The organism is Herminiimonas contaminans (genome assembly GCF_015645465.1).
GTDB lineage: Bacteria > Pseudomonadota > Gammaproteobacteria > Burkholderiales > Burkholderiaceae_D > Oxalicibacterium > Oxalicibacterium contaminans.
Genome location: NZ_JADOEL010000021.1, coordinates 1 through 57,671 on the forward strand (window position 1 = coordinate 1; position 57,671 = coordinate 57,671).

Consider the following 57,671-nt stretch of genomic DNA (forward strand, 5'->3'; position numbering starts at 1 on the left):
CCGCTGGCTATGGACCTATAATCACGAACGCCCCAACATGGCCATCGGAGGCATCACCCCAAAACAGAAACTGGCCCTGGCCGCATAGTCTCTACTCTCAAGTCGCTTTAAAAATGGGGGGATTACCCTACCTCGCTCTACGCACCAAATGGAAGCGGAAAGACACCGATAGTTCAAGCTATTGCTTTTTGCTTGGGATTTCACACTAAGTTCAGAACAGATATTCGTGACAATTGCTTAGAAGCAGTGCTGACCTTTGAACATGGTGGCAATATTTTCACAACTCGTCGTGAGATGAGCAATGATTTTCATCTGACAGTTGAAGTTGATGGAAATACCAAGGAATTTTTCAGTGAAGGAGATTTTTCGACAACTCTGTTTCAAACACTTCGGCTGAACGAACCAGTATTGATTGGGACAGATCGTTCTCCAACAAAACCTTATATTTCTACTGTACTGCCAATCTTTTACGCTAAACAAGATGGCGGTTACCTAGACCCCTACAAAGCGTCGGCCAACTTCGTTCAAGACCAACACGTTGAAATGATCCGGTTCGCCTTCGGTCTCGGGCCTAAAAACTCTTACTCAGCGAAGAAAGATCTTCTTAAGGCCCAAGACGAATTGGAAGCAGCACAACGGCGAGTCGTTTATCAACAAAAAATCGTTGCGGACCTATCTGAACGAGTTGACGATTCCCCGACTGCTAGAGCGGAACGTGACGGGCGCTCTTCGTTGATTTCATCTCAGCTTAGTGAATTAAAGGATACCGTAGACACAAAGAGTGCTGCTGATGATGCGCTGCGTGATCTTCTGAACGCAAAGGAGGAGAAGCTACGCATAGCTAAACGTCAGCAATTTGACCTTCGCACCCGTATTGCAGGAATTGATTCTATTCGAGGAGAAATTGACGGGGAAATTAGAACACTTTCACTCAATGAAGAATCGAAACGAGCCTTTGAATTCTTTGGCGGTGATATCTGCAGTCGTTCCGATTGCGGGCTCTTTTTTTCAAGCTCGGAGTCGTACGCGAAAAATCTGATGTATTTGAAAGATCAAATCAAAGATCTAGAATCGAACTCCGCACGTGCGGAGGTCTTGCAAGAAGAACTTGAACGCCGGATCGACGAAGATGAGGCTGAGCGCTTATTGATTTTGTCGAAAATGAATGATCGACCACAACATGCGGCGATTGATCATCTAGTCACTACCGTCCAATCTCTTACGAAAGAACTACTGGAGATTGAACAGAAGCGCATCATAGTGGAATCATTAGCTGAGGAGCGGCGCAAATACATACAGTTCGAGAATGAACGAGCAAGCCTTCAGGATCGAATTTCAAATCTTAAAAATAATTCGAAAGCAGACTTCGAGTTTAGCAAGCTACGCTCAAAAGTACGTGAGTATCTAATTGAATGGTTAGATACACTTGAGACACTAAACATCTCTCGCGATATCGATATTGATACGAGCTTCAAGTTCAAGTTCGGCCCTGAACCATTGGACGTAATCGGCGGTAGCACACGCAATCGTTTAATTCTTGCAATTCATGCTGCAATTTTCCAAGCTTACTTGGAAGCACCAGATCGGCCATTCCGTTTTATGATTCTCGACACACCCAAACAAAACGAGTTAGATGGCCAAGATCTCACTAACTATCTGGAAAAACTTGAAGGTATCTGTGAAAAATTTGGCGGCCAACTCGTACTCTCTTCTACAGAGTATCACCACAAAATCGGCGAGAAAGACAAAGAGTGGCTTCCGCTATACCCTGGAGAAAAGCAACCGATGTATCTGGGGAAACCAGGCACTATGTTGAAACCAGCGGACAGTTAATCATGGGCAGTAGTGCTCTTAACGATTTTTTCTATCGACAAAATTATATGCCCGTACTTTTGTCTTGAATGTAACCATCTACATATCTCCAGACCATTCAAATCCAAATTGAGGGCAACGCAAATTTAATAAGTCTTCTCAACGCTTCTAATTTGCTGATGCAAAGCCTTCAGTTCCTCTGCCAAATAACAAAAGACCCCAAATGGGGCCTTTTGTTATTTACGTGAGAATTTTTCAAATATTTTAAAAATCTTCCAAATCAAATATCAATATTCCCCGCCGAAAGCGCATTCAACTCAATAAACGCCCGACGTGGTTCCACGTCATCACCCATCAAGGTAGTGAAGATCTGATCCGCAGCAATCGCGTCTTCGATCTGCACTTTTAACAAGCGGCGTACAGCTGGGTCCATTGTTGTTTCCCACAGCTGCTCTGGATTCATTTCACCCAGACCTTTGTAGCGTTGTTTGCCGACGTTACGTTCTGCTTCGCTGCGCAGCCAGTTCATCGCCTGGTGGAAGTCGCTGACTGCCGATACTTTGGCTTTGTCGCCAGCACCACGCTGCACGATAGCGCCTGGACCGATGAGGCCTTTGAAGGTTGCTGCTGCAGCGGCCAGTACGGTGTAGTCAGAGCCGTTGACGAAGTCGGTGTCTATGCTGCTGACCTTGACGTTGCCGTGGTACATGCGCTGGATGCGCAGTGTGTGTTTGTCGGACAGTTCATCCGATTTCACGGTGACGGTGACCGATGGTTCGTTAATACCGTCTTGCAGGCGCTGTGCCGATTCTTGTGCTGCGCTGACCGAGCTCAGGTCCAGCGTGACGCCTGTCATGATGGCGGTGAGGGCAGCACCGTCTACTGCGCGGGTGAGGCGGTTGATGATGGCGTTGGCCATGTTGTACTGGCGTACGAGCTCAGCCAGTGCATCACCAGCAATCGGTTGTGCGCCTTCAGCAGGAATGAGTGCTGCGTCGTTCAATGCGATTTGCATCATGTAGACAGCTTCTTCCACGTCATCTTTCAGATAACGTTCGTCCTTGCCGTGCTTGACCTTGTACAGCGGCGGTTGCGCGATGTAGACGTGGCCGCGCTCTACCAGTTGTGGCATCTGACGATACAGCAGGGTGAGCAGCAGGGTGCGGATGTGCGCGCCGTCGACGTCCGCATCGGTCATGATGATGATGCGGTGGTAACGCAGTTTCTCGATGTTGAATTCGTCGGCACCGATACTGGTACCCAGCGTTGCGATCAGGGTGGTGATTTGTTCGCTGGCCAGCATTTTTTCAAAGCGGGCTTTTTCAACGTTGAGGACTTTACCGCGCAGTGGCAGGATGGCCTGGAATTTACGGTCGCGACCTTGTTTGGCCGAGCCGCCCGCGGAGTCACCTTCGACTACGTAGAGTTCGCACAGTGCCGGATCTTTTTCCTGGCAGTCAGCCAGCTTGGCTGAGAGGCCGAGGCCGTCCATCACGCCTTTGCGACGGGTGAGGTCACGCGCTTTACGCGCTGCTTCACGTGCACGTGCTGCTTCCACGATTTTGCCGCAGATGATTTTGGCGTCGTTTGGTTTTTCCTGCAGGTAGTCAGCCAGTGTCTTCGCAACGATTTCTTCGACCGGGCCACGCACTTCGCTCGATACCAGTTTGTCTTTGGTTTGCGAGCTGAATTTAGGCTCAGGTACTTTGACCGACAGTACGCAGGTCAGGCCTTCGCGCATGTCGTCGCCGCTGATTTCCACTTTGGCTTTTTTCGCGAATTCGTGTTCGTCGATGTATTTGTTGATGACGCGTGTCATCGCCGCGCGCAGGCCGGTGAGGTGAGTACCACCGTCGCGTTGCGGAATGTTGTTGGTGAAGCAGAGTACTTGTTCGTTGTAGGCGTCGTTCCATTGCATGGAGACGTCAACCGTGATGTTGGTGTTCTGGTCCGACATACGTTCGCCAGTTGCCTGGAAGATGGTCGGGTGCAGGACGCTCTTGGCTTTGTTGATGTATTCAACGAAGCCACGGGTGCCGCCTTCGAATGCGAAGTCTTCTTCCTTGCCGGTGCGCTGATCGCTAAGCTTGATGTGCACGCCGTTATTGAGGAAGGACAGTTCGCGGATACGCTTGGCCAGGATGTCGTAGTGGAATTCGACGTTGGTGAAGATTTCTTCATCCGCCCAGAAGTGCACTTCGGTACCGCGCTTTTCGGTATCGCCTATGACTTTGATCGGAGAGACGACCATGCCGTCTATGGTTTCGAGTTCACGGTTTTGCGGTACACCGCGCACGAATTCCATTTGATGTTTTTTGCCATCGCGACGGATGGTCAGGCGCAGCAGCTTGGATAAGCCGTTGACGCAAGAGACACCCACACCGTGCAAACCGCCGGAGACTTTGTATGCGTTTTGATCGAATTTGCCGCCTGCGTGCAGTTCGGTCATGACGATTTCTGCCGCGCTGCGTTTAGGCTCGTGCTTGTCATCCCATTTGATGCCGGTCGGAATACCGCGGCCGTTGTCAGTGATGGAGATGGAATTGTCCGAGTGGATGGTGACGTGGATGTCGGTGCAGTGACCGGCCAGCGCTTCATCGATGGAGTTGTCCAGCACTTCGAACACGCAGTGGTGCAGACCGGTACCGTCCGACGTATCACCAATGTACATACCTGGGCGCTTGCGCACCGCTTCCAGCCCTTCGAGGATCTGGATGGAGGACGCACCGTATTGAGCGGATTGCGGCTGTGGGGCGTTGTCGTTAGGGATCGCGGACATGGTTACCTTTAATAACGGTTACTAAGTCATAGACCTGCTGTGGGAGTGTGGACGGAAGGCGGGTTTGAATACCTGGCGGTTACTCAAAGAGGCTGACCTGTCCGGTTTCTCCTGAAGAAGAACTGGCTTGCGCGGCTTACGCGCTGGCTGGCTTGACCTCACACATACTGGCTATGACTTAACTACAAAAAATTGCTGCAAAACTATGTGCTACTACGGCAAAGCCGGACCATCTTTATTCAGTGCAACAAAACAAGGATGGTGCGTGCTTTGCGATCTTTTCTACATGGGGGCAAAGTGCTGTTTTTAAAGCGTTTTATCCCCTTTTTACCTCTGGTTCCGGGCCTTAAATACGCATCGGCATGACGACGTATTTGAAGTCCGGATTGTCCGGCACGGTGATCAGTGCTGACGAGTTAGCGTCGCCGAGGGCGATGTTGATGCTGTCGCCTTTGAGGTTGTTCAATACGTCCAGCAGGTAAGTCACGTTGAAGCCGATATCGACGCTATCGCCGCCGTAATCGATTTCGATTTCTTCGACTGCTTCTTCCTGGTCGGCATTGGTCGAGCTGATTTTCATGCTGCCCGGGCTCATGATGCAACGCACGCCTTTGAACTTGTCCGAGGTCATGATCGCAGCACGTTGCAACGAACGCAGCAGCGCATCTCGGCCGATGGTGAAGTTGTTTTTGTAACCCTTAGGTACGACGCGGGTGTAATCCGGGAACTTGCCTTCTACCAGTTTGGAGATCAGTTCGATATCGCCAAAGGTCAGCTTGACCTGGTTGTTGGCGATTTCCAGATCGACTGGCTGATCGTTTTCTTCCAGCAGGCGTTGCAGTTCGATGATGGTTTTGCGCGGGATGATGACTTCCTGACGCGGGAATTCCTGCTCGGTTGCGACCTGGCAGAACGCCAGACGGTGACCGTCGGTCGCCACGGCGATGACGTTCTTGCCGTCAACGACGAGCAACAGACCATTGAGGTAGTAACGGATGTCTTGCTGCGCCATCGAGAAGTGCACCATGTTGAACAGGTGCTTCAAGGTTTTTTGCGGCAGCGTGACTTTGGCGTTGTATTGCTCAGCCTGGGCCACGGTAGGGAATTCTTCTGCCGCCAGGGTCTGCAATGCGAAACGGGATTTGCCCGATTGCACGGTCATGCGCTTGTTAGCGAGTGTCAGCGAAACGTCGCCGGAGTCCGGCAGCGCGCGCAAGATGTCGAGCAATTTACGTGCAGCAACCGTGGTCGATGCAACGTCGTTGCCGCTGCCGACTTGGGCGTGCGTGGTGATCTGCACTTCGATGTCGGTCGACAGGAAAGAGACTCTCTCGCCATCCTTGCGTATGAGGATATTGGCCAGAATCGGCAATGTGTGCCGACGCTCGACAATACCACTCACAATCTGCAGCGGACGTAACAGCGCGTCTCGTTGGGTTTTGACCAATTGCATAGTTAGATCCTTATCGATAGTTAAACGAATACGGTATTCAGTGAAACCCATGCCTGATGCACTTCATCGGCACTCTATATATAGAGACTGATTTCGCGCACGTCGACCGGCATTCTTTTTGGCCTTCATTCCATTTCCGCCTGGATAAATACAGAGGGAAAGGAACGCGGCATTTTTAACCGGAGGCATACTCTACAACACCCCGTATTTTGACAGAAACACCCGTCTAAAAGCCGGTTTGCCGCGATTTTGTCCTTCTTCTTACTTATGCACCGGATATCCACCACTTATCCCACGGATATCCACAAAGTTATCCACAGGCCGATAGGCAGCAGCGATTTCAGTGCTTAACCCTTCAAGGTTTGCTCAAGCACGTGCAACTCATGGTTGCATTCCGGGCTCTTGCCACGATCCGCGGCGATCTTGCGAACTGCGTGCAAGACCGTCGTATGGTCACGTCCGCCAAACAACTCACCAATTTCGGGCAAGCTTTTTTGCGTTAATTCTTTAGCAAGGTACATCGCTATCTGACGTGGTCGGGCAATATTCGCAGGGCGTTTTTTGGAGTACATATCCGCCACTTTGATATTAAAAAAGTCAGCCACGGTCTTTTGGATGTTCTCTACCGAGATCTGACGATTTTGCACCGATAACAGGTCTTTTAATGCATCCTTGACAACTTCAATCGTGATGTCTTTGCCATGGAAACGGGAGTAAGCAAGAATCTTGCGCAACGCGCCTTCGAGTTCGCGGACGTTGGAACGTAAATGTTTGGCAACAAAAAACGCCACGTCATCGGAGAAGGTCACACCTTCCTGCACCGCTTTTTTGAGCAAAATAGCAACCCGCATTTCCAGTTCCGGTGGTTCGACGGCGACCGTCAAACCCGAATCGAAACGTGAAATCAGGCGATCATCCATACCCGTAATTTCTTTCGGATAGGTGTCGCTGGTGATGATGATTTGCTTCTTGGCCGCGATCAGCGCTTCGAACGCATAGAAGAATTCTTCCTGCGTGCGGCTCTTGCCGCCAAAGAACTGGATGTCGTCGATCAGCAACAGATCGAGTGAGTGGTAGTAGCGCTTGAAGTCGTCAAAACCCTTACGTTGGTAAGCGGTCACTACGTCGCGAACGTACTGTTCTGCGTGAATATAGCGGATTTTGACGTCAGGATTGTCAGCCAGCACCTGGTTGCCGATGGCATGGATCAAGTGGGTTTTACCGAGGCCGACGCCGCCATATAAGAACAGCGGGTTGTATGAACTGCCGGGATTATTGGCGACCTGGATTGCTGCCGCGCGCGCCAATTGGTTGGCTTTGCCGGTGACGAAACTGTCAAATGTCAGTGCTGTATTAATACGGCTTTGATCACGACGCGGGGTCGCTTCACTGGCGTTCGACGGAATCGGTTCGAGCACACTGGCCGGCACATCATCGGATTGCGACGGAGCAATACTGGCGGCTGCGGTCGGCTTGCGGGCCGCAGTCAGGCGCGGATCCAGGACAAACTGTACGTCCACCGGCATTTCCCAGAATTGGGTGGCCAGGGTGGTGATGCGACTCGCGAACTGGGTTTTTACCCAGTCCAGCTTGAAACGATTCGGCGCGGCGATGCGCAAGGTGCCGTCCTCGTAATCAAGCGGAGCGAGTGGCTTAATCCACGCACTATATTGTTGAGGCGTCAATTCCTGCTCCAACTGGGCGGAGCAGGTCTGCCAGAAATTTTCCATGAATCTTCTACGTGAATTTGTTCGGGGGTGTTGCTGCGGCGCCCAGGGATGGTCTATTTATATGCCGGGCGGCGCGCCACATGTAGTCCTATTCTACCCTTGACCGGCAAAGTTATCCACAGGCCAGGCGCTTATTTCAATGTGTACTTTCCTACTAAAAGTATGCTAAGTGATTGACAGGGAAGCGGAAAATGCTGTCTAATTCAGGGTTCACTACCCAGGATGTTGGTAAGTTGTGTTGTCGCCAGTCAGGCATCAGCATGCACCAGCTGCCCAGAAATTTGGCGATGGGCGCGTGATGTTCCGATTTATATTATTTGCTGATTAGCGAGACCAACATGAAACGTACTTACCAACCTTCCGTCGTACGCCGCAAGCGCACCCATGGCTTTCGCGTCCGTATGGCAACCCGCGGTGGCCGCGCTGTGCTCAATGCACGTCGCGCCAAAGGCCGTAAGCGCCTCGCTGCTTAAGCGAATGGCGTGACCGGCGATCGTTCGCTCGACTTTGCACGCGATCGGCGGATCGTTAAAACGGATGAATTTTCATCCGTTTTTCGTTTGCGACCCGTGCAACGTACCGCACACTTCGTGCTGTATACACGTCAGACCGATCTGCCACACGCCCGTCTGGGTGTGGTAGCAGCCAAGCGCTTCGCGCCACGTGCCGTGACTCGTAATACGATCAAGCGCGTGACGCGGGAGCTGTTCCGACAAACGGCATTGCCGTCCATCGATTGCATCGTTCGTCTGTCGCAACCTGTTAATTCGAAAAAAGGGCCAGCCACTACGGCCAGCCTGAAAGCCGCATTACGGGAAGAATTGACGCGACTGTTTGCTTCTCTAAGTCTGCATCAAGGTGTTTCGCAGCGTTTGCCGGAGGCGAACAAATGAAAACGATCTTGCAGTTACTGGTACGTGCTTACCAATTGGGCATCAGCCCGTTTCTCGGACAAAATTGTCGCTTTTATCCAAGCTGCTCCAGCTATGCTATCGAGGCTCTTGAAGAGCACGGTGCACTGAAGGGCAGCTTTTTGGCGGCCAGACGCTTGTGCAAATGCCATCCGTGGCATGCCGGAGGCCTTGATCCGGTACCCAAAAAATCATCGTCCAAAACTTCTACAACCGCTTGCGGTTGCGGCCATTCCTGATTACTGATTAAGACACTTATGGATATCAAACGTACCGTCCTGTGGGTTGTGTTCTCGTTTTCACTGCTAATGCTGTGGGACAACTACAACCGCTATACCGGCAAACCATCGATCTTCTTCGACAATCCGACCACGCAAGCAGCCAAACCTGCTGCCACCGACGACGGTAAAACGGCCTCAGCCCCAACCGCAGACGTTCCGACTTCCAGCAGTGCACAGCAGGCAAATGCCAGCGGCGTACCAACTGACGCTGCCACAGCAGCAACAAAAAGCGAAGTGGTTACCATCACCACTGACCTGATCAAGGTTGACATCGATACCGTCGGCGGCGAAATCCGTCACCTGGAATTGCTGACCCACCACGAAAGCTCGGATTCGACCAAAGACGTGGTCTTGTTTGATTCGACTCCGCCACGTACTTACCTCGGCCAGACCGGCCTGATCGGCGGCGCGTATCCTAACCATAAATCAGTCTTCACCGTACGTCCGGGTCCACGCACACTGGAAAGCGGTGATCAGGTTCAACTGGTACTGGAAGCCGAACAAAGCGGCGTGAAACTGGTCAAGACCTACACTTTCAAGCGCGGCGAATACAAGATCGACATCAAGCATGACGTCGTCAACAAAACCGCTGCGCCTATTAACCCATCGCTCTACCTGCAACTGGTACGCGACGGTTCCAAGCTGAACAATGAATCGATGTTCTACAGCACCTTCACTGGTCCTGCGGTCTACTCGAATACCGACAAGTTCCAGAAAGTCAGCTTCGAATCGATCGAAAAAGGCAAGATTGAGCACGTCCTGAAAGCCGACAGCGGCTGGATCGCGATGGTGCAGCATTACTTCGTTTCGGCGTTCGTACCACCGGCCGATGCGCCACGTGAATACTTCACCAAGAAACTGGCAACCAATCTGTACGCAGTCGGCGCGATCATGCCTATGGGCGCTGTCGCTCCTGGCGCAACCGGATCGATGGACGCTACGCTGTACTCCGGCCCACAAGAATCGAAACGTCTGGAAGCCGTGGCTCCTGGCTTTGAACTGGTCAAGGACTATGGCTGGCTGACCGTCATCGCACGTCCGATTTTCTGGCTGATGATCCAGATCCACCAATTGCTCGGCAACTGGGGCTGGACCATTATCGTGTTGACCATCGTCATCAAACTGGCGTTCTTCCCATTGTCAGCAGCCAGCTATCGCAGTATGGCGAAGATGAAACTGGTCACGCCAAAAATGACCGAAATCCGTACCAAGTACAAAAATGAGCCGCAAAAAATGAATGCGGCCATGATGGAGCTGTACAAGAAAGAGAAGATCAATCCGCTGGGTGGCTGTATGCCTATCCTGATCCAGATCCCGGTCTTCATTTCGCTGTACTGGGTACTGCTGGCCAGCGTCGAAATGCGCAATGCACCATGGCTGTGGATTACCGATCTGGCGTCGCCTGACGTACTGTTCGGCTCCTACATGATCGGTTCGTTCCACCTGACCATTGGTATCCTGCCTATCCTGATGGCGGTTTCGATGTTCATCCAGACCAAGCTGAACCCGACACCACCGGATCCTATCCAGGCTAAAGTGATGATGTTCATGCCGATCGCATTCTCGCTGATGTTCTTCTTCTTCCCGGCCGGTCTGGTGCTGTACTGGGTAGTCAACAACATCCTGTCGATTGCGCAGCAATGGACCATCGGCAAAAAGATGGGTACCAACTAAAACTGCATGCCGGTAATCGCTGATTACCGTATATAAAAAAAGCCCGTGTTGTTTGCGGGCTTTTTTGTTGCCTAAAATATCTGAACTCACTATAGAATTGCTGCATGAACTTTGACTCTTCCCCCATCGCAGCAATCGCCACCGCACCAGGCCGTGGCGGCATCGGCGTCGTACGCGTCTCCGGTAAAAATATCTCTTCCATCGTCGAGGCAGTGTGCGCCACCAAAGGTGCCGAACTCCAGCCACGGCATGCCACTTTCACCAACTTCGTCAACGCTGATGGCAGCGTGATCGACCAGGGTCTGGCGCTGTACTTCAAGGCACCACATTCCTATACCGGCGAAGACGTGCTGGAACTGCAGGGCCACGGCGGCCCGGTGGTTTTGCAAATGTTGCTGACTCGCTGCCTGGAAGCAGGTGCGGACATCGGTTTGCGCATGGCGCAACCAGGTGAATTCACACACCGCGCCTTCCTCAACGACAAACTGGACCTGGCGCAAGCCGAAGGCGTCATCGACCTGATCGAGGCATCGACCGAAGCTGCAGCCAAATCCGCCTCGCAATCACTGTCCGGCGCATTCTCCAAAACCATCCAGGAACTGGTCGACAAGATTACCAACCTGCGCATGCTGGTCGAAGCCACGCTGGATTTCCCGGAAGAAGAAATCGACTTCCTGGAAAAATCCGACGCGCGCGGTCAACTCACTGGCATACGTGAAGCACTGCAAGCGGTTTTTGCGCAGGCTTCGCAGGGTGCCTTGTTGCGCGACGGTCTCAACATCGTGCTGGCCGGACAACCGAACGTCGGCAAATCTTCGTTGCTCAATGCGCTAGCCGGCAGCGATGTCGCCATCGTCACCGCCATCGCTGGCACCACCCGCGACAAAGTCATCGAAACCATCCAGATCGAAGGCATACCGGTCAATGTGATCGATACCGCCGGTATCCGTGACGCCAGCGATGCAACAGATGAAGTAGAGCGCATTGGTATCGAACGCACCTGGGCCGCAGTAAAAACAGCCGACGTCATCATCCACATGCTGGACGCCAGCCGCGGCCCGACCCGTGCGGATGAACAAATCGTCGAACGCTTCCCGGAAAACATCCCGGTCATGCGCATCTGGAACAAGATCGACTTGTCGGGTCACCGCCCTGCGATCGACCGCATGCCGGATTCGACCCACATCTATGTCTCGGCAACTGATTTGCAGGGTATGGATTTATTGCGTGGTGAATTGTTGCGCCTGATCGGCTGGCAGCAAACCGGTGAATCGCTATACCTCGCACGCGAACGTCACTTGATCGCGTTGAAAGCAGCGCATGATCATCTGGAAATAGCAGCACAGCATGCGGCGCACGATAGCGAAGCAACTGATCCGGCACTCGATCTATTCGCTGAAGAATTGCGTCTGGCGCAGGAACGTCTGTCCAGCATTACCGGTGAATTCACTTCGGATGATTTGCTTGGTGTGATTTTCAGTCGCTTCTGTATCGGCAAGTAACTATCTCGGCCAGGGTTCCGTCTGCTTGCGGAACCCCAGTCGCATCACTCCTGCAGCGGATAAATATCCTTACCCCACATTTCTGCAGGTCCATCTACCGGAAACAATACTACGCCGGTCTTGCTAGGCATCAAGATGGGTGAGTGTTGCTGGCCCGCTTGTCGTACATAGCGCGCGCCTATAAAAGTCTTCACCAACACACCACTGCGATACTCTATCGCGCATGAATTGCTATCCGTATCCAGACCAAACCTGCGCGCTATTTCATCTGGCGACAACCGTTTTGCCGAAGACTCGACGATGTTCCAGCGCTCTGACTTGGCCTCGCGTTGCATCAGTACAAATCTGTTCTTTTGCCGCTTCACGCGATATTGGGTTTCGGCACCTCGCCACGGCTCATACATGCCAATCAGTTCGCTGCACGCCCATGCCGACGGCACGACCAGCATGAGTGCCAACAGCAGCGCTACCGGCTTTACCCAATGTATCCCGTTCATATGGTTATTCCCCGCCTGTGACGATGCCTATCAGCTAGCCAGTATTCATCTCCGTCTGAGTCGCGGAGAATAGGACGCTTCCCGAAAGGTCAGGCGGGGCTTTGCGAACACTGGTTCTACCCGCGCAAACCCATATAACTCTTGTGGATTTGTCACAATAAGCAGTCTGGTATGCGCTTGCGACCACAGTTGGGTACAATTTGGGGTTCCAGTCACACTGAAACCGAATTGGCGACCACAGATCTGCCATCAAGAGACCCGTGTGATACTCAGCCGTCCCTGCAGCGGCAAGTAGTAACAATATGCTCGTGTAACCGTCGTGGATGGCGACCCGGGCATACAGCAGATGTTCCACACTAACGTGTCATCGCATCGATCACGGCAAGAGCCGCTCCTTGCTTTGATATTTCTTTACCTCCGCACTATAGGAAATGACCCATGTCAGCACGCTCAAAGATTATCTACACCCTCACTGACGAAGCACCTGCGCTGGCAACGTACTCATTACTTCCTATCGTCGAAACCTTTACCCGTTCTTCCGGTATCGCCGTGGAAACCCGCGACATCTCGCTGGCTGGCCGTATCCTCGCCGCCTTCCCCGACTACCTGGACGACAAACAAAAAATCGCACCGGCACTGGCCGAACTCGGCGAACTGGCGACCAAGCAGGAAGCCAATATCATCAAGCTGCCCAACATCAGCGCCTCGATCCCGCAACTGAAAGCCGCCATCAAGGAACTGCAATATCAGGGCTACAAGCTGCCGTCCTATCCGGATGAAGCGAAGACCCCGGAAGAAAAAGATGCCAAAGCACGCTACGACAAGATCAAAGGCAGTGCGGTCAATCCGGTACTGCGCGAAGGCAACTCTGATCGCCGCGCACCTTTGTCGGTAAAAAATTACGCACGCAAACATCCACACAAAATGGGTGCCTGGTCCAAGGATTCAAAAGCGCATGTAGCCCACATGAGCAACGGCGACTTCTACGGCAGCGAAAAATCCGCACTGATCGCGCAAGCAGGCAATGTGAAGATCGAATTGTTTGCAGCGGATGGCAGCAAAACCGTACTGAAAGAAAAGACCGTCGTTAAAGCAGGCGAGATCATTGATGCAGCGGTCATGAGCCGCAATGCCTTGCGCAGCTTCATCGAAGCGCAGGTCGTCGATGCCAAGGCACAAGGCGTACTGTTTTCCATCCATTTGAAAGCAACGATGATGAAGGTGTCCGACCCTATCATCTTCGGCCACGCGGTTTCGGTGTTCTACAAGGATGCGCTGAGCAAGCACGCGGAAGTATTGAAACAAGTCGGCTTCGATCCTAACAACGGCATCGGCGATCTGTACACCCGCATCAAAGCCCTGCCAGCTGATACCCAGACTGCCATCATCGCCGACGTCGAAGCTGCTTACACCCTGCGCGCTCCACTGGCGATGGTGAATTCGGACAAAGGCATTACCAATCTGCACGTACCTAGCGACGTCATCGTCGACGCTTCCATGCCTGCGATGATCCGCGATTCCGGCAAGATGTGGAATGCTGTTGGCGACTTGCAGGATGCGAAAGCGGTGATTCCTGATCGCTGCTACGCCGGTATCTATCAAGTCGTGATCGACGACTGCAAACAAAATGGCCCGTTCGATCCGGTCACCATGGGCAGCGTGCCTAACGTCGGCCTGATGGCACAAGCTGCTGAAGAATACGGTTCACACGATAAGACCTTCCAGCTCGCAGCGGATGGCGTCGTGCGTGTGACAGATGAAAACGGCCAGGTCTTGCTGGAGCAAAAAGTCGAAGCAGGTGACTTGTTCCGTATGTGCCAGACCAAGGATGCGTCTATCCAGGACTGGGTCAAGCTGGCCGTCAACCGTGCCCGCGCTACCGGTACTCCAGCTGTGTTCTGGCTGGATGCACAACGTGCACACGATGCGCAAATCATCGCCAAAGTGAATCACTACCTGAAAGACCACGACACCAAAGGCCTGGACCTACGCATCCTGTCGCCAGTCGAAGCGATCAAGTTCTCGGTCGAACGCATACGCGCGGGCAAGGACACTATTTCGGTGACCGGTAACGTCTTGCGCGATTACCTGACCGACTTGTTCCCTATCATGGAGCTGGGTACCAGCGCCAAGATGTTGTCCATCGTACCTTTGATGGCAGGTGGCGGTTTGTTCGAAACCGGTGCCGGTGGTTCGGCGCCGAAACACGTGCAGCAATTCGTTGAAGAAGACTTCCTGCGCTGGGATTCGCTCGGCGAATTCATGGCGCTCGCAGCCTCGCTGGAACACCTCGGCAATGCTTACGGCAACGCCAAGGCGCTGGTACTGGCAAAAACGCTGGATCAGGCAACCGGCAAATTCCTCGATACCGACAAATCGCCAGCACGTAAGGTCGGCGGCCTCGATAACCGCGGCAGCCATTTCTACCTGGCACTGTACTGGGCGCAAGCATTGGCCGAACAAACCGAAGATCCAGCCTTGCAAGTGCAGTTCAAAGGTCTGGCGCAAGCACTGCAAGATAACGAAGCCACCATCGTGGCCGAGTTGAAGGCAGCTCAAGGCAAGCCGGTCGATATCGGTGGCTATTACCATCCTGACACCAGCAAAGCCAGCAAGGCCATGCGCCCTAGCACCACGCTGAACCAGGTATTGCAAGCCGTCGCTTAAATCCCCACATCAGCAGCCACACTGCGGATCGCCCCGGCCTGATGGTCGGCGCGGTCCGTTTTTTCTGGGCAAGATTGTTAAGATAATGTTCAGATTGCAACACTCTCTGCACAGCCTGCTGCAGTTGGGTACAATTTGCCTTTCGCCCTGTCTGTACTATTTCTACCAATGATTAAATGGACTCTAATCACGCTGTTCCTGGCCAGCGTTTGCTATACGCACTATCGCGGCAAGGTACGGCATAAATGGCTGCGCCAGTCGACCGACCATTCGACTTTCATGGCGCCTATCAACGCGTTCATGACGCTGTTCTCCAGCCTGCCGGACAAGCCTTACCATGATGTAAACAGCTATCCGGAACTGAAGAAGCTGGCTGACCAGTGGGAAGTCATCCGCGATGAAGCGGTCGCGCTGCAAAGCGAAGGCGGCATCAAGGCTTCGGCCAAGATGGATGACGCCGGCTTCAATTCCTTCTTCCGTCGCGGCTGGACCCGCTTCTACCTGAAATGGTACGGTGACAGCCACCCGTCGGCGATCGCACGTTGCCCGCGCACGGTCGAAATCCTGGATTCGATCCCTTGCATCAAGGCGGCCATGTTTGCGCAATTGCCACCGGGCGCTGACCTCGGCAAGCACCGCGATCCGTATTCCGGCTCGCTGCGCTACCACCTCGGTCTGGTTACACCTAACGATGATCGCTGCTTCATCAATGTGGATGGCGTCGATTACAGCTGGCGCGACGGCGAAGCAGTGATCTTTGATGAAACCTATATCCACTGGGCAGCCAACAATAGCGACAAGAACCGCATCATTCTGTTCTGCGATCTGGAACGCAAGATGAAATGGGGTTGGGCGCAAGCAGTGAACCACTGGTTCAGCAACACCGTGATGTCGGCCACGGCAGCGCCTAACGATATGGAAGATCGCACCGGCGGCGTGAACCGCGCGTTCAAGAATATCTATGCGATCCGTGCCAACGGCAAGAAACTGAAGGCTTACAACAAGCCGCTTTACTATTTGGTGAAGTGGTCCATCCTGCTCGGCATCGTGGCTGCGATCATCCTGATCTGATGCTAACGGACTGAAACAAGAAAGCTCGCTACGGCGGGCTTTTTTATTGTCTATCGCATGCGAAAAACGGGCGCACAAATAAAAATGGCCTGGTTGCCCAAGCCATTAATCGTGGTTACAGATGACTATCTAATGGTGTACGGCGGGAATATCCAGCCGCTTGTTCCAGGCAGTTACTGCGTTTTCGCTATTCTTGGCTTCAGTGTTGCCGCTGAAATGCGCAGTGTTGTGGTTGAGGGTGCAACTTTCACTCGTGCAATGCACGTAGCTGTAAGGCAATTCGGATTCAAGGTAATGGGCTTCTTTCAGTTCTGCCTTGCTGCCGCAGAACGGACAGGATTTCAGTGCTTTATCCATTTTTTTCCTCCAAGTGATTGCGTTATATCTCTCAGTTTGGTCCCATCGTTTGATAACTTGGATACTCAAGAGTTCAGCCGAATTCCCCTTAATAAAAATGAGTTGTTGTTGACGCCTGATGAAGGGCTGCAGTGACGCAGCCACTCGATTTAAATTCTAGTACAAATTTAAAAGTAAAGTTTGAAGTAAAACTGATAACCCTATTACTTGTATCTATATTGCCGCAGGACTCAGTTTGTTCCGCTCAGCGCGTTGCATTTCAACTGGTCGCTCGGCCACGGCTGTACGTGCAGGCGTTGACCCGCCACCTCCAGATCTTGGAACAGCGGCGTAGTACTGCGGAAGCGACCAGCGGCCAGCGCTTCTGCCACTTCCTTGCAGCCAGCGTTACCCGTCATCGTCCCGGCTGGTTTCCACGATCCATCGGTTTGCTGCGCAAACACGACTAACTGGCCGTAATCCTGCACATTTTTCAACAGGATCTCGGTTTTGCCGTCGCCGTTCAAATCCAGTATGTAGCCATTGCATTTGCTGTCCTGCAACTTGAGACAGTCAGGCAGCAGATAACTACGCCCGCCATCGCCCCAGTCCTGTTTCAGGAACGCTTCCGGCAAAGTCTGACCTTCCGGCCAGACCGTAATGTTGGCGCCACGCGACTGGCTGTTCGCATCCGGATTCTGGCGGCTCCAGCGATTTTTCTTTTCCAGCGCGGCAGTCGCACGTTTGCTGATCACCGCCGCGTCCGGACCTTCAGCTTTCTCCTTGAACGCTTTCAAGGCTCTGTCACCGTAGCGCGCCCCTTCAAAGCGGAGATATTCAAAATCAAACTTATCCGCGCTGACCTGGCCGGACTGCAAGCGTGCCAATTGATTAGCGACGGAGATCCGCGCCGGATCTGCCACCGGAGTAAACAGTGCCAGCAGTGTCGCCAGGATCAGGAAGGAGGCCAGGACATTGACCGCCGCTATGCGCGCCAGCCAGACTCCGCGTTCCAGTGCCGCCCACAGATAACCGCTGGCGTAGCAAGTGGCCACCAACAGACAGGCGGCGGCAATCACACGATCATGGCTCCAGCCATATTGCTGCACACGCAAAGTCAGCGAATAGATGGCGATCAGCGTCATCGGCAACAACAGTACACAGGCCAGCCGGGCGCTGATACGTAGTACGCGCGCGACTTCCTTACCGACTTCGCCGCCCTGGAATGCCGCATTGATCAATATCACCAGGGTCGCGCTGGCACCGAGCAAGACCGATGTCGCATGCCGCGTGGCCCATAGCGGTTCCAGTCCGGTGAACGGCAAGGTCAGCAAAAAGCCGCCCACGATCAGGGCCGTAATCGGCAACAGCCAGGACATCAGTACCAGCAACAGGCTGCGTATGCCTCGCACGATGCCGGGTCGCACATCGGTAATGTGCAAAGCAGTGGAGAAGGCAAAGGTGATCACCGGGATGACAAACCAGGATTGCTCCATCAACTTTCGCAAGAAGTTGACCTTGACCAGCATAAACAGCGTGGCGCCCAGCCACAGGATCAGCCACAGCACGGCGACAAAGAGTATGGAGAACTTGATCTGGATGATCAGCTTCCACGCCGTTTCAAAGTAAGTCGGGTAACGCGCGATGCGTTTGTCATCGGCCGCAGCGGCGAGTACCAAGGCATGCGCTATATAAAAACCGCCGGTAACGAATAACAGCACCAGCGTGGAAGGCGTGCGTCGGACGCCGTTCACGCCGAACAAATCATTGCTGTCGACATAGCCTATGCGCCAGATATCGTAGACACCCATCACCACACATATCACGGCGGCGACTATCATCCAGATCCACATCCGACGCGCGTTCAGATGTCCGAGCGCAGAGATGAAGAGGATAGGCACGAAGACAAAAATCATCGTCAACGGCGAAAACAGATAGCCGTTGGTGGCAGGCCAGGCTTTCTCCTTCAGGCTGAGATAGAGCGCATACAGGATCACACCCTGCAGCAAACCCGTCAACAGGCGCAGGCGAGCTACGCGACTGGTAACGATGGCTTTGGGTATCGATAGTTCTTCATCTGCCGTATGCATGCTTGCTCTCACTGTTGTTATTCATGACGGGACGCCCGGGATGTGGGCACCACTCTACACAGGAATTGCCAGCCTGACCACGCATGAGCCTGGGGCTCAGATAAAACTGAAGAGAAGGGGGGAACTTGGCTCAGGCTTTTTCAAACACACCGGCACTGCGGTTCTTGCGCACATTATTCCAGGTGAAGATTTGCGCATTCATCGCGATGTAGACGCCATGCGGCAGTGCCTGGGCGATGCCGCAGGCAAAACCAAAGTTGAACAGCGCATCTGAATTCTTGATTTCATACGGAATCATTGCGCCGGTCAGGACGATGGTCTTCGGCAGTTGTGCCGCGCCGAGTACTTCCGCGGTTTCGCGCATGGTGTCGGTACCGTGCACCACGACTATGCTGGTTTCATCTGCGCGCAGGCAGCAGGCCGCAATGCGCTGGCGATCCGCATCATGCATATCGAGGGAATCAAGGAAGGGGAGTTGTTCCAGCTGCAGCGGTACGGTGATGCGTGCGCGCTTGATGACCTGCGGCAGGTGACCATGACTGAAATTTAACTGGCCAGTAATTTCATCGTAATGCTTATCGAAAGTACCGCCGGTAGCAATGATGCGCAGTGTCATTTAAGGTCACACAACTGAGATAGTCCAAAAGCGGATATCACATCATAAGCGAGCCGGATGATTGTGAAAAGAGGCGCGCATTTATTAGCCGATAAATTTACAAATGGTTGGGCCGATATCCAGGCCCAACCATCATGTGCTTATGCAGCAATTTTCATGGTCTCGCTTACAGCTGTATGCGGAATCGGGATTTCCTCATCATTCAGCAGTGCAAACAAGTGATCGACGTTGATAGCCTGGATCAGCAAACGGCCAGCGTTCGCCTGGATCACTTCGGTCACCAGCATGCCGTCGGTCGGGCTGGCCAATGGCGTCGGCGTGATTTGTGATTCCTGGAATTCGGGCACGCCGTGCAGTTCACTGACCAGCAAGCCTATGCTTTGCGAACCACGCTTGACGATAATGACCTGACTGCTGCTATCGATCTCGGAGCGGTAACCGCGCATCAGATGGCCAAGGTCAAAGACCCAGACGAAACGCTTGGCTTCCTGGTCATGTTGCAGTGCAAGTATGCCTATGCGTTCTGCACGACCACCCATGGAGACCGGTGACACTGCAGATGCTGGCAAGGCTTCTTCGGCGTGTTCTGCTGCAATCGCAAACAAGGAGCCATCAATGAAGAAGGTGGCGAACTCACGACCCGGTACCGCATTGATATCGACTTCCAGCGTGGTGTCGACATTGTTGCCGTTGTTGATTTTTTGCCGTTCCTCACCGAAGGATTTATAAACTACGGCCAGCACATCTTCGCGATAACCGTCCGTCGTTTTGAATTCGCGATAGCCGTGCGATACAGTGCAGCCAAGAATCGCATAGTGACCGTCATGGATAACAATGCGCGATGTGCTGCTGCCGTTTTCCATCGTCAACAGTTCCGGTGCGATATCCAGCACGTCACCGACCGGACGTGTGGGATCAGTGCTGGAGATAATGCGGCCGCTACGGTTGATGAAGAGGGCGCTGACATCTTCCTTGTCACCCAGCGCACCTTGCAGCATCGCAGCAAACTCCGGCTCGGAATCAAACACGATCCCGATGCCACCTACCATTTGCGCCGTGTGCTCCGGATGACGGATCGCGGCGTGGTACACATAGGTCGGCCGCTCACCGTACAAGGCCGTGCTTGCAAACGGCGTCACGTAGTATTGCTGATCGTTGCGTAGCATGGTCACATGTTCCAGCGTCGAGCTGTCTATGCTGGTACCGACCACATCCAGTCCGTCCGCTTTGAAATCTGTACTGGCGATGATCACACCTTCGCTGTCGTAGATAAAGATGCGCGTATAAACGGTGTAGAGCGAATTGATGTAATCGAGGATTTCGGTCAGGCGCGCCACACTCTCTGCCGATTTATGCGGCTCTGCTAGCGCTACTTGCAGCTCCGGCGTCAGCGCCCACCAGCGGCAGTCATCCGAGCGCTCATACAGATTGCGATCCAGCAGATCCACCATCAGGTGTGACACAAACTCCGAATCGCTCAGGCTGGACGACAGCACCGTTTCATACAAATCACGTATCGATTGCGAGAACAGTTCATTGCTGCGCGCACCGGTTTCGCTGATTTGCTCCAGTATGGTTTTCAGTTTCAGCAGTTCACCGTTTTGTCCGGCCGTCATGACCTGGCCATTCCACACCACGCGTCGTATCGTCTCGGCTGCACTCATGATTTCAAACAAAGGCGGGCAGAACGATTGCGCGTGCGACAGCAAACCATCAGCGACGTCGACATCCAGCGATTTCAAAGCCGTGGTTGCCAATCCGGTAAAGCCGAGCTCGACCGGAATCATGACTTGCCCTTGCCAGCCCGGTGGCCCCATATAACCTTGGTAACCGTCAGCCGAGAAGGTACGCGCCAGGTATTCGCGGCCGCCATAAACCACCAGACGCGGATCGGCATCGCGATTGACCGGTACCGTCGCACCTACCGGTATCCACAATGGATCGGCACTGGCGATAACGCGATTGCTGCCATCCAGCAGCAACATATTCGAACGTTGCGCCGGATCGCGATGCGAACGGAAAATACCCGCCATTTCTTCTTCGAAGTGAAAGCACAGGCACAGGATGCCGACCACCTCACCGGTTTCCGGATGATGCATGCGACGCGAGTAAACCAGAGCTTCGTGTTTGCCGGGACGCAAATCGGTGGCGCGAAAGGTTTCAACATAGTTATCGGATGCCAGTGTTTCCCTCAGCAGCGGATCGGTGGTGCCTTCCAGCGGTGTCGCTTCATCGATTTGCACCAGCACATTCCCCGCCACATCGATCAACATGATTTCATCGTAGACGGTGTACTTGCTGCGATAGGCGCGCAGGCGCGCACGTATCATGTCGCGGTCTTCGTGCAGGCCCGCGACGAAGCTGCACAGTTCGCGGTCAGTCGCGAGAAAGCCGACGTCAGCGGTGCGCTCATACAGATTGCGCACCACGATATCGATGACGTATTGCGCCTTGGTGCCTATCTCTTCCAGCACATTGGCAACTTTCTCGCGCACCAGGCTGCTGACCAGCTCTTGCTCCAGGCGATTGAAACCGGCGCGCGTCGCGGCCATGGTCGGCAGGATGGCCTTGGCTTCGACCGGACAATTCATCTTGGCCGACGCTTCTATCATGCGCCACATCAGGTTCAGTTCCCGCAAGGACTGTTCACATCGGCTGACATCCCGCATATACGGCAAGAAGGTATCGATTTGTAGCGCGGCTTGCGGGTTCATCATGGGCTCCTGGGCTGTAATTATTCTGACGCTGACCCGCATTCATCACTGCGGGACCCGGCACAGGGATTTCCTGTGCCTTTAGATGCTTCAAAGCAATTTACAGACCACCCAAACCCGCTGACTCAGGCCGCATAGGCACAGTGGAACGGCGTTTTTAGCGCAGGTATTCATGTGTGAACCCGACACGGTATACTTACTCTTTTTTGCGCGCACCGAAATAGTGCAAGCCACTGCACAAGCAAGCATTAAAAATGTGCCGCTGCCATATGCACGACAGAAATTCCCGCTACACTAGCGCGGGATCAAAACCCTGATTAAACGTATATACGAACTCGCTTTACCCATGAAACCTATCGCTCCCGGCACTGTGATTTTCCATCGCCATCGTGGCTATGGCGTGATCACGGCCGTCAACCTGATGACAGGCTGGATCTCGGCTCGTTTCGGCAACGAGATGCGCACGCTCGACCTGAATTTGTCGACCGATGAGGTGCAGCATGCTGATGGGGAAGCAATCCTGTTCCGTCGTGCGCCACCTGATCCTATGCCGCATGCACGGCTGATGGCGATGGTGCGCGAGCTGCACAAAGCGGGTTACCAACGCCTGTATCTGTATAGCTGGCCCAAGCCTTCCGGCTTGCACTGGCGCTGGCATTTGTTCACCGGCCCACGTAGCTGGATGGAGCGTCCATGGCGCGAAGGCTGGTATGGTTCAGGTGCCGAGTACAACTGCAATCCGGTAATGGGTTGGGGTGATGCGCCGGGTGAAACCGCAGAAGAATTGGCCAGCACCCTGGCGCAGTTCGATCCGACCGGCCTGGCACAAGCACTGGGACGTGATGAAGACCATACCAGATGGTTCGATATGGTGTGTGATGCGCTACTGCCTGACTACACGTTCTCGCTGGGTTGGGATAAACAGGATGGCCGTATTCCCGATGCCTTGCCGGTGATACCGGTGCGTCGCGGTGTGCCGGAATATACAGGCCCCGCCTTGCCGTGGCCACCAGGCTGGGCCAAGTTGCTGGGTAGCGCACACCTGGCCAGTACGACTGCGACCGTGTTGCCGAAACCAGCCAGCAGCGATAAATCCGATACCGTCAAATAAACTGCGACTTTACATCCGCAGCATCACTGCAAAACATTCTTGGGCGTGCCATTGGCGTAGTCGACGATGTTTTGAAACGCGCTGCCAAAGTAGAGTTCGTAACTATCCTTCTCTACATAGCCGAGATGCGGCGAGGCCAGCACATTCTCCATGCGTAGCAGAGGCGACGTCGGCGGCAGTGGCTCACTCTCAAATACATCCAGCGCAGCAAAACCGGGACGACCTTGTTCCAGTGCTGCCAGCAATGCATCCGTTGCCACCAGCTCGGCACGACTGGTATTCACAAACAAAGCTTGCGGTTTCATTTGCGCCAGATCGTCGGCAGTAACGATGCCGCGCGTCGCATCATTCAGGCGCAAGTGCAGGGTCAATACATCCGCCTCACTAAAGAATGCCTGTCGCGAACTCGCTGCACGATAGCCGTCACGTACTGCGGCCTCACAACTGGCGGGACGTCCCCACACCATCACATCCATGCCGAAAGCTTTACCGTAAGCGGCAATCATCTGGCCGATGCGGCCATAGCCCCAGATCCCCAGCGTGCGTCCTTTCAATGCCGTACCCAGCGTATTGCGCGCAGGCGACATCGATGCGATCTGCCACAAACCATCTTTCAGATTATTTACATACTGCGGCAGTTTGCGCATCGCTGCCATAATCAGGGTCCAGGTCAGCTCCGCTGGCGCAGTCGGATCGCCAACGCCTTCCACGATGGTGATACCGCGCGCCGCTGCTGTCGCCAAATCGATATGGCCGCTGACCTTGCCGGTTTGCGCAATCAGTTTCAGATTGGGTAATTTTTCCAGCAACTGCCGCGACAAGACCGTACGCTCACGTATCAGAACCAGTGCGTCGAAGCTTGCCAGGCGGATTGCCAGCTGACCGACACCGCGTGCACCGTTGGTAAATATTTTGACTTCATGCCCATCCAGCAGCGAGTAACAGTCCAGGTGGCGCACGCTATCCTGATAGTCGTCGAGTATCGCAATTTTCATCTACACATTCCTGTCGGGGTCAGCTGATTGAGCTGCTTATTATCCGACAGCTGGGGCAGATGCGGATGCTCTCGCCAAGTTGTCTGGACAATAAAAAAGCCGCTGATCATCAGCGGCTCAGTTCAACCATGCCAGCGGACGTTAAACAGTCTGCATATGCGACGCATCCGATGGCGCGGCCTTGCGTGCTTCGACCCTGGCGCGTATACGTTCCCACATCTTGTCGTGCAAGGGCAACAGCATCACGTTACAGATAGGCTCGACCACTGCGGCCACACCGCCCAGCGCGAGCGAACCAGTGGCGACATACATAACGGCAAATGCAACGGTCATGTGCATTGCAACCTGGCTAACGGTTTTTGCTGCGGTGACCATGATGGAATCCTTTCTTTCTTCTTAGCGGGAGCATTCATTTCTGAACCATGTAACAGATGATAACGATACGCATTTGATAGTTCAAATTGATTTAAATAAAGAATTTAATAGAAATTGGCTATAAATCCTTCAGCGCTTTACCAACGGCTTAGTCCCGCTTCGCGTAGAATCAAGGGGAGATTTACCCTTTAGCCATCCGGAACATACGTGCCACGTCGAATCACTCCTATCATTGCATCGCCTTATCGTGTGATTCGCAACTCCGTCCATACCCTGTGGGCCGTCCAAAGCCGGGAACGCGTGCGCCTGTGGGATGAGATGAACGAAATGCGTGGCTTGCTGCCTTTGCTCATGAAGCAACGCAATGGCTATCGCTGGACCGAACTGGATCGCAAACGCATCAAGGTACACCTGCGCAAGCTGGTGGAACTGAGTCCTTACCTGGTTTTATTTGTTGCGCCGGGCGGCTTCATCGTGCTGCCGGTACTGGCCTGGTGGCTGGATAGACGTCGCTTGAAACACGACGAAGAAACCGCTGCACGCATCGCGGAAGAAGCGCAACAACCTTAATATTCAGGCTGCCGCGCGTGGCGGCAAGATGATGCGCATCAACGCATCGATGACGAAGCAGGTGGCCCACACCAGCCACATACTCCACAGATTGTGCGACAGGAAATGCGCGCCGCGCGCCATTTGCACCACACTCATCAGCGCACCTATCGCCAGGCTGAATACCAGTATCAAACGCGCCAGTTTTGCTTTGCTGTCACGCAAGGCAAAATAACCCGCCATCACCGCAAAGCCACCCGAGGCATGACCGCCCGGCCAGCACAAACCCGGACCGGACATGGCGCCGATGGGACCAAATAAAGGAAACCACTGCGCCGAGCCGCCAAAGGTATTGATATCCCACGGGCAGGAATGCACGCTCGCACCTTTCAGGGTTTGCACCAGATAGGCGGCACACGCTGCCATCACGACAAACACAAACAATGCACGCCGCCACGGCTTCAGGCTCTCCACCCAATTGCTGGCGACCATCGCGACTCCGGCAATAACAAGTATCCAGACCGTAAACAATTTCAATACGGTGTGCCCCCAGAAATCCAGTGCATCAGAAACCCGTAAAGGAAAGCTATGGGTAGAGGGATCGAAGAACAGGTGCGCCAACCGGAAGTCCAGCGCGCCATCACGCGCGATCCATGTGAATAACAAGCCGCACAACAGCAAGCCGATCACATTGATCGTGGCAAAACGGGCATAGGAAGAATTCATTTTTTATCGTCGCGCAAACGGATCAGGCCCTCTTGCGCCACGGTCGCCAGCAATACGCCATATTGATTGTAAACATGCAGGAAACACAGGCCGCGACCGCCGGATGCGTTCGGGCTTTCCATCGCAAACAGCAGCCAGTCATCCATGCGGATCGGACGATGGAACCAGATCGTATGATCGAGGCTGGCGATCTGCAAACGCGGATCACCCATCTGGATGCCATGTGGTTGCAGTGCAGTCCATAACAAGCCGTAATCGGATACATAAGCAAACAGGCTCTCATGTACCAATGGATCGTTCGGCAACTCGACAGGCGCACGCGCCCATACCTGGCGCACCGCCGAAGCGCGCTCGCCGCCAAAAATATCGTCGGCTACATTTGCCCGGAAATCGACCGGTGCCGGATAGAAGGCACGACCGGTGGAGATGCCGCGTTGCTGCCATAGCTTGACGCTGGAAGGCAGTGTCTCGGGATCTGTCATCACCGGCGCTGCCTTCTGATGCGACAGACCATCTTCTTCCGACTGGAAGGAAGCCGACATCACAAAGATACGCCGACCTTCCTGCGTCGCCACCACCCGGCGTGTGCTGAAAGTACCGCCATCACGCACCCGCTCGACTTCATACTCGATAGGGAGCTGATGATTGCCCGGCAGGATGAACAAGGCATGCATGGAATGCGGGCGGCGCTGCGGCACCGTGCTGCAGGCTGCATACAGTGCCTGGCCCAGCGCCTGTCCACCGAACACATTCGGGCTACCCATGAAATGACTTTGCCCGACGTATCTGTCCGTGTCGATTTGCTGCAAGGCCAGTAACTGGACTATCTCTTCCGTGTTGTATAAGGATGTATCCAGCATGGGATGCCTTTGTTAGGGACGATTAATCGCTCAGGACTGCCAGACATCAGCCACGATGTCATACGAACGCACGCGCTTGGCATGATCGAAAATCATGCTGTTGATGATGATCTCATCCGCTTGCGTGCTTTCCAGGAAATCTTCCAGCTTTGCTTTCACCTGCGCCGCATCACCGATGATGGATGCACGCAGCATGGACTCAACCGAAATGCGCTCATGCGGCAGCCATGCATCGTCCATATTCTCTATAGGAGGCGGTAATTTACCCGGCGTGCCACGCACCAGACTCAAATGCATTTGCTGTTGCGAAGTCGCCAGGCGCTGTGCTTCCTCTTCCGTTTCCGCTGCGAACACATTCACACCTACCATCGCATACGGTGCGTCCAGCGTATCGGAAGGAACAAAAGTCTGGCGATATAAATGCAGCGCATTCAGCATGTAATCGGGTGAAAACTGTCCGGCAAATGCAAACGGCAATCCGAGGTGACCTGCCAGTTGGGCGCTATAGCTGCTGGAACCGAGCAACCAGATAGGGATATCGATACCCGCACCCGGCACCGCTTTCACGGTGGCGTTTTCATTGGTCGGCTTCAGGAAAGCGCGCAGTTCATTCAATTGACGCGGAAATTCGCTGCCATCGTCACTAATCTCCCGGCGCAAGGCACGCGCCGTCGCCTGATTCGAACCCGGTGCACGCCCCAGGCCTAGATCGATACGACCCGGATACAAGGAAGCGAGCGTGCCGAATTGTTCTGCGATGACGAGTGGCGCGTGATTCGGCAGCATGATGCCGCCGGAGCCGACGCGTATGGTCGAGGTTCCGCCTGCGACGTAGCCAATCACGACCGACGTCGCGGCACTCGCAATACCTGGCATGCTGTGATGCTCGGCCAGCCAGTAACGGTTGTAACCACGCTTCTCCGCATGTTGTGCGAGATCGAGCGAACGATGAAAAGCATCAGCTGGTGTACCGTCCACCAGAATAGGAGAGAGGTCCAGTACGGATAAGGGCGTATTTTTCAGGGATTTCATGAGCAACTATCTGACGGCGTAATGTATGCAATCCGTTAACAGCAGGAAATTGCAGCGATGGACATAAGACAGACAGCATAGCGTGAATCTGAAAAACGAGTCGGCTGTCAGAATTTAGCGGTCGAGAGGTAGTCGAGGCCGTTACAGGCAGGTAAATGGGAGGAAAAGTGTCCAATTGCGTGTAACTTTTACAAACACTGGCTTTTCTTCTTGTTAGTGAAAAATAAACCTTACCCTTGTCCGTTACGCTCACTACAATGGGACGACCAACTCACCGAAGGAGGTCATATGCCTTACACCCGCTCCATACTTGTTTCTGCTTTCCTGGCGATACTGTTGATCGGTTGTAAAAAAGCAGAAACGCCACCAGTGCCGAAAATGGATAGCAGCGGCTCGGTCGCTGCTCCAGTCACTTCCATGCCGCCATCCGAAGCCAGCACACCAGCTGCAGCACCTGGCGCCGTTACCAGCGGCGGTGATACCAGCGGAACGACGCAGGCCAGTCCGAAAGAGTTGAACAAAGAGCAGGAGTCTGCTGCCATGCCTTTGCCTGGACAAGCAAATAATCACTCAACAGCACCACCGGCAGACGGCAAAAAATAAAGCACTGTTGTACTTCAAGCCAGCAGTCGTACGGTAAATTCCGTGCCCTGGCCGGGTTCGCTCCTGACCGTGATGGTGCCGCCATAGCGCGCAACCAGCGTGTAACTGATGGACAGACCCAGGCCGGTTCCGCCTTGTCGCTTGGTGGTGAAGAAGGCATCAAAGATATGCGCGATGTCTTCTTGCCGGATGCCGCTGCCTGTGTCTTCCACCCGTATCAGGACACCGCGCGCACCCTTTTCATCCTCCCAATCGCTGGTAACGATAGTCAGCTTGCCGCCATCCTTCATCGCATGTATCGCATTGGTACAGAGATTAATCAACACCTGTTGCAACTCACCGCGATTGATAGGGACTGACAAGGTCGCTTCTTTTTTATGCACAACGACGATGCGGCTTTGATTCAGTAAATGTCGCACCAGTACCAGCGAGTCCGCGACCACTTCATCAATGTTGACTGTCTCAACGTAACCGGCGAATTCACCCGGGCTGGCAAATTGCAGCAACTTGGTGACAATGGTGTTGATGCGATAAATCTGTTGATCCATCAATTGCAATTCGCCTTGCACCGGCTGGACCGCTGCGCCCAAGGTGTCGCGCAGCACATCCAGATTGCCTTGCAAGACTGCAACCGGATTATTGATTTCATGCGCAACGCCTGCGGTAATCTCACCGATCGCAGCCAGCTTCTCAGCCAGTACTAATTGCTGTTGTGCCTGCACCAGCAATTTATTGGTTTGCTGTAGTTCGGCGGTGCGCTCGACCACTTTTTGATCGAGCTCATTACCCCAGCTTTTCAGTTCCGCATTTTGCTGCTGTACGGTATCCAGCAATTCATCGAGATGGCGTGACAGATTGCCCAGCTCATCACGTGCTTGCACGCCACCGGTACGCGCATCCATATCACCCAGCTCTACCGCAGTCATGGTGCGGTTCATGCCTTTCAGCGGTTCATAGATGCTGCGTGCGACACGCAGGGAGAAGTAAGCACCACCGATACCTATGGCGATAAACAGGAGCGCCAACAAGAGGATGGCGGTTTCCTTGGCCTTGCGGAATGGTTCTTCGAGGTAGCCGACGTACAGCATGCCGACCCGTTTGCCGAAGCTGTCGCTGATGGGTTCATATGCCGAGATGTACCAGTCGTGCACAACGAAGGCACGATCCAGCCAGGTCTTGCCATCATTGAGTACATGATCGCGTACGATTTGTGATGCACGCGTACCCAGCGCGCGCTTGTTGCCGAACAAGCGCACATTGGTGGCGACGCGCACATCATCGATGAAGAGGGTGGCGGTACCGGCACTGCCTTCCGGCAAGGAGCCTTCGGCATAGACCAGGCTATTAATGGTATCGACGAAGCTCAGGTTCTGGTTCAGCAACATGCCGCCTTCGAGTACACCCAGCAATTTGCCATCGTCGTCATACACGGGTGTCGCCGAGTGGATCACCATGCCGCTCTTCTCTGCAGTCTTTTTGGTGGCAGCTGCATTCGGTGTATTCAGTAATTCTATGTAAGCCTGCTGCGCTGCCTTGTCGCTCAGCTGACGCAACTGCTCTTCGGAGTAGATATCAATCGCGGTCGCTTTCTCACCCTGCAAGGCGCTGTACACCACCGGCCAGCTTTCCGCGATCAGCTCTGCCGGTTTGCCATTGGAAGAGACGATGACGCGTCCTTGCGGATCGAGGAAGTTGAGGAAATCGAGGTCCAGTGATTTTTGCTTTTCCGCCAGCATGCGCTGCAGGTTTGCATTGCCGTCATCACGCACGGTCGTCACGAAACGATAGGAATCACCGAGGCTGGATACGTCCTGGCCTATGCGTTCGCGTACATGGATGAAGTACTCATGCGCGACCGTCAGGTCGCTGCTGACCTTGAAGGTCAACAAGCGGTCGTAGTAACCGAGACCCCAGTAGAAAATCAGTGAGAAAAGTATCGGCAGCGCCGTCAGCAAAGGTACCAGTGCCACCAACAATAGCTTGGTGCGTACCGAGACATTGCCAAGGATATGACGGGTAGCGACCCATTGCATGAAACGTCGCACAGTCTTCCGTTTCTATACGCCCCACTCGGCGCATTTGCGCTCGAGGGTCTTGCGTGAAATGCCGAGGCGACGACCAGCCTCGGTTTTATTGCCACCGACCTCGGCCAGTATCTTGAGGATATGTTGTTTCTCGACAGCTTCCAGCGTGACGTCACCGTTCGCGCTTGCAGTTCCGGTATTGGTCGCTGCGGTCACATCGGAGATATTACCGAGTATCAGCCAGCGCTCGATCAGGTTGCGCAACTCGCGCACATTGCCCGGCCAGCTATAGTTCGCCAGTGCAGAAAATAGATTGTTATCCGGCTTTTTCGCTGCCACACCCAGCTGGTGCGCCAGTTGACGCACGAAGTATTCAGCCAGGGCGGGGATGTCTTCGCTACGTTCACGCAGCGGCGGCATATGCAGTTGCACGACGTTGAGGCGGTAATACAAATCCTGACGGAAGCGCCCTTCCTGCACCGCCTCTTCGACATTGCGATTGGTCGCTGCGATGACGCGTACATCAACGGGTATCTCGCGCTCGGCACCGACCGGACGTATTTTCTTTTCTTCCAGCACGCGCAGCAGTTTGACTTGCATGGTCAATGGCAACTCGGCGACTTCATCGAGGAAGAGGGTGCCGCCTTGTGCGTAAAAGAATAGGCCTTCACGTGATGAAGCTGCGCCACTGAACGCACCTTTCACATGACCGAACAACTCGCTTTCGATGATCTCTGGTGCAACCGCACCGCAATTAACCGGGACAAAATGATTGCCCGAACGATTGCTGAGATTGTGCATCGCGCGTGCGGCGATCTCTTTGCCGGTACCTGATTCGCCCGTGATGAGCACCGTGCTGGGTACGGTCGCCAGGCGCTTGATCGCTTCACGTATCGGTTGCAAGGCGGCTGAAGCACCGATCAATCCATCGACGCCGGCGAGATCCACATGCGTATCCAGCTCGCGGCGCAGGATAAAGTTCTCACGTCGTAGATGCGCACGATCAAAGCAACGACCTATCGCACTCAGTATCTGATTAACGCGGAAGGGTTTGAGCAGGAAGTCAGCCGCACCAGCGCGCAGGGCACGGATGGCCGTTTCCAGATCGGCGAATGCGGTGATCAATACCACGTCGTTATGCAAACCCAGTTCGCGTATTTCTTGCAACCAGTCGACACCTGATTTACCCGGTAGCGAGTTATCCAGAATGATCAAATCAAAATGATACTGACCCAGCAATACGTTAGCCGCTTCTACCGACTCCACGGTTTCTACACGACTACAGCGTCCGACCAGCGTACGTTGCAAAAAGCTGCGCATGCCAGGTTCGTCATCCACGATCAGGATGGAGCGCTCTTGCCAGCCGCCAAATGCTTCGACGAAAGGCTCTTCTGGATGGTTGACGGGGGTTGCAGCAGTCATAATCAATTTTATGCGGGATGGGCCACGAACTATGGATAAGCTTTTCTTATAACCCATAATTGTTCTTCCTGCAGTAGCCGTCTGGCGAGGCGGCAACAGGGCAGAAAAAAGCGAGGTACATCCAAGTACCTCGCTTTGGCCGGATGCGATGGAATTTAATGGAACAGCGCCATCGCCTTTTGCAGCGTAGACCACACGCCCCAGACCAACGGTATCGTGACGTACGCCCAGAAAATGGCGATCACTGCCGGGCTGGTTTGCTTGCTGCTAACAGATGTATTTGCATTCATATCTTTCTCCTGGTCATGTATCGCAAGCTTAAGCAGCGCTGGCAGCTTGTGCGTTACCGCCGTGCACCGGCTTGTTGGCTTTCGCTGTGTCGTCACGCATATAGTGCTTGGCATCTACCGGCTTGATCAGCATATTGCAGACGAAACCAACCAGCAGCAGACCGGCCATGATGTACATGGTGACGGCATAAGCTTCACCTTTGGCGACACCCTGATCGATCTGGTATTGACGGATGTAATTCACCAGCACCGGACCCAGCACGCCAGCAGCCGACCATGCGGTCAGCAAACGACCATGGATTGCACCGACGAATTTGGTACCGAACAGATCGGCCAGGTACACAGGCACGGTCGAGAAGCCGCCACCGTACATGCTGACGATGATGCCGTAGAAGATCACGAATAGCGCCACGCTACCGCTATGACCGGTGTATGGAATGCATGAGTAGAGGATGATGCCGACGGTAAAGAAGATGAAGTAGGTACGCTTGCGACCGAGGTAGTCAGATGCCGACGACCAGAAGAAACGGCCACCCATATTGAACACGCTCAACAGGCCAACGAAACCAGCAGCAGCTGCGACCGATACAGTGTCCTTGAAGGTTTCCTGAATCATCACCGAAGCCTGACCCAGGACGCCGATACCTGCGGTGACGTTCAGACACAGCACCAGCCACAGCAGATAGAACTGCGGTGTTTTCATCGCTTGTTCAATATCGACGTGGTGCTTGGTAATCATTTTGTTCTCGACCACCGGCGGTACCCAGCCTGCTGGTTTCCAGTCAGGTGGTGGAATGCGGATAGCCAGCGCACCGATTGCCATCGAGATGAAATAAAGCACGCCCATCACAACGAAGGTTTCCGTCACGCCGACCGAAGTCGCGGTCTTGAAATGATCCATCAGGTAAACCGACAAAGGCGCACCTATCATCGCTCCGCCACCGAAGCCCATGATGGCCATACCGGTCGCCATACCGCGGCGGTCCGGGAACCATTTGATAAGCGTTGAGACCGGTGAAACATAACCGAGACCCAAACCTATGCCGCCGATGACGCCATAGCCGAGGTAGACCAGCCAGATCTGGTGCAGCGAAACACCGACGGCCGAAATCAGAAAGCCACCGCCGAAGCAGCAAGCCGCAACAAACATGGTCAGGCGTGGGCCGACTTTTTCCAGCCATTTACCACCGAAAGCGGCGGCCAGGCCCAGGAAGACGATGGCCAGACTGAAGATCCAGCCCAGCGTGGTCAGCTTCCAGTCTTCCGGTGCCGGACTGTCTATACCTATCAACTTGGATAAAGGGCCGTTGAATACGCTGAACGCGTAGGCCTGTCCTATACACAGATGAACTGCCAATGCAGCTGGCGGCACCATCCAGCGGTTGAAGCCGGGACCGGCGACACTTTTATCTTTAGCAAAAAAATCGAGCATGTAAATCTCCTCATTTGATCTTGTTCGCAACATCGCTGTGTTGCGAGGCGTTTTTGACGGCGCTCATGCATCGTCTGCGGTGAAGCTTCTTCACCAGGCCCGGATCTATAGGCAATCGACATGCCATGCAGGGAAATCAATACAAGTCATTGATTCTTATTACTTATTGCGACCGCACATTAATTCGGCGCAGGGACAATTTGACCGCGTATAGCGACAATTTGACCCGCTTTAACTAGAAATGATGACTACTCTCAAAACTGCCATGCCTGCGCTCAATCTGTGGCAAATCATCATCAAATCCGGTTAATTTATCGTTAAATCATTATGTCGTTTAAATGCATAACGTATATACTCTCGCTTTTTAAAAATAGGTCGTTATTCCTGAACAGCTACAACGTGGCCGTCAGCGAGGCCATAAAATAGTAGAGGGAGTAAGATGAAATACCCGTTGTCCCGTACCACCATCGCAGCGTCCTTGCTGCTGGCGTTCGGTAGCAGCTTCGCTGCAGAGCCAGCCAATGAATCCAATATTTTCACGCTCGGTGAAATCAATGTTGCCGGAACTGGCACAACACCACCTGCAGTAGGCGGTGCCAAAGTCACGCGCGAAGAACTGGATGATTTCAACCGTGAAACCGTGGTTGATGCACTCGACCTGCTGCCTGGCATCACCACCACCGGCGGTGGCCAGCGCAATGAACGCATGGTGACGGTACGTGGCTTTGACAGCCGCCAGGTACCGGTATTCATCGATGGTATTCCGGTCTACGTTCCATATGACGGCAACGTTGATCTGGCGAGATTCACAACTTATGACTTGGCTTCAATCGAAGTAGCGAAAGGCTTTAGTTCGGTCTTGTATGGTCCCAACACCATTGGTGGTGCGATCAATCTGGTAACACGTCGTCCAGTAAAAGCATTCGAAGGCAATATTGGTGTAGGCGTACGCAGCAATGACAAATTCGATGGCAATGGCAAAAGTACCAATGTCAATCTCGGAACCAATCAGGGCACTTGGTACGCCCAACTTGGTTTGTCCTATCTGGATCGGGATGGCTATACCTTGTCGCGCGATTTCCGCCCTGTAGCTTCACAGCCTAAAGGTGACCGACTCAATGCCTACAATACCGATAAAAAAATCAATATGAAGGTCGGCTGGACGCCAAATGCGACTGATGAATATGCATTGAACTACGTGAACCAAAAGGGTGAAAAAGGTAGCCCTCCGTACGCTGGTTCAGCCATCAATAAAGCAAATGGCAAACCGGTTACGCCTAATTACTGGCAATGGCCGGCATGGGATAAGGAAAGCTTGTATTTCATCTCCAATACCGCACTCAGCAGCAACTCCTATATCAAAACGCGTTTGTACTACGACAAATTTACGAACCGCCTAACTTCATTTGATGATGCGACTTATACAACCGTAACCAAATCGAAAAAGTACCCTTTCCGTAGCTTCTATGACGACTATACCTACGGTGGTAACGTCGAGTACGGCACCAAACTGTCCGATGTAAATACACTGAAAGTTGCTTTGCATGTTAAACAGGACGTGCACAGAGAACACGATGAAGGTGATCCGGAACAACGTTCTGAAGACCGCACTACATCTTTTAGCGTTGAGGATACGCACAAGCTCACGAACAAGCTGGATTTGATCGTAGGTGCCAGCTATGACAAGCGTCAGGAAAAGCAGGGGCAAAAATACAATTCCGGCGTCATGACGAATTTCCCTGTCAAGGATTCCTCGGCCTTCAATCCACAGGCAGGTTTGATTTATCACACATCGGAAACCGGCAATGCGTACCTGACCGTCGCACGCAAGTCACGCTTCCCGACTATCAAACAACGCTATTCCGCAGGCTTGGGTACTGCAGTGCCTAACCCGAATTTGAATGTCGAACGTTCCATCAACTATCAGTTGGGTATTTCGGAAAAATTGACATCAAAAGTTCGAGTAGATGCTGCGATTTTTTATAACGACATCACCGACATGATGCAAAACGTCCAATTGGGCATAATTTGTCCTAGTGGAAATCCTTGCAATCAAATGCAAAACATCGGCAAAGTGTCTAGCAAGGGGATTGAACTCGGCCTTACTGCAGCTGTCACCAATACGCTTGAATTGGGTGGTAACTACACATACCTCGACCGGAAAAACAAAAGCGATGCGAAGCTGCTAACCGACGCTCCTGCACACAAGTTGTTTGCCTATGCCAAATGGGCTGCGACCCCAAGCATGAACGTCATCGGTAGCGCAGAGTACAACTCCAAACGCTACAGCAACAGTGACGATGCAAGCCGTTATGCAGCGGGTTTTAGCCTGGTCAACGCCAAGTTAAGCTATACCTTGCAGAAAGACGTAACCCTTGAAGCAGGCGTCAACAATCTGCTGGATCGTAACTACGCGTATTCCGAGGGCTACTACGAGGAAGGCCGTAATTTCTTCGCTAACATGAACTACCGTTTCTAAGAGTTTCACTATGCTACGTACACCATTTTTTCTCGGTAAGCTGTTCGCTACTGCGCTCTTCAGCTTCGTCTCTGTCATCGCTTTGGCGGCAGACAAGCCTGCGGGCAAGGTCGTGGTCATGACCAGTTATCCGGAAGAAGTGGTGTCGCGTTTCGAAGCTGCTTTTGAAAAAGCGCATCCCGGTACGCGCGTCGAAATACTCTGGCGCCGTTCCGGAGATGCCTTGTCTTACTTACGCAAACCGAATCAAGGCAATGTCGATGTCTACTGGACACCGGCACAACGCAATTTTCAAATCCTCGCCCAAGAGGGTGCATTCCGGCGCCCTGATCTGGATATGACGGGTCTGCCTGCCAAAGTCGGCGGCTTTCCTATCTCCGATCCTGCCGGTTTCTATCTCGCCAGCGAAATTGCGGGCTATGGCCTGGCGATCAATCCACAACGCCTGCAAGACAAAAAATTAGTACAACCCCGACAATGGACAGACCTGACCGCTCCCGAGTGGCAAGACGAAATCGTTTTCCCGGTGCCGGGCAAGGTAGGCTTCGCACCGATACTGATAGACATCATCCTGCAAGGTCATGGCTGGGATAAAGGCTGGGCGCTGCTGCAGGCTATCGGTAGCAACGCGAAACTATTGGGTCAGGGTGGAGCCAATATTTCTGATGACGTACGTAACGGCCAGGCCAGTGTCGGCGTTTCCATCGACTTCTTCATCAAATCAGCGATCGCGAATGGCGCGCCGCTGCAATTTATCTACCCCGGCATTACCGGTTATTCGCCAGCACATGTAGGCATCATGAAAGGCGCACCGAACCCGGAAGCAGCGCGCGCATTTGCTACCTTCGTTTTGTCGGATGAAGGGCAAAAAATCTTGTTCCATCACGACACCCGTAAACTGCCGGTGCGTCCCGCAGTCTATGCGAACAAACCAGCTGGCTACTACGATCCGTTCGAAGCAGCCAAGGCCATGCCGTTTGTGTTTGATACCACGCACGCACTCGCGCGTCAGGGCTTGAACAACACTTTGTACGACGTATTGATCAGCAATGAACATGCGCGCCTGCGTCAGACCAATGACAAAGTCATGCAGGCTGAACGTGCTGCCAACACCGCTGCCTTGAAAGCAAAAGCGGCGCAAGCGCGCAACCTGCTCGATGCGGTGCCAGTAAGCGAAGCGGAAGCCGACAAACTCGCGCCGCAATTTGTGTTTGCCTTCGATGAAACCACAGACACACATCGCAACGACGCCATCACCGCACAATGGACGGCACGCATACGGCAAAACCGTGACCGCGCAGAGCAACTGGCGCAAGAAGTATTGAACACCGCAGGTACAAAGTGAAACTTGGGCGTCTTGTTGGCTACCTCGGTATCTTGCCGCTAGCCTTTCTGTTAAGCGGCGCGGCCAGCGTAGATCCGAAAGCATTGAGCGGCGGCACTGCCACCGTGTTTGATGACAGCCGTGAAGCATACTCGCTACCGAGTCCGGTCATGGACCCGGACAATGTCGCCGCATTCGCACAAGGCCGTAGCCTGTTCCGTCAGTCCTGGGTCATCGCTCCGGCGAATGACAGGGCGGCCGGGCTCGGCCCGCTGTACAACCGTATTTCCTGCATCGCCTGTCATGCCAAGAACGGTCGTGGCGGCGCGCCGGATGGTCCCGACGGCACCATGCAGGCGATGCTCTTGCGCCTCAGCATACCCGGCGCCAATCCGCATGGTGGCCCGAAACCACATCCGGCCTATGGCGACCAACTGAATGAACGCGGTGTGCCTGGCGTACCGGGTGAGGGTATAGGCTTTCTGATCTATGACGAGCATGTGGAAACACTGCCTGACGGCACCAAAGTAACGCTGCGCAAACCCAATGTGCATTTCAAGGAAATGGCTTACGGCGCACTCGGCTCAGACATCATGGTGTCACCACGCGTAGGCCCGGTCGTGTACGGCCTGGGGCTGCTGGAAGCAATCAGCGACGACACCATATTGGCCATGGCCAAACAAACCAAACCGGATGGTATCGCAGGGCGCGTGAATATCGTGTGGGACGCGATGGCGCAGAAAGAGGCAATAGGCCGCTTCGGCATGAAAGCAAATGTCGCGACATTGACCGAACAAATCGCCAATGCGTTCTCCGGCGATCTCGGCATTACTTCGCCATTGATGCCGCATGAGAATTGCACCAAGGTACAAACTGCATGTCAGCGTGCTCCGTCCGGTGGCGAACCCGAACTGACACGTGCAGAGTTATATGCGACGGTGTTTTATCAACGCATGTTGGCAGTCCCGGCACGCCGCGATGTGAATGACAAACAAGTCATACACGGCAACCGCTTGTTTGTGCAGGCACGCTGCATAGCCTGTCATGTCGCGCCTTTGCGTACGCGCCCGGATGCTGCGTTACCTGCATTATCAAATCAGTTGATACGGCCTTACACCGATTTGCTGCTGCACGATATGGGGCAGGGCCTGGCCGATGGCCGCAGTGACTACCTGGCGAATGGCAGGGAATGGCGTACGCCACCACTGTGGGGCATAGGCCTGACGCACAAGGTCAATCCAGATGCTGGTTATCTGCACGACGGCCGCGCCCGTACCTTGCTGGAAGCCATCATGTGGCACGGTGGTGAAGGCAATTATTCGAAGGAAGCAGTCCGTGCGATGTCGACCGAAGATCGTACTGCCTTGTTGCGTTTCCTGGAATCACTGTGAGATAAAAATCCTGCTTCCACTATGCGCGCCGACATGTGACACTGTGCACATCAACGCATAAATGGAAGAATCATCATGGCCAAGAAAGAAGAACTCGATCCGGAAACACTCGCACTGATCAACTGGTGCATAGAAGTAGAGGGATTCCTGGTTGCCGGTGGCGCCACCGTAGCAGAAGCACAAGATCATATCGAAGAACAAATCGAATGGTTCACCGACTTGTTCTATGACGGTTTAACGCCTGAAGAAGCGGCGAAGGAAGCATTGGCCTGAAGTCTGTGTAACTCAGAAAAAAGCGCGCTCTGTTTAATCAGGCGCGCTTTTTTGTTGGCCGGAGGTTTAGTTTCCGGCGGTAGTCACAGGCGTAAAGCCATATTGCGCAATTAATTTCTGCGCTTGTGGACTCATGAGGAAAAGTGCAAAGCGATACGCTGCCTCATGTGATTTCTTGTCACGGGTGACGACAGTCAAACCATAGTCTGACGTGACGGCCAGGCCCGCTGGCAATGGCACACTAGTGAACTTGGGGTCTGGCGTTGTTTGACGCGAACTGCAATAGCCGAGTGAAATATGCACCTTCTTGCGAGCAAAGAAGTATTCCATCGCATTCACACCGGCTGGCACCGGTGGATTGTTTTTGCCGCCGACCAGTTGCTGTGCCTTGGCTTCCAGGATGGCCTGCGCACCGGGTCGGAGTTTCTCAGCGCGAGCAAATACCTGCCATGCATAGTCGCCACCCGGATCTGCTTTCGGCGTCGAAGTGCCGAGACCGACCTTGGGATCAAGCAAACGATCCAGTACGTTGTCCGTCGTCAGACCTGACTCCGGCAAGGCCTTCGCACATAGCTGGTTACGTAGCATTACCACCGGTTGCGTGGCCCAGCCTCGATCTGCCAGTGCTTGCGGATGTTCCATATTGGCCGACGCAAAGATGTCGGTTTGCTCACCGTTCTCTATGCGTTCACGCAACAGACCGGCAGGGCCGAATTGCGCATCTATCTTTTGTCCGGTCTGCTGCGTGTAGAGTTGCGCTACCGCCGTCATCGCACCGGTCAGGCTACCTGCCGCCAGTACTTTAACCGGTGGCTGTGTCTGAGCCGCAGTGTCTGCCCAGGCAGCGCTGCTTAGCAATGCCACCGACCACGCGAAATAGGAAGAGTTTATTTTCATCATGTTCCGCTTTCAGGAAATCAGAAATCCATTTGCATCGATGCGCGTATGGTGCGTGGCGCACCCAGCGTGCCTGTACCTGCACCAGTACCTGTATAGCCGTTCTGTCCGCTCGGTGTGATGTTGGCCCAGTAGAGCTCGTCGGTGACATTGTTGATGGCAAGGCGCCAGGTGGTCGGACGTCCCATCAGCAGGGTCGAGTAACGTGCGCCCAGATCAGCAACGGTGTAACCATCTACCTTGTAGGAGTTGGTGCTGTCGCCCTGACGGCTGCCCGCGTGGCTGACGTTCAGGTTAACAGCGAGACCCGGCACAGCGGCGATGCGATAGTCGAGCAGGATGTTGCTGACGATGCGCGACAAGCCCATGATTTGTTTACCCGCGGTCGTTGCGCTGGCGGTGTTTAGCAAACGTGGATCAAGGTAGGTAAGACCACCATACATGGTGAGGTTGCGTGTCAATGCACCATTTGCCGTCAGCTCCAGGCCACGGTTGCGCTGATCGCCCTGTACCGCAAACACGCCATTCTGCACGTAAGCAAACGGACGTTCGATCTGGAACAAGGCTGCACCGACATTAACTTTTTCAAATGCGTGTTTGTAACCCAGTTCCCATTGCTTGCTGCGGTAAGGAGCTGTTGTGCTTGTGCCCGAGGTCTCGCCTTGCTGCAGGCTGTCGGCATAAGATGCGTAGACCGTCGTATTCTTTTGCGGCTTGTATGACACAGTCGCATTGCTGCTGAGGCCGCTATCGTTGTAGTACTTGCCCGGTGCTATTGAACCATTCGGATTGTTGCCGCTTTGGTCTATCCAGCTTTTACTGAGGTACAAACCTGCTGACCATTGCTCGTTGAATCCTACCGTGTCGCCAACCGTAATCGCCTGTTGGCGCGTGGTTTGTGCCTTGTAGCGATTCTTGAAGTTGGGAATGTTGCCCGGCTGATTGAAGACGGTCGGATTGTTTAAATTTGAGGTACCCAAGCCAATTGCGCCAGTTGTGTATGGCGAGTATCTGTCCCATTCAAAGCCCGTAGTCGACACTACGATATCGTGTGTCATGCCTGCCGCATTCACACGACCATTCAATGCCAGGTTATAGCTAAGGATTTCATCCAGGCTAAAAGTCGTCGTCGCTACTTTGACGCTGTATGCCCCCGCATTGTTGGTCAGGGTATTGGTCGGTACTGTCGACGCACGGTCGCTGCTTTGTTTCAGGATGCCCGCTGTGACGTTCCAGTTTTGATTCAGCCTGTGCTTAAGACGTGCACTATAGGTTTCAGTCACATTGTCATCACCTGCAAATGGCTGGCCGTAGCCTACTCGTTTCGGATCAGGCGCGGCCGGGTACGCCACACCCGTACCCAGCTCAAATGTTCCTGGCAAGCCTTTGCTGGTGTAGTGATAACGGCTGATATTTGTTTCCAGCTTGGTGTCGCTGGTGAGCTGCACGTCAAACGCCAGGCTCGCCAGTTTGCGATCCAGCTTGCTGCGATCGACATAGCTTTCACCGCCTTCATCCAACAAGTTGACGCGGAAGCCGAAACGCTTATCTTCACCAAAGCGATCACTAATGTCCGCGCTCACCGAGCCCGAACCCCGGCTGGCATAACCAAGCGAGAAGCGACGCAAAGGTGTTTCGGTAGGGCGCTTCAATACATAGTTGAAAGTGCCGGCCGGGCTTGCTGGGCCATACAAGGCACCGGCCAAACCATTCAATACTTCTATACGGTCAAACTGTTCGATCGGGTAGTCGGTAGTGGCCGCGATGTTCATGCCATCTATGCGCGTGTTCTGTACTACGCCTGCCTGCAAGCCGCGCGTCTGCGGCCGTATGTTTTCGCCTTGCACGGAAGGCATGTAGCGGAAAGCTTCGCGCACGCTTTTCAGTTGCTGGTTTTCCAGCAGTTCGGCTGGTACGACATTGATTGCGTACGGTGTGTCCAGCACACTTTTCTCGCCGAGCGGGCCCATGCTCGCCGTTTCCGGTTTGTACGCAGGGGCACCGGTGCCGATGACATCGACAGTATCAAGTACGGCGGCTTTATCCGCAGCGTAAGCAGGCAGGCTCGCAATAGCGAGCGCCAATACCGTCATACCCGAGGCATGACGGGAAAGTGTAGGTTTGTTTTTCAGGGTTTTCATAGTAATCAAAAGAGGGCGGCGTAGCACGGTGTTGCCGCACGAGGAGACCTGGTACTGCGGATCTGATACTGCTCAATGTCGGGGAGACATCGGCATCCGGCGCCAGATTCTAATCGATATAACTTTTAACTACATAATGAAAATACGTATGTCGTTGTATTTTTGTTGATATGACGCTGCACGGACTCGCTGGGAAACTGACAAAATCATGCGCATGATTGGTATATTTCAAGCAAATCTGGGCGAAAATACGCCCATTCAGTAAAAGTCCAAGCCAAGCCATGCCTAAAAGCCAGACTAAAAAATCCCAGGTCCCGCAGCCACGCGTACGTGTGTTGATGGGGGAATTGACCGCGATGGGCCCAGGTCGCGCCGACCTGATCGATGCGATAGAACGTACCGGTTCCATTTCGGCTGCAGGCCGCGAGATGAATATGTCCTACCGCCGTGCATGGACATTGGTGGAAACCACCAATGCATCCTTCATCGAACCACTGGTGGTGACCAGTACCGGTGGCAGCGGTGGTGGTGGTGCACTGGTCACAGACTTCGGCCGCGGTGTGGTTGAGCGCTATCGCGCGATGGAACGCAAGGCATCGAAAGCCATCAGCAGCGACTTCGCCGTATTCAGCAAACTCTTATCCACCACTCCGCCGCCGGCAAGCAAAGCCAAGACCAGCAAGACGCCGCAAAAGTAAGCCCGGCACCCATCTGTAGCGATAGGATCAACCTATCGCTACAGATATTTTCCTTAACAAAAAATTGATACAACCCTCCTGTATTTCGGCTAATCTTTGCTTACGAAACGCAAGGAAACACTGATAAATACTTGCGTTAGGTAGTACAACGCTATATTCTTACGGATATAGCGAAATCGGTTTAACCCGCGCACTGCGAAATACATACCCTTCCGGCACAATTTTCCACGCTGATAACCGAACGCGTTATTAATCCCTGTCACCGACTTTGCATCGCACGATGCTGATGCAATAGAACCGTCGGTGACTTTGTGTATATCCAGTTGAATCATTAACAGGACAAACATCGTGGCTTTACTTGAGTACAAAGGGTACGTTATTTCGGTAACGGCAACCGAACAGACATGGGGCTTCTCATTCGGTGAATGGGGCGGGACATATCGCGTCTGGCATAAGGAAAACCTGACACCGATAGAAGGTGTAATCGAAGGATGCGAAACCTCTGCGTTTGAAGCAGAGCAGCGCACCTTGCGCATCGTCAAGGTTGCGATCGATGAAGCAACCTCGAAAACCAGCGAACAGTTAATGCAGTCGCTCAGCCAATTGGGCGAACGCTTCGCGATGTAAGCACACCCTGTATTGCATCCATCCTTTCAACTGATCTGATGCCTGCACCTGTGACATCAGATCAGCGACACACTCCCGCTTACCAATACTTCGGATACTTATTCTTGCGTACGACGTTGTTGTAGAACATCGCAACCAACACCAGTATGCAAGCACCTATCAGTGTCGGGAAGATCAAAAAATTCCATCCTGGCATACCGAGGAAAACAATCACCGGATTAGAACCTGCCGGCGGATGTACGACACGGAACGCCATCATCACGATGATGGCAGTCGCCACCGCCAAACCCAGCGCCCACCAGTGCGGACCAAACACATACAAATAAAACAGACCTGACAAACTGCTCAGGAAATGTCCGGCGATGACATTGCGCGGTTGTGCCAATGGCGTGTCGGGTAAAGCAAAAACAATGACGCACGATGCACCGAACGATCCGAGTATCAGGATCGCCTGCGTATAGTCTGCCGCCAGTGCAATGACACTGATGGCGATGAAGCCGCCGAGGCCGGACAACATGACGTTGCCGAATGTGGGTTGTGGTGGCAGCGACATACTGCTGCTAAAAAATTTCTTGATGGGATTGGACATGAAAGATCCTGGCGAGTAGATGTCTGCAGACAAAGCAGCAGAAGCATCTCGAATAAAAAAATGCCGACGTCATTACTGCACGTCGGCACTCAGTAAAAATAGTCAGCCACCAGATCCGGTCATCCGGTGGCTTACCGTTTCGTCGAATTACGCTACTTTAAATTTCGCAGCTTCTTCCGAACCTTTGGTTGCGTTACCGTCACTGTAGGAGTGAGCGCCGACGCCTGCCAGTTTGCCGCCTTGAACGATGAGGTATTCGTCACGGATAGGGCGACCTTCAAAGTAGCATTCCAGGATTTCGCGGGTACCTGCTGCGTAACGGGTTTGTGCCGTCAGGCTGGTGCCGGAAATGTGTGGTGTCATGCCGTGGTGCGGCATGGTGCGCCATGGATGGTCTTTTGGTGCTGGTTGTGGGAACCAGACGTCGCCAGCGTAACCAGCCAGTTGACCGCTCTTCAATGCTGCAACAATCGCGTCGCGATCGCACAGTTTGCCGCGTGCGGTGTTGATGATGTACGAACCACGCTTGAAGTTTTTCAAGGTTTTTTCGTTGATCATGTGTTCTGTTTCTGGGTGCAGCGGGCAGTTCAGCGTCACAACGTCACAGACTTTGGTCAGGCTGTCGAGTGTGCTGTGGTAGGTCAGGTTCAGTTCTTTTTCAACTGCTTCTGGCAGACGGTGGCGATCCATGTAGTGCAGTTTGACGTCGAATGGTTTCAACAGGCGCAGTACGCGCAGACCGATACGACCAGCAGCAACCGTACCCACGCTCATTGCTTCCAGATCGTAGGAACGTTCTACGCAGTCAGCAATGTTCCAGCCGCCGTTGATCACCTGGTTGTACGAAGGGATGTAGTTACGTACTTGCGACAGGATCATCATGACGACGTGTTCTGCAACGCTATGGCTGTTGCAATAGGTCACTTCGGCAACGGTGATGTTGTGCTTGTTCGCTGCTTCCAGGTCGGTGTGATCGGAACCGATACCAGCTGTCACGATCATTTTCAGTTTCTTGGCTTTAGCGATGCGTTCTGCTGTCATATATGCAGGCCAGAATGGTTGCGAGATGATGATCTCTGCATCGTGCAATTCTTTGTCGAGGACGCTGTCTGCGCCGTCTTTGCTGGAAGTAACAACCAGGGTGTGGCCGTTCGATTCCAGGTATTTACGCAGGCCCAGTTCACCGGATACGCTACCGAGCAGTGTGCCTGGTTTGAAATCGATACCTTTAGGTGTCGGCAGTGTTTGGCCGTCTGGGTAGATCGATGGTTGCGCTACGTCATCACGTGCGTAGGTTTTAGGATAACCGTTGACTGGATCATCATACAAAACACATAAAACTTTTGCCATGTTACTTCTCCATAAGATTGGTTGCATAAAATTGCTGGCTACACCGAATCGAAAATTGCTGGCGGTAGCTGAATTCTCTTTTTCTTCTGCACACGGACATCAAGATGTATGTCCAGCGCAGCCATCTTATGGAGTAAGTTTTTTACGGTCTAATCGTTTGATGTGATGGGCTGATAGCCTCCGCTTATGTATGCATCAAATTGCGCTTGCAGATTAATCTGTTCGGCTATGCTGCGCGCTGCCACCACGATAGGCGAACAGGGTTCGTGGTCGAGTGAGATCAAGCCAATCGAACGACTCAATTCAGGCACGATAGGGATCGCCATCATGCCGTCACGCAATTCAAACAGGTAGAGCAAGCTATGCGGCACCACGCTAAATAAATCCGCGTGACGAACATGGGAATACAAGGCAAACACCGAATCCGTTTCCACCACCACATTCGGATGCACCTCGGCGCGACGAAATGCCGCATCGACGATGCGACGATTTTGCATATGTGAAGTGAGCAGACATAGCGGCAGCTCTGATGCTTCTTCCCAGCTCACATCTTCTTTCCCGTCCGGCATGCTGCCGCTACGTGCCAGCAACATATAGCGTTCACGATATAGAGGCTGCACATGGAAACCATTGAGTCGCTGGTCTTCCAGATAAGTCAGGCCGACATCCAGTTCAAAGTCGTCCAGCCTGCGCATGATTTCTTCGGTACTTAAAGAAAGCACCAGTTGCCGCAAGTCCGCATGCTGGGCACGGCAACGACCGGTCAGCAAGGAAACAATAGGCATCGTGGTCGGGATTGCTCCCAGGCGTAACGTGCCACTCAGCTTGACGCGCGACATCGATGCCTCCTGCTTCAGGCCTTCCAGTGCCGCCAGCGTCTGCCGCGCCCAGTCCAGGATGCGCTCACCTTCCGGCGTAAAGCCCTGGAAACGCTGGCCGCGCTGCACGATGGCTATGCCCAGTTCGGTTTCCAGATTCCGCACTGCCGCTGACAGCGCCGGTTGCGAGACACAACAAATTTCAGCTGCGCGGGCGAAGTGTTTTTCCCGGGCAAGGGTGACGAGGTAATCGAGCTGACGTACAAACATCGGGATAACCTGTAGAAAAGAGGTGGCAGGACATACGGGGGAGGGAATGCAGGACCTGCTTCATCTTATCCGCTTATGCGCGATTTTCCGGAATGCCCCTGCTGCCAAAGTGCCCAATAGACCAACGGAGTTCACGATACACAAATAGAATGGCAATACTTCACCCTGTTCTCGTTATGTCGTTAAAAGTTATATCGTGTATAGTATCAACTTTTAGAGCGACTTTTGCTGAACAGCCCTTCATCATTTTTTAAAAAGATATCGACTGTTATGAGCAAGACAACTTCGCCCATCAAACTGGAAGGTCTGTCCAAATCGCGCGGCAAGCGCTGGGATCATTTGGAGCTGCTGGAGCGTATCGATGCTTCGGGCTCCATTTCCGCTGCCGCAAGCGCCATGGGCATGAGTTACAAAGCCGCCTGGCAAGCCGTCGAATCGGTGAACAACCTGTCGCACGAACCGCTGGTCATACGCCAGCCGGGTGGCAGCACCGGTGGCGGCACTTGCCTGACCGAGTATGGCAGGCGTGTGGTTGCCACCTATCGCCGCCTCGAGCAGGAGTGGGCAGCAGTACCGGCGGCTATAGGCCGCACCATGGACGATTTTGATCAGTACTACACAATGAGCAGGAGATTCGATATGCAAACCAGCGCACGCAACCAGTTCCTCGGCACCGTCAGTGCCGTCAAGAAGGGCGCGGTCAATGCGGAAGTCATACTCGATATCGGCAATGGTGCCCAACTGGCAGCCATTATCACCAATGACAGCGCAGATCACCTGGCGCTGGAAGTCGGCTCTGAAGCTTATGCGCTGGTGAAAGCGCAATGGATCATCCTCACTGTAGAAACTAATTTCAAAACCAGTGCACGCAATTCCCTGACCGGCACCGTGGTCCGTTGCCAGGAAGGTGCAGTCAATGCAGAAGTCGTGATCGAACTGCCGGGCGGTAAAACCGTGGCATCGATCATCACCAATGAAAGCGTGAAGACACTCGGTTTAAAAGAAGGTGTACGTGCCACAGCCATGATCAAGGCATCGCACATCATTCTGGCGGTGCCCGCCTAAAAGGTTTTTTAACTCGTTTTACTCATCACCATGAAAAAACTTTCGTATTCGCTCCTGTCCGGTTTGCTCGCACTCGGTATCTCCGCTTCTGCTTCGGCTGAAGAAGTGCAAGTCGCTGTTGCTGCCAACTTCACCGCACCGATGAAAGTCATCGCTGCTGATTTTGAAAAAGCAACCGGCCATAAAGTAACGCCTTCGTTCGGCGCTACCGGCAAGTTCTACGCGCAAATCACCAATGGCGCACCTTACGATGTGTTCCTCGCGGCTGATGATGAAACACCTATCAAACTGGAAAAAGAAAACGGCATCGTTGCAGGTTCGCGTTTCACCTACGCGACCGGCAAACTGGTACTGTGGTCGGCCAAGCCAGACTTCGTTGATGCCAAGGGTGAAGTCCTGAAAAAAGGCAACTTCGCTCACATCGCCCTGGCCACACCAAAACTGGCTCCTTATGGCCTGGCTGCAGAAGAAGCAATGAAAAAACTGGGCGTGTATGACAGCCTGCAATCCAAATTTGTCCAAGGCGAAAGCATCGGCCAAACCTTCACTTTCATCTCGACCGGCAATGCAGAACTCGGCTTCGTCGCACTGTCGCAAGTATTTGAAGGCGGCAAAGTAAAAAGCGGTTCCGCATGGATCGTTCCGGCCAACCTGCACAACCCCATCCGTCAGGACGCAGTTATCCTGAACAAAGGCAAAGACAATAAGGCTGCTGCTGAATTCGTCAAATACCTGAAATCGGAACCAGTCAAAGCCATCATCCGTAGCTACGGTTACGACCTGTAAGAGAGGTTCTGTTGTTCACCGATCCTAATATCGGTGCGATTGTCCTGACCCTCAAGCTCGCCAGTCTCACCACTATCATTCTTCTCTTGATAGGTACGCCTCTGGCGTGGTGGCTGGCGCGCACACGTTCCTGGTTGAAAGGCCCGGTAGGCGCGTTCGTTGCGCTGCCTATCGTGCTGCCGCCTACCGTCATCGGCTTCTATTTGCTGGTGGCGCTGGGCCCCAATGGCCCGGTCGGACAGCTGACGCAGGCTATGGGCTTAGGCACCTTGCCCTTCAGTTTTACCGGCCTGGTGGTCGGTTCGGTTTTTTACTCGATGCCCTTCGTAGTACAACCTATCCAGAACGCTTTTGAGGCGATGGGCGATCGCCCGCTCGAAGTGGCCGCTACTTTGCGTGCGTCCCCACTCGATACTTTTTTCAGTGTCACCCTGCCATTGGCCAAACCCGGTTACCTGACCGCGATCGTGATGGGCTTTGCTCATACCGTCGGCGAGTTCGGCGTGGTGCTGATGATAGGCGGCAATATCCCGAATCAAACACGCATGATTTCTGTACAAATTTACGACCATGTAGAAGCACTTGAGTACGCGCAAGCGCATTGGCTGGCAGCCGGTATGCTGGTGTTCTCTATGCTGGTACTGATCATCCTGTACACCTTGAATCCAACCGGACGGCGCAAATGAGCGATATCCGAGCACGATTCAATATCGCTTACAGTGCGTTCAAACTGGATGTAGACCTGAGCTTGCCGGGTCGTGGCGTGACTGCATTATTTGGTCCGTCCGGCTCCGGCAAAACTACCTGCCTGCGGGCGATGACCGGACTGGAGCGCTTTCCCGGCTCCTATCTGGAAGTCAACGGTGAAGTCTGGCAGGACGACGAACGTAATATCTTCCTGCCGACGTTCAAACGGCCACTGGGTTATGTGTTCCAGGAAGCCAGCCTGTTTCCACACCTGAGCGTACAGCGCAATCTGGAATACGGCATGCGCCGGGTTCCGCGCGCCATGCATCAGGTCTCGCTGGATCAGGCGGTGGCCTTGCTGGATATCGGCCATCTCTTGCAACGCAATCCGGACAAGCTATCGGGCGGTGAACGTCAGCGCGTTGCCATCGCCCGCGCACTGGCGACCAGCCCGCGCATCCTGTTAATGGATGAACCGCTGGCCGCACTCGACAGCAAGCGCAAGGAAGAAATCATGCCGTATCTGGAAAGACTGCATGATGAGCTGGACATCCCGGTCATCTACGTCAGCCATTCGTCGGACGAGGTCGCGCGCCTGGCCGATCATTTGGTGCTGCTGGAAAACGGCAAAGTCGTCGCCAGCGGTGCCACCAGTGATCTGATGACGCGCCTGGATCTGAATTTCGCCCACGGCGATACGGCCAGTGCATTGGTGGCCGCAACGGTGACTGCACATGACGCAAGCTTCCATCTGACTTCTGCCGAGTTCTCCGGTGGCCAGCTGTTGTTACCGCAACAGGCCGCCACCATCGGTCAGCAGATCCGCGTACGGATACAGGCGCGTGACGTCAGCTTAAGCCTGACACCACAACGTGATAGCAGTATCTTGAATATTGTCCCGGCAACCGTCGCAGAGTTGTCTGACGATGCAGCGGGGCAGGTGATGATAGGACTGGATGCAAATGGCACGCGCCTGCTGGCACGTATCACGCGCAAATCATGCGAGGCCATGGGCCTGGCGCTGGGTACGCCAGTGTTTGCACAAATCAAGGGTATCGCTATTCTTAAATAGCGACACCTCTTTAGATGGCTGCCATTTTTGCGTGGCCGAAAGCTTCCGACAGCAACAGGATCTTGCCGGTGTCACTGGAATCATACCCGGCAAGACCATTAATCACTTTGCGGAAATATCCTGACTGCACGACGTCTATGACCAACTGTATCAGCGGGTCATCCATGATGGACAAGGGCAGCGCCAGGAAATAGCGTTCACGTATCAAAGGAATGAAGTCCAGGCTGAAACGTTGTGCTGCGGTCTGCACGCCTACGCCCACATCAGCCATGCCGCTGGCTATATAAGCAGCGACCGCTGAATGGGTGAATTCATTGCTTTGATAGCCTTCGATATCAAACGGCGAGATATTCGCGCCTGCCAGCATCAGCTCCAGCAGCATGCGGGTGCCGGAACCAATTTGCCGGTTCACGAAGCGCACGCCTGGCCGTTTCAGATCTTGTAAAGTTTGTATGCCTTTCGGATTGCCAGGTGCCACAAACATGCCCTGGGTACGTATGGCCAGATGGATCAGGCAGTGTTCACGCGGATTGAGCCACTGGGTATAGCGCTCCACCGCTTTCTTCTCAAAGTCCCCGAGCGGCACGTGAAAGCCCGCCAGATCACATTCATTTCGTGACAAAGCAGCAACTGCATCGGTACTGTTGCGATAACGCAAATCGACCGGCAGATTGGCTTCTGTTAATTGATGCAGCAAGGCATCGACCGCAAAACCATGGCTGGCGTCGAGGCGGAGCGGCTTGGTTTTGCCGACGATGGTTTTGCCGATTTCGCTTTCCAGCTCGGAAGCCAGACTTTCCAGGGTAGGGGACAGGCGCGCGCGGATGCGGCGATCCGCCCAGATCAATTTTTCCGCCAAAGGCGTCAATGTCGTCCCGCGACCGCGATCCGTATTTAACAAAGCCGTACCGAAAAGTTTTTCCGCTTCGCGCAGCAAGCCCCAGGAATAGCGATATGACAAGTCGACCAGGCGCGCGGCCTTGGAGATCGAACCGGTCTTCTGGATCGACATTAATAGATTGAGCAATACCGCCGTGTCCAGCGGGGCGTCATTGCTGTGGGTAATTTCCCAATGGGGATTAATGACAACTTTAAACATAAGCCATACCGCCTATCAGTTCGCTAATGCAAGCGACGGGTGTCCTTGATGTAGCGTTTACGCCTCTTTTTAGGTTATGCAGAAGATAGCCTATTGAAGCTAGTGTTTACCAGTGCTACCTTTCGGATGTTGCAAAGGTGCGCCCGCAAACTATATGCTATAAAAAGCATATATACAAGATAATTTTTAACAAGGAAGCAGTATGGTTTCGTTCGATTTCACGACCTCGCGGCAAGTAGTATTGCCATCGGTGTCGCTAGCTGGAGACTCTAAGTGAACACCCAAACCCAATTTGATCTGGCCGCGGTCGAGGCCATTATTGCACAGCGCAAAGCTACACCTGGCGCGCTTTTGCCTATCCTGCACGACATCCAGGGCGTGGTTGGTTATATCCCGCCTAGCGTGGTTCCTGCGATTGCTGAGGGCTTGAACATCTCGCGCGCAGAAGTACACGGCGTGATCACCTATTACCACTTCTTCCGTCAACATCCGGTCGGCGAACACGTCGTCCAGATCTGCCGTGCAGAAGCTTGCCAGGCACGCGGTTGCGAATCGCTGGCTGACCATGCCAAAGAATTGCTGGGCTGTGATTTCCACGGCACCACAGACGATAACAAATTCACCTTGCAAACCGTGTACTGCCTCGGCCAATGCGCCAGCGGCCCGGCGATCCAGATCGACGACGATCTGTACGCCCGCGTCTCCAAGGAAAAATTCAATAGCCTGATCCAGGCCAAGCGAGGTGTGCAATGACCGTAACCATTTTTGTTCCACGCGACTCGACCGCCCTGGCGCTCGGCGCCAATGAAACCGCAGCAGCGATCGAACGCGAAGCCAAGGCGCGCGGCATCGATATCAAACTGGTACGCAACGGTTCGCGCGGCATGTTCTGGCTGGAGCCACTGGTTGAAGTAGCGACCGACGCTGGCCGTATCGGCTTTGGTCCTATCGAAGCGCACGAAGTTGCTGGTCTGTTCGACGCTGGCTTCACCACCGGTGGCAGCCATCCGAAAGCACTGGGCCTGACCGAAGAAATCCCATACCTGAAGAAACAGGAACGCCTGCAATTCGTACGCGTCGGCATTACCGATCCAGTTTCGCTGGACGACTACCTGGCGCACGAAGGTTACGTTGGCCTGAAAAAAGCCATCGCGATGGAACCTGCTGCCATCGTGCAGGAAGTGACCGACTCCGGCCTGCGTGGTCGCGGCGGTGCAGCTTTCCCTACCGGTATCAAATGGAAAACCGTGTTGGGCGCAGAAGCTCCTCAAAAATACATCGCCTGTAACGCCGACGAAGGCGACTCCGGCACCTTCTCCGATCGCATGGTGATGGAAGATGATCCATTCATGCTGATCGAAGGCATGACCATCGCTGGCCTGGCAGTCAAGGCTACCGAAGGTTATATCTATGTGCGTTCCGAATACCCGCACTCGATCGCCAACCTGAACGAAGCAATCGCTGCCGCCAACGCTGCCGGTTACCTCGGCGAAAACATTCTCGGTTCCGGCCGCACTTTCAACCTGCAAGTACGCAAAGCCGCTGGTGCTTACGTTTGCGGCGAAGAAACCGCGATGCTGGAAAGTATCGAAGGCAAACGCGGCATGGTACGCGCCAAACCGCCACTGCCAGCGCTGCAAGGCTTGTTCGGCCAGCCTACCGTTATCAATAACGTTATTTCGCTGTCCGCTGTACCGCTGATTCTGTCGCGCGGCGCAGAGTTCTACAAAAACTACGGCATGGGTCGTTCGCGCGGCACCTTGCCCATGCAACTGGCAGGCAACCTGAAATACGGCGGCCTGGTAGAAAAAGCATTCGGCGTGACCTTGCGCGAATTGCTGTACGACTTTGGCGGCGGCTCGGAATCCGGTCGTCCTATCCGTGCAGTACAAGTTGGCGGCCCACTCGGTGCCTACATGCCTGAGTCGCTGTTCGACACCCCGTTTGACTATGAAGCATTCGCTGCTGTTGCCTCGACTGTAGGCCATGGTGGCTTGGTCGCCTTCGACGATACCGTCGATATGGCCAAACAAGCACGTTACGCGATGCACTTCTGTGCAGAAGAGTCGTGCGGCAAGTGCACACCGTGCCGGATTGGTTCGACACGTGGTGTAGAAGTTATGGACAAAATCATCGCTAACCAGAATCGGCCACAGCAAATCCATCTGCTGCGTGATTTGTGCGATGTGATGGTAACGGGATCGCTATGTGCGATGGGTAACATGACACCATTCCCGGTGTTGTCTGCCCTGAACCACTTCCCAGAAGATTTCGGCGATCAAAAAACATTGGCAAACGCGGCTTAATCGGCAGCCTAAGCTTAGAAACTGGAGCGAAAAATGAATCAACTTAACGGTATCGACTACGGCACGAAAAAAAGCACGTCCGAAGTCATGATCTCCCTGGAAATCGATGGCGTAGCCATCACCGTGCCGCAAGGCACTTCCGTCATGCGTGCAGCAGCTGAGTACGGCATCAACGTACCTAAGCTGTGTGCTACCGACAGCCTGGAATCTTTCGGCTCTTGCCGTCTGTGCCTGGTTGAAATCGAAGGCCGTCGCGGCTACCCGGCATCGTGTACGACTCCTGCCGAAGCCGGCATGAAAGTCAAAACACAAACACCTAAGCTGGCAGACATCCGCCGTGGCGTGATGGAACTGTACATCTCGGATCACCCGCTGGACTGCCTGACCTGCCCAACCAACGGCAACTGCGAACTGCAGGACATGGCTGGTGTAGTTGGTCTGCGCGACGTACGTTACGGCTACGACGGCAGCAACCATCTGAAACTGGAAAAAGACGAATCCAATCCTTACTTCACCTACGACGCATCGAAATGTATCGTTTGTAACCGCTGCGTCCGCGCTTGCGAAGAAACACAAGGTACATTCGCTCTGACCATCGACGGCCGCGGCTTCACATCGCGCGTGTCAGCTGGTCAAAAAGAAGACTTCATTGATTCGGAATGCGTATCTTGCGGTGCTTGCGTAGACGCATGCCCAACCGCAACGCTGACCGAAAAAACCGTCATCATGATGGGTCAGGCAGAACACAGCAAAGTAACCACCTGCGCATACTGCGGCGTCGGTTGCTCGTTCAAGGCCGAAATGAAAGGTAATGAAGTAGTACGCATGGTGCCGAATCCGGATGGCAAAGCCAACCAGGGTCACGCTTGCGTCAAAGGCCGCTTCGCATGGGGTTATGCAACACATAAAGACCGCATGTTGAAACCGATGATCCGTAGCAAAATCACCGACCCATGGAAAGAAGTATCGTGGGACGAAGCGATCAACTACGCTGCTTCCGAACTGAAACGCATCCAGGCTAAATACGGCAAGGATTCGATCGGTGGCCTGGTTTCCTCACGTTGCACCAACGAAGAAGGCTACCTGGTTCAGAAGCTGGTTCGCGCTGCATTCGGTAACAACAACGTTGACACCTGCGCACGCGTTTGCCACTCGCCTACCGGTTACGGCCTGAAAGTAACCATGGGTGAATCTGCTGGTACCCAAACCTTTGAATCGGTGATGAAATCTGACGTCATCCTGGTCATCGGTGCTAACCCGGCGTCCGGTCACCCGGTATTTGCATCGCAAATGAAACGTCGCATCCGTCAGGGCGCGAAACTGATCGTTGTCGATCCACGTACTACCGAAATGGTTAAGTCGCCGCACATCCAGGCTGACTACCACCTGAAACTGAAACCAGGCAGCAACGTTGCTATCGTTAATGCACTGGCGCACGTCATCATCACCGAAAAACTGCACAAGCCTGACTTCATCGCAGCACGTTGCGAAGTTGACTCGTTCGAAGAATGGGCAGAATTCGTTTCGCTGCCAGAAAACTCGCCAGAAGCAATGGAAGAAGTGTCCGGCGTACCAGCTGCTGACATCCGTGCTGCTGCACGTCTGTTTGCAACCGGTGGCAATGCAGCGATCTACTACGGTCTCGGCGTTACCGAACACGCTCAAGGTTCGACCACTGTTATCGGTATCGCCAACCTGGCGATGGCAACCGGCAACATCGGCCGTGAAGGCGTCGGCGTGAACCCACTGCGCGGTCAAAACAACGTGCAAGGTTCTTGCGATATGGGTTCCTTCCCGCACGAACTGCCAGGCTATCGTCACGTCTCTGACTCCGTCGCACGTGCAGAATTCGAAGCAGTTTGGGGTTGCACACTGGAATCCGAACCAGGCCTGCGTATTCCTAACATGTTCGATGCAGCGATGGACGGCACCTTCATGGGTCTGTACTGCGAAGGTGAAGACATTGTTCAGTCCGATCCAAACACACAGCACGTTACCGCTGCTCTGGAAGCAATGGAGTGCATCATCGTTCAGGACATCTTCCTGAACGAAACAGCGAAATACGCACACGTCTTCCTGCCAGGTTCGTCGTTCCTGGAAAAAGACGGTACCTTCACCAATGCAGAACGTCGCATCTCGCGCGTACGCAAAGTGATGCCACCGAAATCGGGCTACGGCGACTGGGAAGTCACCCAAATGCTGTCGAACGCACTCGGCTATCCTATGAACTACAAACATCCACGTGAAATCATGGATGAGATCGCTGCGTTGACCCCGACCTTCACCGGTGTCAGCTTCAAGCGTATCGACGAATTGGGCGGCAGCATCCAATGGCCTTGCAACGCTGAAGCGCCAGAAGGTACCCCAACCATGCACACAGAAGAATTCGTGCGCGGTAAAGGTCGCTTCATCAATACCAAGTACTTCGGCGCTGGCGAGAAGGTCAATAAGAAATTCCCATTGATCCTGACCACCGGTCGTATCCTGTCGCAATACAACGTTGGTGCGCAAACACGCCGTACCTTCAACAATATGTGGCATAGCGAAGATCGTCTGGAGATCCATCCGCACGATGCAGAAGAACGTGGCATCAAGCAGGACGACTGGGTTGGTATTGAATCGCGTGCCGGTCAGACGGTATTGCGTGCAGATATCACCGAGCGTATCCAGCCTGGTGTTGTGTACACCACGTTCCACTTCCCGGAATCGGGTGCTAACGTGATTACGACCAACTCGTCCGACTGGGCAACTAACTGCCCAGAGTACAAAGTGACGGCAGTGCAGGTCATGCCGGTTGCCCAACCTTCGGAATGGCAACGCTCGTATAATCGCTTTAACCGCGAGCAAGAAAGTTTTGCTGCCGAGAAGATGATTCCACGTGGCTCCGAGTTGTCCACATCGAAGTAAAGTCTGACTAAAGTTAAGGGTCTGTGTGATGAATGCAAGCACTGACGACGAACGCACTGCACTGGTTCGTGTTCCGGTAGAAAAATGGGACGCGGACCAGCACATGATCTGCGAGGATGATGTCGCGGAAGAAGTGCCGGTCGCGTTGGAATACAACGGTATTTCGCACGCCGTCATGCTTGCTTCGCCATACGACCTGGAAGACTTTGCGCTCGGCTTTTCGTTGAGCGAAGGCATACTCAAGGACAAGTCCGAACTCTACGATTGCGAAGTTGTACCTGGCTGCGAAGGCATACAGGTACAGATGCGTATCGCGACGGAACGCTTTGTCACGTTAAAAGATAAGCGACGCAATATGACCGGACGTACCGGTTGTGGTTTGTGTGGTGCAGAGACGCTGGAACAGGCGATACGTCATCCGCAGGCGACCGTTGGACAAGCGATGTTTTCAGCACAGCAAATTTACGCTGGCATGAAGGCAATGAAATCGCAACAGCGCTTGCAGAAGCATACCGGTGCCACCCATGCCGCAGCATGGATGAATCTGGATGGTTCGGTTGATCTGGTGCGTGAAGATGTAGGTCGTCACAATGCACTCGACAAACTGATCGGCGCGATGGCTGATGACAAGCGCGATTTCACGCAAGGTGCGGCATTGATTACCAGCCGTGCCAGCTATGAGATGGTGCAGAAGTCAGCGACCCTGGGTATCGGTTTCCTCGCTGCGATCTCGGCACCTACCAGCCTAGCGATCAAGCTGGCGGAAGAGACCAATGTCACGCTGATCGGTTTTGTACGTGATCAAAGCCATGTCGTTTATGCGCAAGCACATCGCCTGATACGCGAATCGAAATAAATTATATTAAGGAAGAGCAGAATGAGCGGTAGCACAGTAGATAATCTGATCAAGATGGCTAACCAGATCGGCGACTTTTTTGAAACCATGCGTGATCGCAACAAGTCGCTGGAAGAAATCGCCGGCCATCTGAAACGCTCGTGGGATCCACGTATGCGTCGTGCATTGATGGAGCATGTCGAACAGCACAATGGCGAAGGCCTGAAGCCTATCGTGCTGGATGCAGTACGTTCCCATAAAATGCTGAACTAAATCTTAGTGTTGGGTTGTTCCGATAACTCAGCACGATTATCATGGCTGCGCTACCCTCCGGGGTTACGCAGCCATTCTCATTATTAAACCCACAGGAGGAACCATGTCACGTCGCCCATTATTGCGTTTTGCCGCTGTCGTTCTGGCATCTGCATTCGTCGCGCCACTCGGCTTCGCACAACAAATCATCAAACTCTCGACCACCACTAGCACCGAAAACTCGGGCTTGCTG

49 protein-coding genes and 1 pseudogene (1 of these 50 running past the window's edge) are annotated in these 57,671 nt (G+C 53.7%); 27 read left to right on the forward strand and 23 right to left on the reverse strand.

All coding sequences use genetic code 11. The features are described 5' to 3' along the window. Window positions 1-141: 141 nt before the first annotated feature. Window positions 142-1,833 (forward strand): annotated as a pseudogene (locus IXC47_RS17815) (hypothetical protein); the annotation flags it as partial. Between the two features lie 259 nt (window positions 1,834-2,092). Here IXC47_RS17815 and gyrB read toward each other — a convergent pair. The 3 genes from gyrB to dnaA all read right to left on the reverse strand — a co-directional run bounded on the left by gyrB (window position 2,093) and on the right by dnaA (window position 7,774). Further along, window positions 2,093-4,591, reverse strand: a complete 2,499-nt coding sequence (gene gyrB, locus IXC47_RS17820; RefSeq protein WP_175624406.1) for a DNA topoisomerase (ATP-hydrolyzing) subunit B — start codon at window positions 4,589-4,591, stop codon at window positions 2,093-2,095. 346 nt (window positions 4,592-4,937) lie between these two features. Continuing rightward, window positions 4,938-6,044, reverse strand: coding sequence for a DNA polymerase III subunit beta (dnaN, locus tag IXC47_RS17825; RefSeq protein WP_011979228.1), 1,107 nt, complete (start codon window positions 6,042-6,044; stop codon window positions 4,938-4,940). A 347-nt stretch (window positions 6,045-6,391) separates the two neighbouring features. Continuing rightward, a complete protein-coding gene (gene dnaA / locus IXC47_RS17830; RefSeq protein ID WP_195876564.1) occupies window positions 6,392-7,774 on the reverse strand; it encodes a chromosomal replication initiator protein DnaA in 1,383 nt (460 codons plus the stop codon). 338 nt (window positions 7,775-8,112) lie between these two features. Between dnaA and rpmH the strand changes: the two genes are divergently transcribed. The 5 genes from rpmH to mnmE all read left to right on the forward strand — a co-directional run bounded on the left by rpmH (window position 8,113) and on the right by mnmE (window position 12,142). Next, the gene (gene rpmH, locus IXC47_RS17835) at window positions 8,113-8,247 is read left to right on the forward strand and encodes a 50S ribosomal protein L34 (protein ID WP_011872825.1); all 135 of its coding nucleotides are present in this window, start codon (window positions 8,113-8,115) and stop codon (window positions 8,245-8,247) included. 9 nt (window positions 8,248-8,256) lie between these two features. Next, entirely contained in the window at window positions 8,257-8,667 is a 411-nt protein-coding gene (gene rnpA, locus IXC47_RS17840) for a ribonuclease P protein component (protein WP_012081531.1), read from the forward strand. Beyond that, window positions 8,664-8,924, forward strand: coding sequence for a membrane protein insertion efficiency factor YidD (yidD, locus tag IXC47_RS17845; protein ID WP_175624408.1), 261 nt, complete (start codon window positions 8,664-8,666; stop codon window positions 8,922-8,924). The genes rnpA and yidD overlap by 4 nt, the downstream gene beginning before the upstream one ends. Window positions 8,925-8,942: 18 nt before the next feature. After that, window positions 8,943-10,640, forward strand: coding sequence for a membrane protein insertase YidC (yidC, locus tag IXC47_RS17850; RefSeq protein WP_195876565.1), 1,698 nt, complete (start codon window positions 8,943-8,945; stop codon window positions 10,638-10,640). 104 nt (window positions 10,641-10,744) lie between these two features. Continuing rightward, entirely contained in the window at window positions 10,745-12,142 is a 1,398-nt protein-coding gene (gene mnmE, locus IXC47_RS17855) for a tRNA uridine-5-carboxymethylaminomethyl(34) synthesis GTPase MnmE (RefSeq protein WP_195876566.1), read from the forward strand. 44 nt (window positions 12,143-12,186) lie between these two features. Here mnmE and IXC47_RS17860 read toward each other — a convergent pair whose 3' ends face one another. Then, window positions 12,187-12,639, reverse strand: coding sequence for a hypothetical protein (locus IXC47_RS17860; RefSeq protein WP_195876567.1), 453 nt, complete (start codon window positions 12,637-12,639; stop codon window positions 12,187-12,189). 438 nt (window positions 12,640-13,077) lie between these two features. On the opposite strand from IXC47_RS17860, the gene IXC47_RS17865 reads away from it, so the two are divergent. Together IXC47_RS17865 and lpxO are read left to right on the forward strand one after the other, a co-directional pair. Then, window positions 13,078-15,306 (forward strand): NADP-dependent isocitrate dehydrogenase, encoded by a 2,229-nt coding sequence (locus IXC47_RS17865; protein ID WP_195876568.1) that lies wholly within the window; start codon window positions 13,078-13,080, stop codon window positions 15,304-15,306. 171 nt (window positions 15,307-15,477) lie between these two features. Further along, window positions 15,478-16,377 carry a lipid A hydroxylase LpxO gene (lpxO, locus tag IXC47_RS17870; protein WP_326838427.1) on the forward strand — a complete coding sequence of 300 codons (900 nt, stop codon included), beginning with the start codon at window positions 15,478-15,480 and terminating at the stop codon, window positions 16,375-16,377. A 129-nt stretch (window positions 16,378-16,506) separates the two neighbouring features. On the opposite strand, the gene IXC47_RS17875 is transcribed toward lpxO, so the two are convergent. From IXC47_RS17875 to IXC47_RS17890, 4 genes are all read right to left on the reverse strand, one after another. Beyond that, the gene (locus IXC47_RS17875; RefSeq protein ID WP_175624414.1) at window positions 16,507-16,734 is read right to left on the reverse strand and encodes a Lar family restriction alleviation protein; all 228 of its coding nucleotides are present in this window, start codon (window positions 16,732-16,734) and stop codon (window positions 16,507-16,509) included. A 230-nt stretch (window positions 16,735-16,964) separates the two neighbouring features. Next, a complete protein-coding gene (locus IXC47_RS17880) occupies window positions 16,965-18,803 on the reverse strand; it encodes a DUF4153 domain-containing protein (protein WP_195876570.1) in 1,839 nt (612 codons plus the stop codon). Between the two features lie 130 nt (window positions 18,804-18,933). Continuing rightward, window positions 18,934-19,419, reverse strand: coding sequence for an asparaginase domain-containing protein (locus IXC47_RS17885; protein ID WP_175624416.1), 486 nt, complete (start codon window positions 19,417-19,419; stop codon window positions 18,934-18,936). 140 nt (window positions 19,420-19,559) lie between these two features. Next, the gene (locus tag IXC47_RS17890; RefSeq protein WP_175625178.1) at window positions 19,560-22,133 is read right to left on the reverse strand and encodes a chemotaxis protein CheW; all 2,574 of its coding nucleotides are present in this window, start codon (window positions 22,131-22,133) and stop codon (window positions 19,560-19,562) included. Window positions 22,134-22,479: 346 nt separating this feature from the next. On the opposite strand from IXC47_RS17890, the gene IXC47_RS17895 reads away from it, so the two are divergent. After that, entirely contained in the window at window positions 22,480-23,244 is a 765-nt protein-coding gene (locus IXC47_RS17895; protein WP_175624417.1) for an L-asparaginase, read from the forward strand. Between the two features lie 23 nt (window positions 23,245-23,267). On the opposite strand, the gene IXC47_RS17900 is transcribed toward IXC47_RS17895, so the two are convergent. After that, entirely contained in the window at window positions 23,268-24,239 is a 972-nt protein-coding gene (locus IXC47_RS17900; RefSeq protein WP_175624418.1) for a D-2-hydroxyacid dehydrogenase family protein, read from the reverse strand. A 141-nt stretch (window positions 24,240-24,380) separates the two neighbouring features. Further along, window positions 24,381-24,614: a DUF2061 domain-containing protein gene (locus IXC47_RS17905; RefSeq protein ID WP_175624419.1), complete on the reverse strand. Its 234-nt coding sequence runs from the start codon at window positions 24,612-24,614 to the stop codon at window positions 24,381-24,383. 207 nt (window positions 24,615-24,821) lie between these two features. On the opposite strand from IXC47_RS17905, the gene IXC47_RS17910 reads away from it, so the two are divergent. Continuing rightward, complete coding sequence (locus IXC47_RS17910; RefSeq protein ID WP_217703421.1) at window positions 24,822-25,184, forward strand: hypothetical protein; 363 nt, start codon at window positions 24,822-24,824, stop codon at window positions 25,182-25,184. Window positions 25,185-25,187: 3 nt separating this feature from the next. Here IXC47_RS17910 and IXC47_RS17915 read toward each other — a convergent pair whose 3' ends face one another. Genes IXC47_RS17915 through IXC47_RS17925 form a run of 3 tightly spaced genes read right to left on the reverse strand, consistent with a single transcriptional unit; the run spans window position 25,188 to window position 27,781 of the window. Beyond that, entirely contained in the window at window positions 25,188-25,889 is a 702-nt protein-coding gene (locus tag IXC47_RS17915; RefSeq protein WP_195876571.1) for a phosphatase PAP2 family protein, read from the reverse strand. Beyond that, window positions 25,886-26,749, reverse strand: a complete 864-nt coding sequence (locus IXC47_RS17920; protein ID WP_195876572.1) for an acyl-CoA thioesterase — start codon at window positions 26,747-26,749, stop codon at window positions 25,886-25,888. Before IXC47_RS17920 ends, IXC47_RS17915 begins: the two co-directional genes overlap by 4 nt. A 30-nt stretch (window positions 26,750-26,779) precedes the next feature. Next, window positions 26,780-27,781: an LLM class flavin-dependent oxidoreductase gene (locus IXC47_RS17925; protein WP_195876573.1), complete on the reverse strand. Its 1,002-nt coding sequence runs from the start codon at window positions 27,779-27,781 to the stop codon at window positions 26,780-26,782. 288 nt (window positions 27,782-28,069) lie between these two features. On the opposite strand from IXC47_RS17925, the gene IXC47_RS17930 reads away from it, so the two are divergent. Beyond that, window positions 28,070-28,384 (forward strand): hypothetical protein, encoded by a 315-nt coding sequence (locus IXC47_RS17930; protein WP_195876574.1) that lies wholly within the window; start codon window positions 28,070-28,072, stop codon window positions 28,382-28,384. Window positions 28,385-28,398: 14 nt separating this feature from the next. Here IXC47_RS17930 and IXC47_RS17935 read toward each other — a convergent pair whose 3' ends face one another. The 4 genes from IXC47_RS17935 to IXC47_RS17950 all read right to left on the reverse strand — a co-directional run bounded on the left by IXC47_RS17935 (window position 28,399) and on the right by IXC47_RS17950 (window position 33,552). Further along, window positions 28,399-30,429: a cache domain-containing protein gene (locus IXC47_RS17935; protein WP_326838426.1), complete on the reverse strand. Its 2,031-nt coding sequence runs from the start codon at window positions 30,427-30,429 to the stop codon at window positions 28,399-28,401. A 12-nt stretch (window positions 30,430-30,441) separates the two neighbouring features. Further along, window positions 30,442-31,830, reverse strand: coding sequence for a sigma-54-dependent transcriptional regulator (locus IXC47_RS17940; protein WP_195876575.1), 1,389 nt, complete (start codon window positions 31,828-31,830; stop codon window positions 30,442-30,444). A gap of 155 nt (window positions 31,831-31,985) precedes the next feature. Further along, window positions 31,986-32,120: an MFS transporter small subunit gene (locus IXC47_RS17945; RefSeq protein ID WP_175624425.1), complete on the reverse strand. Its 135-nt coding sequence runs from the start codon at window positions 32,118-32,120 to the stop codon at window positions 31,986-31,988. Window positions 32,121-32,148: 28 nt separating this feature from the next. Then, entirely contained in the window at window positions 32,149-33,552 is a 1,404-nt protein-coding gene (locus IXC47_RS17950; RefSeq protein ID WP_195876576.1) for an L-lactate MFS transporter, read from the reverse strand. 439 nt (window positions 33,553-33,991) lie between these two features. Between IXC47_RS17950 and IXC47_RS17955 the strand changes: the two genes are divergently transcribed. The 4 genes from IXC47_RS17955 (at window position 33,992) to IXC47_RS17970 (ending at window position 39,019) form a co-directional block, all read left to right on the forward strand. Beyond that, window positions 33,992-36,031, forward strand: coding sequence for a TonB-dependent receptor plug domain-containing protein (locus tag IXC47_RS17955; RefSeq protein WP_195876577.1), 2,040 nt, complete (start codon window positions 33,992-33,994; stop codon window positions 36,029-36,031). A 10-nt stretch (window positions 36,032-36,041) separates the two neighbouring features. Continuing rightward, window positions 36,042-37,376, forward strand: coding sequence for an ABC transporter substrate-binding protein (locus IXC47_RS17960; protein WP_195876578.1), 1,335 nt, complete (start codon window positions 36,042-36,044; stop codon window positions 37,374-37,376). After that, window positions 37,373-38,746 (forward strand): di-heme oxidoreductase family protein, encoded by a 1,374-nt coding sequence (locus IXC47_RS17965; protein ID WP_195876579.1) that lies wholly within the window; start codon window positions 37,373-37,375, stop codon window positions 38,744-38,746. The genes IXC47_RS17960 and IXC47_RS17965 overlap by 4 nt, the downstream gene beginning before the upstream one ends. A 75-nt stretch (window positions 38,747-38,821) precedes the next feature. Continuing rightward, a complete protein-coding gene (locus tag IXC47_RS17970) occupies window positions 38,822-39,019 on the forward strand; it encodes a hypothetical protein (protein WP_041297232.1) in 198 nt (65 codons plus the stop codon). 66 nt (window positions 39,020-39,085) lie between these two features. On the opposite strand, the gene modA (IXC47_RS17975) is transcribed toward IXC47_RS17970, so the two are convergent. Beyond that, window positions 39,086-39,919: a molybdate ABC transporter substrate-binding protein gene (modA, locus tag IXC47_RS17975; RefSeq protein WP_195876580.1), complete on the reverse strand. Its 834-nt coding sequence runs from the start codon at window positions 39,917-39,919 to the stop codon at window positions 39,086-39,088. Between the two features lie 17 nt (window positions 39,920-39,936). Next, window positions 39,937-42,057, reverse strand: a complete 2,121-nt coding sequence (locus IXC47_RS17980; protein ID WP_195876581.1) for a TonB-dependent receptor — start codon at window positions 42,055-42,057, stop codon at window positions 39,937-39,939. Between the two features lie 338 nt (window positions 42,058-42,395). On the opposite strand from IXC47_RS17980, the gene IXC47_RS17985 reads away from it, so the two are divergent. Then, window positions 42,396-42,755, forward strand: coding sequence for a winged helix-turn-helix domain-containing protein (locus tag IXC47_RS17985; RefSeq protein ID WP_230089640.1), 360 nt, complete (start codon window positions 42,396-42,398; stop codon window positions 42,753-42,755). A 348-nt stretch (window positions 42,756-43,103) separates the two neighbouring features. Beyond that, entirely contained in the window at window positions 43,104-43,382 is a 279-nt protein-coding gene (locus tag IXC47_RS17990) for a hypothetical protein (RefSeq protein ID WP_195876583.1), read from the forward strand. A 79-nt stretch (window positions 43,383-43,461) separates the two neighbouring features. On the opposite strand, the gene IXC47_RS17995 is transcribed toward IXC47_RS17990, so the two are convergent. The 3 genes from IXC47_RS17995 to IXC47_RS18005 form a co-directional block, all read right to left on the reverse strand. Beyond that, the gene (locus tag IXC47_RS17995; RefSeq protein ID WP_195876584.1) at window positions 43,462-43,971 is read right to left on the reverse strand and encodes an HPP family protein; all 510 of its coding nucleotides are present in this window, start codon (window positions 43,969-43,971) and stop codon (window positions 43,462-43,464) included. Between the two features lie 147 nt (window positions 43,972-44,118). Further along, window positions 44,119-45,321, reverse strand: a complete 1,203-nt coding sequence (locus IXC47_RS18000) for an NAD-dependent formate dehydrogenase (protein WP_012081496.1) — start codon at window positions 45,319-45,321, stop codon at window positions 44,119-44,121. 149 nt (window positions 45,322-45,470) lie between these two features. Next, window positions 45,471-46,409 (reverse strand): LysR family transcriptional regulator, encoded by a 939-nt coding sequence (locus IXC47_RS18005; protein WP_195876585.1) that lies wholly within the window; start codon window positions 46,407-46,409, stop codon window positions 45,471-45,473. A gap of 270 nt (window positions 46,410-46,679) precedes the next feature. Here IXC47_RS18005 and IXC47_RS18010 point away from each other — a divergent pair, with 270 nt between their 5' ends. From IXC47_RS18010 to modC, 4 genes are read left to right on the forward strand one after another with little or no spacing between them, the layout of a single operon-like run. Next, window positions 46,680-47,474: a TOBE domain-containing protein gene (locus tag IXC47_RS18010; protein WP_195876586.1), complete on the forward strand. Its 795-nt coding sequence runs from the start codon at window positions 46,680-46,682 to the stop codon at window positions 47,472-47,474. Between the two features lie 30 nt (window positions 47,475-47,504). Continuing rightward, the gene (gene modA, locus IXC47_RS18015; protein ID WP_175624436.1) at window positions 47,505-48,260 is read left to right on the forward strand and encodes a molybdate ABC transporter substrate-binding protein; all 756 of its coding nucleotides are present in this window, start codon (window positions 47,505-47,507) and stop codon (window positions 48,258-48,260) included. A gap of 11 nt (window positions 48,261-48,271) precedes the next feature. After that, entirely contained in the window at window positions 48,272-48,946 is a 675-nt protein-coding gene (gene modB / locus IXC47_RS18020; RefSeq protein WP_175624437.1) for a molybdate ABC transporter permease subunit, read from the forward strand. Beyond that, window positions 48,943-50,019, forward strand: coding sequence for a molybdenum ABC transporter ATP-binding protein (gene modC, locus IXC47_RS18025; RefSeq protein ID WP_195876587.1), 1,077 nt, complete (start codon window positions 48,943-48,945; stop codon window positions 50,017-50,019). The genes modB and modC overlap by 4 nt, the downstream gene beginning before the upstream one ends. Before the next feature lie 10 nt (window positions 50,020-50,029). On the opposite strand, the gene IXC47_RS18030 is transcribed toward modC, so the two are convergent. Then, a complete protein-coding gene (locus IXC47_RS18030; RefSeq protein WP_175624439.1) occupies window positions 50,030-51,118 on the reverse strand; it encodes a substrate-binding domain-containing protein in 1,089 nt (362 codons plus the stop codon). Between the two features lie 273 nt (window positions 51,119-51,391). Here IXC47_RS18030 and IXC47_RS18035 point away from each other — a divergent pair, with 273 nt between their 5' ends. The 6 genes from IXC47_RS18035 to IXC47_RS18060 all read left to right on the forward strand — a co-directional run. Then, window positions 51,392-51,871, forward strand: a complete 480-nt coding sequence (locus tag IXC47_RS18035) for a formate dehydrogenase subunit gamma (protein WP_124572804.1) — start codon at window positions 51,392-51,394, stop codon at window positions 51,869-51,871. Continuing rightward, window positions 51,868-53,424, forward strand: a complete 1,557-nt coding sequence (locus tag IXC47_RS18040) for a formate dehydrogenase beta subunit (protein ID WP_195876588.1) — start codon at window positions 51,868-51,870, stop codon at window positions 53,422-53,424. Before IXC47_RS18035 ends, IXC47_RS18040 begins: the two co-directional genes overlap by 4 nt. Before the next feature lie 33 nt (window positions 53,425-53,457). After that, window positions 53,458-56,331: a formate dehydrogenase subunit alpha gene (gene fdhF, locus IXC47_RS18045; RefSeq protein WP_175624441.1), complete on the forward strand. Its 2,874-nt coding sequence runs from the start codon at window positions 53,458-53,460 to the stop codon at window positions 56,329-56,331. A 28-nt stretch (window positions 56,332-56,359) separates the two neighbouring features. Continuing rightward, a complete protein-coding gene (fdhD, locus tag IXC47_RS18050; protein WP_195876589.1) occupies window positions 56,360-57,187 on the forward strand; it encodes a formate dehydrogenase accessory sulfurtransferase FdhD in 828 nt (275 codons plus the stop codon). Between the two features lie 21 nt (window positions 57,188-57,208). After that, window positions 57,209-57,439 (forward strand): formate dehydrogenase subunit delta, encoded by a 231-nt coding sequence (locus IXC47_RS18055; RefSeq protein ID WP_195876590.1) that lies wholly within the window; start codon window positions 57,209-57,211, stop codon window positions 57,437-57,439. Between the two features lie 103 nt (window positions 57,440-57,542). Beyond that, window positions 57,543-57,671 carry the start of an extracellular solute-binding protein gene (locus tag IXC47_RS18060; protein WP_195876591.1) on the forward strand. 684 nt of this gene lie beyond the right edge of the window, so 129 of the gene's 813 nt are visible here — the first part of the coding sequence; its start codon is at window positions 57,543-57,545; its stop codon lies off the right edge, out of view.

Excerpts from the sequence above, each read along its gene's own strand:
- gyrB (WP_175624406.1), bottom strand. The coding sequence starts at position 4,591 with ATGTCCGCGATCCCTAACGACAACGCCCCACAGCCGCAATCCGCTCAA.
- dnaN (WP_011979228.1), bottom strand. The coding sequence starts at position 6,044 with ATGCAATTGGTCAAAACCCAACGAGACGCGCTGTTACGTCCGCTGCAG.
- dnaA (WP_195876564.1), bottom strand. The coding sequence starts at position 7,774 with ATGGAAAATTTCTGGCAGACCTGCTCCGCCCAGTTGGAGCAGGAATTG.
- rpmH (WP_011872825.1), top strand. The coding sequence starts at position 8,113 with ATGAAACGTACTTACCAACCTTCCGTCGTACGCCGCAAGCGCACCCAT.
- yidD (WP_175624408.1), top strand. The coding sequence starts at position 8,664 with ATGAAAACGATCTTGCAGTTACTGGTACGTGCTTACCAATTGGGCATC.
- yidC (WP_195876565.1), top strand. The coding sequence starts at position 8,943 with ATGGATATCAAACGTACCGTCCTGTGGGTTGTGTTCTCGTTTTCACTG.
- mnmE (WP_195876566.1), top strand. The coding sequence starts at position 10,745 with ATGAACTTTGACTCTTCCCCCATCGCAGCAATCGCCACCGCACCAGGC.
- IXC47_RS17860 (WP_195876567.1), bottom strand. The coding sequence starts at position 12,639 with ATGAACGGGATACATTGGGTAAAGCCGGTAGCGCTGCTGTTGGCACTC.
- IXC47_RS17865 (WP_195876568.1), top strand. The coding sequence starts at position 13,078 with ATGTCAGCACGCTCAAAGATTATCTACACCCTCACTGACGAAGCACCT.
- IXC47_RS17875 (WP_175624414.1), bottom strand. The coding sequence starts at position 16,734 with ATGGATAAAGCACTGAAATCCTGTCCGTTCTGCGGCAGCAAGGCAGAA.
- IXC47_RS17880 (WP_195876570.1), bottom strand. The coding sequence starts at position 18,803 with ATGCATACGGCAGATGAAGAACTATCGATACCCAAAGCCATCGTTACC.
- IXC47_RS17885 (WP_175624416.1), bottom strand. The coding sequence starts at position 19,419 with ATGACACTGCGCATCATTGCTACCGGCGGTACTTTCGATAAGCATTAC.
- IXC47_RS17890 (WP_175625178.1), bottom strand. The coding sequence starts at position 22,133 with ATGAACCCGCAAGCCGCGCTACAAATCGATACCTTCTTGCCGTATATG.
- IXC47_RS17895 (WP_175624417.1), top strand. The coding sequence starts at position 22,480 with ATGAAACCTATCGCTCCCGGCACTGTGATTTTCCATCGCCATCGTGGC.
- IXC47_RS17900 (WP_175624418.1), bottom strand. The coding sequence starts at position 24,239 with ATGAAAATTGCGATACTCGACGACTATCAGGATAGCGTGCGCCACCTG.
- IXC47_RS17905 (WP_175624419.1), bottom strand. The coding sequence starts at position 24,614 with ATGGTCACCGCAGCAAAAACCGTTAGCCAGGTTGCAATGCACATGACC.
- IXC47_RS17915 (WP_195876571.1), bottom strand. The coding sequence starts at position 25,889 with ATGAATTCTTCCTATGCCCGTTTTGCCACGATCAATGTGATCGGCTTG.
- IXC47_RS17920 (WP_195876572.1), bottom strand. The coding sequence starts at position 26,749 with ATGCTGGATACATCCTTATACAACACGGAAGAGATAGTCCAGTTACTG.
- IXC47_RS17925 (WP_195876573.1), bottom strand. The coding sequence starts at position 27,781 with ATGAAATCCCTGAAAAATACGCCCTTATCCGTACTGGACCTCTCTCCT.
- IXC47_RS17930 (WP_195876574.1), top strand. The coding sequence starts at position 28,070 with ATGCCTTACACCCGCTCCATACTTGTTTCTGCTTTCCTGGCGATACTG.
- IXC47_RS17940 (WP_195876575.1), bottom strand. The coding sequence starts at position 31,830 with ATGACTGCTGCAACCCCCGTCAACCATCCAGAAGAGCCTTTCGTCGAA.
- IXC47_RS17945 (WP_175624425.1), bottom strand. The coding sequence starts at position 32,120 with ATGAATGCAAATACATCTGTTAGCAGCAAGCAAACCAGCCCGGCAGTG.
- IXC47_RS17950 (WP_195876576.1), bottom strand. The coding sequence starts at position 33,552 with ATGCTCGATTTTTTTGCTAAAGATAAAAGTGTCGCCGGTCCCGGCTTC.
- IXC47_RS17955 (WP_195876577.1), top strand. The coding sequence starts at position 33,992 with ATGAAATACCCGTTGTCCCGTACCACCATCGCAGCGTCCTTGCTGCTG.
- IXC47_RS17960 (WP_195876578.1), top strand. The coding sequence starts at position 36,042 with ATGCTACGTACACCATTTTTTCTCGGTAAGCTGTTCGCTACTGCGCTC.
- IXC47_RS17970 (WP_041297232.1), top strand. The coding sequence starts at position 38,822 with ATGGCCAAGAAAGAAGAACTCGATCCGGAAACACTCGCACTGATCAAC.
- modA (WP_195876580.1), bottom strand. The coding sequence starts at position 39,919 with ATGATGAAAATAAACTCTTCCTATTTCGCGTGGTCGGTGGCATTGCTA.
- IXC47_RS17980 (WP_195876581.1), bottom strand. The coding sequence starts at position 42,057 with ATGAAAACCCTGAAAAACAAACCTACACTTTCCCGTCATGCCTCGGGT.
- IXC47_RS17985 (WP_230089640.1), top strand. The coding sequence starts at position 42,396 with ATGGGGGAATTGACCGCGATGGGCCCAGGTCGCGCCGACCTGATCGAT.
- IXC47_RS17995 (WP_195876584.1), bottom strand. The coding sequence starts at position 43,971 with ATGTCCAATCCCATCAAGAAATTTTTTAGCAGCAGTATGTCGCTGCCA.
- IXC47_RS18000 (WP_012081496.1), bottom strand. The coding sequence starts at position 45,321 with ATGGCAAAAGTTTTATGTGTTTTGTATGATGATCCAGTCAACGGTTAT.
- IXC47_RS18005 (WP_195876585.1), bottom strand. The coding sequence starts at position 46,409 with ATGTTTGTACGTCAGCTCGATTACCTCGTCACCCTTGCCCGGGAAAAA.
- IXC47_RS18010 (WP_195876586.1), top strand. The coding sequence starts at position 46,680 with ATGAGCAAGACAACTTCGCCCATCAAACTGGAAGGTCTGTCCAAATCG.
- modA (WP_175624436.1), top strand. The coding sequence starts at position 47,505 with ATGAAAAAACTTTCGTATTCGCTCCTGTCCGGTTTGCTCGCACTCGGT.
- modC (WP_195876587.1), top strand. The coding sequence starts at position 48,943 with ATGAGCGATATCCGAGCACGATTCAATATCGCTTACAGTGCGTTCAAA.
- IXC47_RS18030 (WP_175624439.1), bottom strand. The coding sequence starts at position 51,118 with ATGTTTAAAGTTGTCATTAATCCCCATTGGGAAATTACCCACAGCAAT.
- IXC47_RS18040 (WP_195876588.1), top strand. The coding sequence starts at position 51,868 with ATGACCGTAACCATTTTTGTTCCACGCGACTCGACCGCCCTGGCGCTC.
- fdhF (WP_175624441.1), top strand. The coding sequence starts at position 53,458 with ATGAATCAACTTAACGGTATCGACTACGGCACGAAAAAAAGCACGTCC.
- fdhD (WP_195876589.1), top strand. The coding sequence starts at position 56,360 with ATGAATGCAAGCACTGACGACGAACGCACTGCACTGGTTCGTGTTCCG.
- IXC47_RS18055 (WP_195876590.1), top strand. The coding sequence starts at position 57,209 with ATGAGCGGTAGCACAGTAGATAATCTGATCAAGATGGCTAACCAGATC.